Origin of the sequence: Arenimonas sp., assembly GCF_044348765.1 — a bacterium.
Lineage (GTDB): Bacteria > Pseudomonadota > Gammaproteobacteria > Xanthomonadales > Xanthomonadaceae > Arenimonas.
The window spans coordinates 1-40503 of record NZ_JBIKSE010000011.1; the positions used below are offsets into that span (position 1 = coordinate 1).

Annotated in this window: 32 protein-coding genes and 1 riboswitch; of the genes, 22 read left to right on the top strand and 10 right to left on the bottom strand. The window is 55.5% G+C overall.

Annotation, left to right across the window (positions count from 1 at the left end; all coding sequences use genetic code 11):
- Positions 1–61: 61 nt before the first annotated feature.
- Both ald and ACIQ0Q_RS03255 read right to left on the bottom strand, forming a co-directional pair.
- Positions 62–1180, bottom strand: coding sequence for an alanine dehydrogenase (gene ald, locus ACIQ0Q_RS03250; RefSeq protein WP_395771515.1), 1119 nt, complete (start codon positions 1178–1180; stop codon positions 62–64).
- A 33-nt stretch (positions 1181–1213) separates the two neighbouring features.
- Positions 1214–2575 (bottom strand): aspartate aminotransferase family protein, encoded by a 1362-nt coding sequence (locus ACIQ0Q_RS03255; RefSeq protein WP_395771516.1) that lies wholly within the window; start codon positions 2573–2575, stop codon positions 1214–1216.
- 153 nt (positions 2576–2728) lie between these two features.
- Between ACIQ0Q_RS03255 and ACIQ0Q_RS03260 the strand changes: the two genes are divergently transcribed.
- The 8 genes from ACIQ0Q_RS03260 to ACIQ0Q_RS03295 all read left to right on the top strand — a co-directional run bounded on the left by ACIQ0Q_RS03260 (position 2729) and on the right by ACIQ0Q_RS03295 (position 14571).
- Complete coding sequence (locus tag ACIQ0Q_RS03260; protein WP_395771517.1) at positions 2729–3277, top strand: cupin domain-containing protein; 549 nt, start codon at positions 2729–2731, stop codon at positions 3275–3277.
- A 23-nt stretch (positions 3278–3300) separates the two neighbouring features.
- On the top strand, positions 3301–4803 hold the full coding sequence (locus ACIQ0Q_RS03265) for an aldehyde dehydrogenase (RefSeq protein WP_395771518.1): 1503 nt from the start codon (positions 3301–3303) through the stop codon (positions 4801–4803).
- Entirely contained in the window at positions 4800–5477 is a 678-nt protein-coding gene (locus ACIQ0Q_RS03270; RefSeq protein ID WP_395771544.1) for a 4-hydroxy-tetrahydrodipicolinate reductase, read from the top strand. Before ACIQ0Q_RS03265 ends, ACIQ0Q_RS03270 begins: the two co-directional genes overlap by 4 nt.
- A gap of 41 nt (positions 5478–5518) precedes the next feature.
- Positions 5519–5604: riboswitch (glycine riboswitch) on the top strand.
- Between the two features lie 134 nt (positions 5605–5738).
- Positions 5739–8603, top strand: a complete 2865-nt coding sequence (gene gcvP / locus ACIQ0Q_RS03275) for an aminomethyl-transferring glycine dehydrogenase (protein ID WP_395771519.1) — start codon at positions 5739–5741, stop codon at positions 8601–8603.
- A 262-nt stretch (positions 8604–8865) separates the two neighbouring features.
- Positions 8866–9987 (top strand): glutamine-hydrolyzing carbamoyl-phosphate synthase small subunit, encoded by a 1122-nt coding sequence (gene carA / locus ACIQ0Q_RS03280; RefSeq protein WP_395771520.1) that lies wholly within the window; start codon positions 8866–8868, stop codon positions 9985–9987.
- Positions 9987–13214 carry a carbamoyl-phosphate synthase large subunit gene (gene carB, locus ACIQ0Q_RS03285; protein ID WP_395771521.1) on the top strand — a complete coding sequence of 1076 codons (3228 nt, stop codon included), beginning with the start codon at positions 9987–9989 and terminating at the stop codon, positions 13212–13214. The genes carA and carB overlap by 1 nt, the downstream gene beginning before the upstream one ends.
- The gene (greA, locus tag ACIQ0Q_RS03290; protein WP_395771522.1) at positions 13211–13693 is read left to right on the top strand and encodes a transcription elongation factor GreA; all 483 of its coding nucleotides are present in this window, start codon (positions 13211–13213) and stop codon (positions 13691–13693) included. Before carB ends, greA begins: the two co-directional genes overlap by 4 nt.
- 104 nt (positions 13694–13797) lie before the next feature.
- A complete protein-coding gene (locus ACIQ0Q_RS03295) occupies positions 13798–14571 on the top strand; it encodes a hypothetical protein (protein WP_395771523.1) in 774 nt (257 codons plus the stop codon).
- On the opposite strand, the gene ACIQ0Q_RS03300 is transcribed toward ACIQ0Q_RS03295, so the two are convergent.
- Positions 14554–15360 carry a DUF3313 family protein gene (locus ACIQ0Q_RS03300; RefSeq protein WP_395771524.1) on the bottom strand — a complete coding sequence of 269 codons (807 nt, stop codon included), beginning with the start codon at positions 15358–15360 and terminating at the stop codon, positions 14554–14556. The two genes, ACIQ0Q_RS03295 and ACIQ0Q_RS03300, sit on opposite strands and share 18 nt — an antisense overlap.
- A 225-nt stretch (positions 15361–15585) precedes the next feature.
- Between ACIQ0Q_RS03300 and recJ the strand changes: the two genes are divergently transcribed.
- The 3 genes from recJ (at position 15586) to lysS (ending at position 19910) form a co-directional block, all read left to right on the top strand.
- Complete coding sequence (recJ, locus tag ACIQ0Q_RS03305; protein WP_395771545.1) at positions 15586–17241, top strand: single-stranded-DNA-specific exonuclease RecJ; 1656 nt, start codon at positions 15586–15588, stop codon at positions 17239–17241.
- A 21-nt stretch (positions 17242–17262) separates the two neighbouring features.
- Positions 17263–18382 (top strand): peptide chain release factor 2 gene (prfB, locus tag ACIQ0Q_RS03310; RefSeq protein ID WP_395771525.1). Its coding sequence is split into 2 segments (ribosomal slippage): positions 17263–17334 and positions 17336–18382, totalling 1119 coding nucleotides; the frame shifts between segments, so codons are not numbered across the junction.
- Between the two features lie 13 nt (positions 18383–18395).
- Positions 18396–19910, top strand: a complete 1515-nt coding sequence (gene lysS, locus ACIQ0Q_RS03315; RefSeq protein ID WP_395771526.1) for a lysine--tRNA ligase — start codon at positions 18396–18398, stop codon at positions 19908–19910.
- A gap of 49 nt (positions 19911–19959) precedes the next feature.
- Here the strand turns inward: lysS and ACIQ0Q_RS03320 are convergent, their stop codons facing one another.
- From ACIQ0Q_RS03320 to ACIQ0Q_RS03330, 3 genes are all read right to left on the bottom strand, one after another.
- A complete protein-coding gene (locus ACIQ0Q_RS03320; RefSeq protein WP_395771527.1) occupies positions 19960–21627 on the bottom strand; it encodes an AMP-binding protein in 1668 nt (555 codons plus the stop codon).
- Between the two features lie 116 nt (positions 21628–21743).
- Positions 21744–24470, bottom strand: a complete 2727-nt coding sequence (gene acnA / locus ACIQ0Q_RS03325; protein ID WP_395771528.1) for an aconitate hydratase AcnA — start codon at positions 24468–24470, stop codon at positions 21744–21746.
- Positions 24471–24556: 86 nt separating this feature from the next.
- Positions 24557–25336, bottom strand: coding sequence for a ferredoxin--NADP reductase (locus tag ACIQ0Q_RS03330; RefSeq protein WP_395771529.1), 780 nt, complete (start codon positions 25334–25336; stop codon positions 24557–24559).
- 309 nt (positions 25337–25645) lie between these two features.
- On the opposite strand from ACIQ0Q_RS03330, the gene ACIQ0Q_RS03335 reads away from it, so the two are divergent.
- Together ACIQ0Q_RS03335 and slyD are read left to right on the top strand one after the other, a co-directional pair.
- Entirely contained in the window at positions 25646–25855 is a 210-nt protein-coding gene (locus ACIQ0Q_RS03335) for a cold-shock protein (RefSeq protein WP_297802682.1), read from the top strand.
- 75 nt (positions 25856–25930) lie between these two features.
- Entirely contained in the window at positions 25931–26413 is a 483-nt protein-coding gene (gene slyD / locus ACIQ0Q_RS03340; RefSeq protein ID WP_395771530.1) for a peptidylprolyl isomerase, read from the top strand.
- Positions 26414–26479: 66 nt separating this feature from the next.
- Here slyD and ACIQ0Q_RS03345 read toward each other — a convergent pair whose 3' ends face one another.
- The 3 genes from ACIQ0Q_RS03345 to ACIQ0Q_RS03355 are packed head-to-tail and all read right to left on the bottom strand — an operon-like array spanning position 26480 to position 30678.
- Positions 26480–27673, bottom strand: a complete 1194-nt coding sequence (locus ACIQ0Q_RS03345; RefSeq protein ID WP_395771531.1) for an acetyl-CoA C-acyltransferase — start codon at positions 27671–27673, stop codon at positions 26480–26482.
- Between the two features lie 13 nt (positions 27674–27686).
- The gene (locus tag ACIQ0Q_RS03350; RefSeq protein ID WP_395771532.1) at positions 27687–30050 is read right to left on the bottom strand and encodes a 3-hydroxyacyl-CoA dehydrogenase/enoyl-CoA hydratase family protein; all 2364 of its coding nucleotides are present in this window, start codon (positions 30048–30050) and stop codon (positions 27687–27689) included.
- 16 nt (positions 30051–30066) lie between these two features.
- Positions 30067–30678: a TetR/AcrR family transcriptional regulator gene (locus ACIQ0Q_RS03355; protein ID WP_395771533.1), complete on the bottom strand. Its 612-nt coding sequence runs from the start codon at positions 30676–30678 to the stop codon at positions 30067–30069.
- Positions 30679–30856: 178 nt separating this feature from the next.
- On the opposite strand from ACIQ0Q_RS03355, the gene ndk reads away from it, so the two are divergent.
- The 8 genes from ndk to ACIQ0Q_RS03395 all read left to right on the top strand — a co-directional run bounded on the left by ndk (position 30857) and on the right by ACIQ0Q_RS03395 (position 38436).
- Positions 30857–31282, top strand: coding sequence for a nucleoside-diphosphate kinase (ndk, locus tag ACIQ0Q_RS03360; protein WP_395771534.1), 426 nt, complete (start codon positions 30857–30859; stop codon positions 31280–31282).
- A 3-nt stretch (positions 31283–31285) separates the two neighbouring features.
- On the top strand, positions 31286–32431 hold the full coding sequence (gene rlmN / locus ACIQ0Q_RS03365; RefSeq protein ID WP_395771535.1) for a 23S rRNA (adenine(2503)-C(2))-methyltransferase RlmN: 1146 nt from the start codon (positions 31286–31288) through the stop codon (positions 32429–32431).
- Between the two features lie 4 nt (positions 32432–32435).
- Positions 32436–33266 carry a helix-turn-helix domain-containing protein gene (locus tag ACIQ0Q_RS03370; RefSeq protein ID WP_395771536.1) on the top strand — a complete coding sequence of 277 codons (831 nt, stop codon included), beginning with the start codon at positions 32436–32438 and terminating at the stop codon, positions 33264–33266.
- Positions 33267–33274: 8 nt separating this feature from the next.
- Positions 33275–33931 (top strand): YfgM family protein, encoded by a 657-nt coding sequence (locus tag ACIQ0Q_RS03375; RefSeq protein WP_395771537.1) that lies wholly within the window; start codon positions 33275–33277, stop codon positions 33929–33931.
- Positions 33931–35145, top strand: a complete 1215-nt coding sequence (gene bamB, locus ACIQ0Q_RS03380) for an outer membrane protein assembly factor BamB (protein ID WP_395771538.1) — start codon at positions 33931–33933, stop codon at positions 35143–35145. The genes ACIQ0Q_RS03375 and bamB overlap by 1 nt, the downstream gene beginning before the upstream one ends.
- Before the next feature lie 2 nt (positions 35146–35147).
- Complete coding sequence (der, locus tag ACIQ0Q_RS03385) at positions 35148–36545, top strand: ribosome biogenesis GTPase Der (RefSeq protein ID WP_395771539.1); 1398 nt, start codon at positions 35148–35150, stop codon at positions 36543–36545.
- A gap of 4 nt (positions 36546–36549) precedes the next feature.
- Positions 36550–37644, top strand: coding sequence for a molybdopterin-synthase adenylyltransferase MoeB (gene moeB, locus ACIQ0Q_RS03390; protein ID WP_395771540.1), 1095 nt, complete (start codon positions 36550–36552; stop codon positions 37642–37644).
- Between the two features lie 120 nt (positions 37645–37764).
- Entirely contained in the window at positions 37765–38436 is a 672-nt protein-coding gene (locus tag ACIQ0Q_RS03395; RefSeq protein ID WP_395771541.1) for an NAD-dependent dehydratase, read from the top strand.
- On the opposite strand, the gene ACIQ0Q_RS03400 is transcribed toward ACIQ0Q_RS03395, so the two are convergent.
- Positions 38415–39083, bottom strand: a complete 669-nt coding sequence (locus ACIQ0Q_RS03400) for a M15 family metallopeptidase (RefSeq protein WP_395771542.1) — start codon at positions 39081–39083, stop codon at positions 38415–38417. The genes ACIQ0Q_RS03395 and ACIQ0Q_RS03400 overlap by 22 nt on opposite strands.
- 49 nt (positions 39084–39132) lie before the next feature.
- Here ACIQ0Q_RS03400 and ACIQ0Q_RS03405 point away from each other — a divergent pair, with 49 nt between their 5' ends.
- Complete coding sequence (locus ACIQ0Q_RS03405) at positions 39133–40320, top strand: DUF819 domain-containing protein (RefSeq protein ID WP_395771543.1); 1188 nt, start codon at positions 39133–39135, stop codon at positions 40318–40320.
- The last annotated feature ends 183 nt before the right edge of the window (positions 40321–40503 follow it).

Here is a 40503-nt window from a genome sequence, read left to right on the forward strand (position 1 = left end):
GCCGAAAACGGCATTGCCATCGATGAAGTGGGCGATGGTGGCGGTCATGGCGAATTCCCAGTCAGGCGTTCAGTGCTTTAGCGGCAGATACGTAGGCATAACCCAAATCATCGGCAACCGCCTTGTGGGTGATTATTCCGGCGTGTACGTTCAGGCCATTGATCAGATGCTCATCGGCGAGCAGTGCTGCTTTGGCGCCTTTGTTCGCAATCTGTACAGCGAAAGGCAGGGTGGCGTTGGTCAGTGCGAAGGTCGAGGTGCGCGCCACGCCGCCCGGCATGTTAGCCACGCAGTAGTGAATGATGCCATCGATTTCATAGGTTGGATTCTGGTGGGTGGTGGCTTTCGAGGTTTCAAAGCAGCCGCCCTGATCGATAGCGACATCGACCAGTACCGATCCGGGACGCATCAATTTGAGCTGTTCGCGCGACACCAGTTTCGGCGCGGCTGCACCGGGGATCAGCACGGCGCCGATGACCAGATCGGTGTCCGGCAGACGCTCTTCAATGGCGTCATGGGTGGAGTAGATGGTGGTGATGCGGTCCCCGTAGAGCTCATCGAGGTATTTCAGGCGATCGAGTGAGCGGTCCAGAATGGTGACATGGGCGCCCATGCCCATCGCCATACGCGCGGCGTTAATGCCGACCACGCCGCCGCCGATGACCAGCACTTCCGCCGGTTTTACCCCCGGAACGCCACCGAGCAGCACGCCTGAACCGCCCTGGGCTTTTTCCAGAGCATGTGCACCGGCCTGGATTGACATGCGGCCGGCCACTTCCGACATCGGCGCCAGCAGGGGTAGGCCGCCCTTGCGGTCGGTCACTGTTTCATAGGCAATGGCGGTACAGCCCGAGGCGACTAAGGCTTTGGTCTGGTCCGGATCGGGTGCCAGATGCAAGTAGGTATACAGAATCTGGCCCGGACGCAGCATCGCGCATTCGGCCGGCTGCGGTTCCTTGACCTTGATGATCATCTCGGCGCGCTGGAAGATTTCGTCGGCGCTATCGACGATTTCCGCACCGGCTTTTTCGTAGTGTTCGTTGCTCAGTCCGATAGACTTGCCGCCGTCGCGCTGGAGCATGACTTTGTGGCCGTTGGCGATCAGTTCGCGTGCGCCGGACGGGGTCAGGCCGATGCGGTATTCGTGGTTTTTGATTTCTTTCGGGACGCCGATAAGCATGGGGAACTCCGGGTTACTTGAAGTGGGGTGATTTTAAGCGGTTTCACGGATCGCGTCGGCGATTTTCGAGAACAGCAGGTCGATATGGGGTTTTTCCAGGATCAGTGGCGGCGACAGGGCGATGACATCGCCGGTGACACGGATCAGCACATCTTTTTCGTGGAAGCATTTGGTGAACACATCATAAGCACGGGTGCCGGGTTTGCCTTCGCGCGGCGCGAGCTCGATGGCGCCGATCAAGCCGAAGTTGCGGATGTCGATGACATTCGGCAGACCTTTGATCTGGTGGATGGCGTCTTCCCAGTACTGCTCCAGGCTGATGGCCTTTTCGTACAGGTTTTCCTCGGCGTAGATATCGAGCGTAGCCAGAGCGGCGGCGCAGGCCAGCGGATGGCCGGAATAGGTGTAGCCATGGAACAGGTCGATCATGTGCTCCGGACCGGACATGAAGGCCTCATGGACCTTGTCGGCGATGAACACAGCACCCATGGGGACGCAGCCGTTGCTCAGGCCTTTGGCGGTGGTAATCAGGTCGGGCGTGACATGGAAACGTTGTGCGGCAAAAGCCTTGCCGACCCGACCGAATCCGGTAATGACTTCATCGAATATCAATAATATTCCATACTTATCGCATATTTCTCGAATTCGCTTCAAGTAACCGTCCGGCGGGATGATGACCCCTGCGGAACCGGCGATGGGCTCGATAATGACGGCAGCAATGGTGCTGGCATCATGCAGCGCGACCAGACGTTCGAGATCTTCGGCCAATTCCAGGCCATGCTGGGGTAGGCCGCGGTTGAACGCATTTCGGTCGATGTCCAGGGTATGCCGCAGGTGATCAACGCCGGACAGGCCGTTGCCATACCATTTGCGGTTGTTCGGGAGGCCGCCTACAGAGATGCCGCCGAAGCCGACTCCGTGATAGCCCTTTTCACGCCCGATCAGGCGCGTGCGCTGGCCCTCGCCACGGGCGCGGTGATAGGCCAGCGCGACTTTCAGGGCGGTGTCCACCGATTCCGACCCGGAGTTAGTGAAAAATACATGATTCAGCGTGTCCGGGGCGATGGCGGCCAGGCGCTCGGCCAACACAAAGGGCAGCGGGTGGCCCATCTGAAAGGTCGGGGCGAAATCGAGGGTGGCAATCTGCTGCTGGACCGCATCGATGATGCGCTGACGGCCATGGCCGGCGTTGCAGCACCAGAGTCCGCCGGTGCCATCGAGGATTTGCCGGCCATCGGTGCTTTGGTAGTACATGCCTTCAGCGCTGGCCAGAAGTCGGGGCTGATGTTTGAATTGACGATTGGCCGAGAAGGGCATCCAGAACGCGTCCATCTGCTCGGGAGCCCGCAGGGCTTGGTTCTTATAGTGTTGGTGATAGGAGCTTTTATCGTTCATGGCGGTCACGAATGAGGTGTTTAGCGATACTATACAATGTTGAATAAATTTTACAACCTGCACTTTTGTAAATTATTTTGATATATATATTGACCTCAAATCTGGAAAGTGTTAAATATTCAACATCATAATTGACACTCTCAAGCAGACCCCATGGATATCGGTTTACGCCTTCAGGAAGTCCGGAACAAGAAGGGCTTAAGCCAGCGTGAGCTGGCCAAACGGGTCGGTGTAACCAATAGCACCATCTCCTTGATTGAACAGAACAAAGTCAGTCCGTCCATCAGTTCTTTGAAAAAAGTGTTGGACGGCATTCCGATTTCGCTGGCGGACTTCTTTACCGTGGATCTCGATCGCGATGGCGACGACTCCCCCTTTTACGGCAAGGAGGAGCTCATCGATGTCGGGAATGGCGGCATACATTATTATCTGGTAGGCCAGAACAAACCTCAGCGTCAGATGTGCATCCTCCGCGAAGTGATGCCGGCTGGATCGGATACCGGCAAGGAGATGCTGTTGCACGAGGGCGAAGAAGGTGGTGTCATCATCCAAGGCGAAATCGAGCTGACGGTGGGAGATCAGATTCGTGTGCTCGGCCCGGGCGATGCCTACTATTTCGAGAGTAAAACCCCCCACCGCTTTCGCAATGTCGGTAAGCAAGATGCCATTCTGGTTAGTGCCAACACCCCGGCTACCTTCTAATCAGCCAGAGACGAGAATGTCCCATGTCTATTAAGTACAGTCGTGCCGAGTGGGAAGCCAAAGCCACTTCGCTGAGCTTCCGAACCCAGGCTTTCATCGATGGCGCCTATGTTAATGCCGCTTCTGGAAAGACATTCGGCTGCATCAGTCCGATCGACGGTCAATGCCGTGCACAGATTGCCGAATGCGACGCAGAAGATGTCGGCCGGGCAGTAAAAGCATCGCGCCGCGCATTCGAATCCGGCGTCTGGTCGGAAACATCTCCGGTGCATCGCAAGAAGACCCTGCTGAAATTCGCACAGCTTCTGGAAAAGCATGCGGAAGAACTGGCATTGCTGGAGTCCATTGACATGGGCAAGCCGGTAGCGGACGCACTGGCCATCGACGTCGCTGCCAGTGTCCGTTGCCTCAGTTGGACGGCAGAGGCTATTGACAAAGTGAATGGCGAAATCGCACCAACGCCACGGCACGAATTGGGCTTGATCACCCGTGAGCCGCTCGGCGTGGTTGCCGCCATCGTGCCTTGGAACTTTCCGTTGTTGATGGCCAGCTGGAAATTCGCCCCGGCCTTGGCAATGGGAAACTCGGTCATCCTGAAACCTTCCGAAAAATCTCCACTGTCGGCGATCCGTATTGCCGAGCTTGCCATTGAGGCTGGAATTCCGCCGGGGGTATTCAACGTCCTACCGGGTTTCGGCAAGGCAGCCGGCGAGCCACTTGCCTTGCATATGGATGTTGACGGACTGGTGTTTACCGGTTCGACCGGTGTTGGCAAACATCTGCTGCAGTGTGCCGGTCAATCCAATATGAAGCGCGCCTATATGGAGTGTGGTGGTAAAAGTCCGAATGTGGTGTTTGCTGACGCTCCCGATTTGCCAGCGGCTGCCGAAGCGGCGGCTATCGGTATTTTCTTCAATCAGGGCGAAGTGTGCACAGCCGCGTCGCGATTGCTGGTCGAGCGCTCGATTAAAGATGATTTCGTTAAGCTGGTGGTTGAAGCCGGTAAGAATCTCCATCCCAAACATCCGTTCGAGCCCGGGGCGCCGATGGGCGCCATCGTCGATGAAGGCCAAATGCTGCGGGTGCTGTCCTATATTGAGAAGGGTAAATCTGAGGGGGGGCGCTTGGTGCTTGGCGGCGAACGTGTCATGACCGAATCCGGGGGCTATTACGTGGCTCCAACGGTATTCGATGATGTTGCTCCTGAGATGACCATTTCCAAAGAGGAAATTTTCGGCCCAGTGTTGTCGGTCATCGCCTTCGATGACGAAAAAGAAGCCCTCCGCATCGCCAATGATACCGATTTCGGTTTGGCGGCCGGCGTCTGGACCTCGAACCTCAGCCGCGGGCATCGCATGGCCAAAAAACTGCGTGCCGGCAGCGTCTGGGTCAATTGCTGGGACGGCGGCGACATGACTGCGCCCTTTGGCGGCTTCAAGCAGTCCGGCAATGGCCGTGATAAATCCCTTCATGCCTTCGAGAAATACACTGAGCTCAAGGCCACTTGGATCAATTTGGAATCCTGATGGGCGCATCGGTGAAATTATTGATTCACGGGGCCTCCGGTCGCATGGGGCAGGCCTTGATCCGCCTGGCGCAGGCCAATCCCCTGGTGAAAGTGGTGGCCATGACCGGGCGGAGCAGTTTTCCACCCTTGGCTGAGCTGCCCGAATTCGATGTCGCCATCGATTTCAGTTCGCCGGAGGGTTTCGATGCCGTGTTGGCGCTTTGCCTGCAACGCAAGAAACCTTTGGTGAGCGGCACCACCGGCCTGAGTGCGGCACAATTTCTATCTCTGAAGCAGGCTGGGGCGCATATTCCGGCGCTCTGGGCCTCGAACTATTCGCTGGGTGTTGCGGTATTGAACCGTCTTGTGGCCCAGGCCGGGCAATGGCTCAAGCATTGGCAGCTCGATATCCTCGAAAGCCATCACATCCACAAGAAAGATGCGCCATCAGGAACGGCATTGAGCCTGGGTGAAACGGCACGTGTCGCCACCGGTGCCGAGCCCATTTATCACTCCTTGCGCTGCGGCGATGTCGTCGGAGAACACACAGTCCAGTTCACCGGGCAGGGCGAGCGCATCGAGCTCATTCATCGTGCCACCAACCGGGATATCTTTGCCCAAGGGGCGCTGTTTGCTGCCGAAAAGATCCATGGCAAGCTGAACGGACACTATCAATTTGCCGATCTGCTTTGAGCGAAAAAACCCCTTGGATGGGCGCGTAACTTGCTATAATTGCTTGCCGTGCGGGAGAGATTGGATTCCCAGCGCCGAAGGAGCAACCGCCCCGGAAACTCTCAGGCAAAAGAACCGCCGGTGTAGACACTCTGAAAAACGGTGCGGCTCATGCCGGCGCCTGCCGACGGGATAACACTCTCAGGCAAACAGACAGAGGGGGCGCCGCTACCGGGCAGGCTAATGTCCGGTTTCCGATGCGCACTCATCCAGAGATCTGTCATGACCGAACCTCACGCCTTGCCGCTTCCGCACGTTGCCCGCGATTTCGCCGCCCGTCACATCGGCCCTTCTCCCCAGGAAGTCCAGCAGATGCTGGATGCCGTCGGGGTCGACAGCATGGAAACTCTGATTGCGGAGACCTTGCCGGAGTCCATTCGGATTCTCAGGCCGCTGAGTAGCATGGGCCGTGCGCTGTCTGAAGTTGAAGCTTTGGCTAGGTTACGCGAGCTGGCTTCAAAAAATACCATATTCACTTCGCTGATCGGACAAGGTTATTCCGGTACCCTGACCCCATTGGTGATTCTGCGCAACATTCTCGAGAATCCGGCTTGGTACACGGCCTATACGCCCTATCAACCTGAGATTTCCCAGGGCCGTCTTGAAGCACTCTTGAATTTCCAGACCATGGTTTGTGAACTGACCGGGCTCGATGTGGCCAATGCTTCCCTGCTGGACGAGGGTACTGCGGCTGCCGAAGCTATGGCTGTCGCCGAACGCGTTTCAAAAACGAAAACCCGTAAATTCTTCGTTGATGAACAATGCCATCCGCAGACTATTGCGGTCCTGCGAACCCGCGCCGAACCGCTCGGTTGGCAGCTGGTCATCGGCAATCCAAACACCGATCTGGATGTGGCCGATGTGTTCGGCGCCATTTTCCAGTATCCGGGCAGCGACGGGGAAATCCGTGACTTCCGCCCGGCCATTGCCCGATTAAAAGCCGCTGGAGCGCTCAGCATCATGGCCGCAGATCCGCTGGCGCTGGCATTGCTGACATCCCCCGGCGAACTCGGTGCTGACATGGCCATCGGATCGACCCAACGCTTCGGCGTTCCGATGGGGTATGGCGGTCCACATGCCGCCTATATGGCCGTCCGTGATGCCTATAAACGTTCGATCCCGGGCCGTCTGATCGGCGTTTCCATCGATTCACGCGGTCAGCCGGCCTATCGTCTGACGCTGCAGACGCGCGAGCAACACATCCGCCGAGAAAAAGCGACCTCGAACATCTGCACGGCGCAGGTGCTACTGGCGGTGATTGCTTCGATGTACGCGGTTTATCATGGTCCTGAAGGACTTGCCGCCATCGCCGGTGATCTCCACGCCCGTACCAAAGTATTGACCGCTGGCCTTGCCAAGCTCGGTTTCGGCGTCCGTAACCGGCATTACTTCGATACCATTACGGTGGATGTGGGATCCCAGCGGGACGCCATTGTGGCCCGCGCAGCGGCCGAGAAGATCAATTTCCGGATTGTGGATGACAACACCTTGGGCATCGCATTGGATGAAGCCACCAGGCCGGAAATTGTCGAAGCGGTCTGGCGTGCCTTCGGTGGCCAACTCAACTATGCTGAAATCGCGGTGGCCGGTGATGCCGTACCGGTCGGTCTGCTGCGCAAGGAGCCCTGTCTCCAACATCCGATTTTCAGACGCTACCGCTCCGAAACCGAACTGCTGCGCTATCTGCGCAAGCTGTCTGACCGCGACCTGGCCCTTGATCGTGCCATGATTCCCCTGGGTTCCTGCACCATGAAACTCAACGCCACGGCCGAGATGATTCCGGTCACCTGGCCGGAATTCGGCGCCCTACATCCGTTCGCACCTGCAGAGCAGGGCAAGGGTTATTACGAACTGTTCGATGACCTGAAAAAATGGCTGATCGAAATTACCGGATACGATGCGGTCTCGCTGCAACCGAATTCTGGAGCGCAGGGGGAGTACGCCGGTCTACTGGCCATCCGCGGCTACCATCATGCTCGCGGTGAATTAAACCGTACAGTCTGCCTGATTCCGTCTTCGGCGCACGGGACCAATCCAGCCTCGGCCCAGATGGTCGGGATGGATGTAGTGGTAGTCAACTGCGATGCCGACGGCAATGTCGATGTCGACGATCTGCGCGCCAAAGCCGAACAAAACAGTGCCAATCTGGCGGCATTGATGGTGACCTATCCGTCCACCCATGGTGTGTTCGAGGAACGTATCCGTGAAATCTGTGACATCGTGCACCAGCACGGCGGCCAGGTCTACATGGACGGCGCCAACATGAATGCCCAAGTCGGGCTTTCGCGTCCTGGCGATTTCGGTGCAGATGTCTCGCATCTGAATCTGCACAAGACATTCTGCATTCCGCATGGCGGTGGCGGTCCAGGCATGGGTCCGATCGGTGTCAAAGCGCATCTGGCGCCGTATCTGCCCGGACATCCGGTTCTGGATGCTGGCAGCGCTCCGGTTGGTCCGGTTTCAGCAGCGCCTTTCGGTTCGTCCTCGATTCTGCCAATCAGCTATGCCTACATCCTGATGATGGGCGGCGAGGGTCTGAAATTGGCAACTGAAGTCGCCATCCTTAGTGCAAACTATATGGCGTCCCGTCTGCATCCGCATTTTCCGGTGCTGTTTCGCAACCACAACGGCCGTGTTGCTCATGAATGCATCATTGATCCACGTCCTCTGAAAGACGCCTGTGGCGTGACCGTCGATGATATTGCCAAGCGTCTAATCGATTTCGGTTTCCACGCTCCCACCATGAGTTTCCCGGTGCCAGGTACACTGATGATCGAACCGACCGAGTCGGAAGCGAAAGTGGAGCTGGATCGTTTCTGCGATGCCATGATCGCCATCCGCAAGGAAGTTTCCGATATTCAAAACGGTCGTTTCTTGGTCGAACAAAGTCCGCTCCGTAATGCACCGCATACTGTGTTTGACCTTGCCGAGGCCGAATGGAACCGGCCTTACAGCCGTGAAGAGGGGGTATTCCCGGCCGGCAGCGCCCGGCAGGACAAGTACTGGAGTCCGGTCGGCCGCGTCGACAACGTGTATGGCGACCGCAATCTGATTTGCATCTGTCCGACGCCGGACGATTACCGCTGAGTCTGGTTGCGCTTCAGGCATCGAGGGCGGCTCTTCAAGGCCGTCTTCGTGCCTGTAATCGTTGCTGTCATGCCATGTTTCCGGTAGCGGGCTTCGGCCGGTGTTTCAAGATGAATACCAGAGGATGATTTCCGAGCATGGCTGGACACTCGGGCCTGATTCCGCTATAATTCTCACTCGCCTAAACCGCCTTTTTACGGCCTTTGCGCAATGCAAAGCTTCGCCGTGGGAAGAACCTTAAACTATTGAAAAGGCGAGCTTTGTGACCCAATCAGCCATTCTCGCTCTCGAAGACGGTACCGTATTCGAGGGTCTTTCCGTAGGCGCAACCGGCATTTCGGTCGGTGAGGTGGTGTTCAATACCGCCATGACCGGTTACCAGGAAATCTTGACCGATCCCTCGTATTCCAGGCAATTGGTCACCCTGACCTATCCCCACATCGGCAACACCGGGATTACCGTTCAGGACAACGAATCCAATAAAGTCTATGCTGCCGGTCTGATCGTACGCGATGTGCCGCGCCGGGCCAGCAACTGGCGCAACCAGATCGACTTGCCGGAATGGCTGAAACAGCACGGCATTGTGGCCATTTCGGATATCGACACCCGCAAGCTGACCCGTATTCTGCGCAACAGCGGCGCCCAGAGCGGAACGCTCATGGCCGGCGTCGTGGATATCGACCATGCGCTCGAGGCCGCACGCAAGTTCGTTGGGCTGAAAGGCATGGATCTGGCCAAGGTCGTGTCCTGCAATGAACCCTATGCCTGGAAAGATGGCCAGCTCGACCTGAACAGCCAGACCTTCGTACAGGCACCCGAACGCCTGCATGTGGTTGCCTATGATTTCGGTGTCAAACACAATATCCTGCGCATGCTGGCCGAGCGCGGTTGCCGCATTACCGTGGTGCCGGCACAGACTCCGGCCGAGCAGGCCATGGCTCTGAATCCCGATGGCATCTTCCTGTCCAACGGCCCCGGCGATCCGGCGCCCTGCGATTATGCGATTACCGCCATCAAAACCTTCCTCGCCCGAAAAATCCCGACCTTCGGCATCTGCCTCGGCCATCAATTACTGGGTCTGGCCAGTGGCGCCAACACCCTGAAAATGAAATTCGGCCATCATGGCGCCAACCATCCGGTGCAGGATCTCGATTCAAAGCGGGTGATGATTACCTCGCAGAATCACGGATTTGCCATCGATGAGAGCAGCCTCCCGGTCAATGTAAGGGTGACGCACCGTTCCCTGTTCGATCAGTCCAATCAAGGCATCGCGCTGACCGATGCGCCGGCCTTCAGTTTCCAGGGGCACCCGGAGGCCAGCCCTGGACCGCATGACGTGGCCTACCTGTTCGACAAGTTCATTACGCTCATGGAGAAACGCTGATGCCCAAGCGTACTGACATACAGACCATCCTCATCATCGGTGCCGGTCCAATCGTCATCGGGCAAGCCTGCGAGTTCGACTACTCCGGCGCACAGGCTTGCAAGGCCTTACGCGAAGAAGGTTACCGAGTAGTCCTGGTCAATTCAAATCCAGCCACCATCATGACCGACCCGGAAATGGCCGATGCGGTTTACATCGAACCGATCAATCCAGCCACGGTCGAGCGCATCATCGCCAAGGAAAAACCGGATGCCTTGCTGCCGACCATGGGAGGCCAGACCGCGCTGAACTGTGCTCTGACCCTGGCCGATGAGGGTACGCTCGACAAATACGGTGTACAGCTGATCGGCGCTTCACGGGAAGCCATCCGCATGGCCGAAGACCGTGAACTGTTCCGCGTGGCCATGGCCGATATCGGCCTTGATTGTCCGAAAGCGGAGATCGCCCGCAGTCTCGAACAGGCACTCGATATCCAAACCCGTGTCGGTTACCCAACCATCATCCGGCCAAGTTTTACGCTGGGCGGCAGTGGCGGCGGCATCGCCTATAACCGCGAAGAGTTCGTGGAAATCACCAAGCGTGGACTTGATCTGTCGCCAACTAGCGAAGTGCTGATTGAAGAATCCGTGCTTGGTTGGAAAGAATATGAAATGGAAGTGGTGCGCGACACCTCCGACAACTGCATCATCGTCTGCTCCATCGAAAATCTAGATCCGATGGGTGTGCACACCGGCGACTCAATCACCGTAGCCCCTGCGCAGACCTTGACCGACAAGGAGTACCAACGCCTGCGCGATGCCTCTATTGCCGTCTTGCGTAAAATCGGTGTCGATACCGGTGGTTCCAACGTCCAATTCGGCATCAATTCCCAGAATGGCCGTGTGGTCGTGATCGAAATGAATCCACGCGTGTCTCGGTCTTCGGCATTGGCCTCGAAAGCCACCGGGTTTCCAATCGCCAAAATCGCTGCCAAACTGGCTGTCGGTTACACGCTTGACGAACTGCGCAATGAAATCACTGGCGGTGCTACTCCGGCATCTTTTGAGCCCACCATCGATTACGTCGTCACAAAGATCCCGCGCTTCGCTTTCGAGAAATTTCCAGCCGCTGATGCCCGTCTGACCACCCAGATGAAATCGGTCGGTGAAGTCATGGCGATGGGCAGGACATTCCAAGAATCCGTGCAGAAAGCATTGCGCGGTCTGGAAATCGGCAAGGTCGGTTTCGACCCCACCGGCGCCGCCACCCAGGGCGAAGAAGGCCTGCTACGCATCAAGCGCGAACTGAAAGAGCCGGGCCCGGAACGCTTGTTCCAGGTTGCTGAGGCCTTCCGTGCCGGGCTGAGCGTGGATGAAGTGTTCAAACTCAGCTTCATCGACCCTTGGTTTCTCGATCAAATTGAGGAATTGATTGCTATCGAAACGGAAATCGCCAACGGAGGCCTGAAGGCGCTAAATGCTATCCGTCTGCGACATCTCAAGCGCAAGGGTTTTTCCGATTCCCGCATCGCTCAGCTGACAGATACCGATGAGTCGGCTGTGCGTGTGCTTCGCCATGCCTTGAAAGTGCGGCCCACTTATAAACGTGTCGATTCCTGTGCCGCTGAATTCGCCACCGACACCGCCTACCTGTATTCCACCTATGAGGACGAATGCGAGGCGGCACCGTCCGACCGCAGGAAAATCATCATTCTCGGCGGCGGTCCGAACCGGATTGGGCAGGGCATCGAATTCGATTACTGCTGTGTGCATGCATCACTGGCGCTGCGTGAGGACGGTTTCGAGACCATCATGATCAACTGCAACCCGGAAACGGTTTCCACTGATTTTGATACATCCGATCGCCTGTACTTCGAACCGCTGACCTTCGAAGACGTAATGGAAATCGTCGAATTGGAAAAACCGGTCGGCGTCATCGTCCAGTACGGCGGCCAGACTCCGCTGAAGCTGGCGCGTGCACTCGAAGCCGCCGGCGCGCCAATTATCGGCACATCCCCAGATTCCATCGATTGGGCAGAAGACCGTGAACGCTTCCAGCGCCTGGTCGAGGAACTCGGGCTGCTGCAGCCGCCGAACCGAACGGCCCGCAACGCCGAACAGGCACTCGCCATGGCCAATGAAATCGGTTACCCGCTGGTGGTGCGTCCCAGTTATGTGCTCGGCGGTCGCGCCATGGAGGTGGTTTACTCCGATGAGGACCTGTCGCGCTATATCCGTGAAGCAGTCCAGGTGTCCAACGATTCGCCGGTTCTGCTCGACCGGTTCCTCGACCATGCCGTTGAAGTAGATGTCGACATCATTGCCGACATGGACGGCAATGTCCTGATTGGTGGCATCATGGAGCACATCGAAGAAGCTGGCGTGCATTCTGGGGATTCGTCCTGCTCACTGCCGCCTTATACGCTCAGTAGCGGCATCCAGGACCGTCTGCGTGAACAGGTCAGCAAAATGGCCAAAGCGCTCAAAGTAGTGGGCCTGATGAACACCCAGTTTGCCATTCAGGGCGACACCATCTTCGTGCTGGAAGTCAATCCACGCGCTTCACGCACGGTGCCCTTCGTTTCAAAAGCGATCGGCGTACCGCTGGCGAAAATCGCCGCCCGCTGCATGGCTGGCCGCAGTCTGGCGTCCCAGAATGCCGTGCGTGAAGTTATTCCGCCTTTTTATTCGATCAAGGAAGCGATTTTTCCGTTCGCCAAGTTCCAGAATGTCGATCCCATTCTGGGACCTGAAATGCGCTCGACCGGTGAAGTCATGGGCGTCGGCCGGACCTTCGGCGAAGCTTTCGGCCGGGCCGAAGAGGCAGCAGGAATCCGGGTGCCGCAGATCGGCAAGGCCTTCGTCTCCGTACGCGAAGTCGACAAGCCACGTTTGGTAGAAATCGCACAATCCCTGCTCAACAAGGGATTCAGTCTGGTCGCTACGCATGGTACAGCCGGCTATCTGCGCGGAAAGGGTCTGCCCTGTGAGGCTATCAACAAGGTGGCCGAGGGCCGCCCGCATATCGTTGATCTCATTAAAAACGGCGAAATCAACTACATCGTCAATACCACAGAGGGCAAGCAGGCTATCGCGGATTCATTCTCGATCAGGCGTGAAGCCCTGCAGCACCGGCTGGTTTATTCGACCACGATACCCGGCGCCAAGGCGCTGATTCAGTCGATGGATACCCGAGATAATCCACGGGTCTGGTCCTTGCAGGAGCTGCATCGGGAACTCAACAGATGAGCACTATCGTTCCTTTGACCCATGCTGGTGCCCTCCGGCTGCGGGCCGAACTGGAAAATCTGAAATCGGTAAAACGGCCGCAGATCATCGAAGCCATTGCAGAGGCACGCGCTCACGGAGATCTTAAGGAAAACGCCGAGTACCATGCCGCACGTGAACAGCAGAGTTTCATCGAGGGCCGTATCCAGGAACTGGAATTCACGCTTTCGCACTGTCAGATCATCGAGGTTGGCAAACTTAAGGCAGGCTCTAAGGTGGTCTTCGGAGCCACGGTCGAGCTTGTCGATATTGAGACCGATGCCACGGTAATCTACATGATTGTCGGTGATCTCGAGGCTGATCTGAAACAGCAACGCATTTCAATCTCATCGCCGATTGCGCGCGCTCTGATCGGAAAGCATGAAGGTGATGGCATCACCATTCTTGCGCCGGGCGGGAACCGTGAATACGAAATCACCGCAGTCCGTTACATCGACTGACTATGACTAGAACTGGCACGCGTATCCTTCTGCTGCCGGAAAAACGCCGATTCGTTGGTCAACAGCCTTCCGCGCCGTTCGTTAGACTTGGCCGGCGTTTCAACATGGAAGTGCACGAGCCCGGCGATACCCGGCAGTTGCAAAGGTATTTCCGCTGCCCCCTGCAGGCCGACTTGCCTATGGCGGCTTTGTGCAGGCAAAGCGAGATAGGCGATGCCGGCTCGGAGTTCTGGTTACGTGCCGACCCTGTTTTTATGCAGGTGGAAATGCGCGGTGTCCGTGTGATGGCTTGGGATGGTTTCAATCTGAGCGAATCCGAGATGCTCGCGATGACCGCAGCGCTCGAACCATCCTTCGCTGAACATGGCATCGATCTCCTGGCTGGCATTCAGAGCTCTTTTTATCTTCGCCTTAGCGAAGGCAAGAGTCTTTCTTCAGCAGCACCGGTAATGGATATGCTCGGATGTGATATCGCGGGTCATTTGCCATCCGATCGTCGATGGATGGCATTATTCAATGAATGCCAGGTTGTTTTACATAACCACTCAATGAACGTCATTCGTCAACAAAACCATCAATTACCTGTCAATGGTCTTTGGTTCTGGGGCGGCGGAATCATGCCCGCATCGGTCAGCCATGGCTTTGCAACAGTACAATCTAAAGACGCCATGATTCGAGCCCTGGCTTATCAGACGGGTGCCGAGCAGGGCAGTGACGCGTTATGCGATCTCAGGCATTCGCGGTCCTGGCCTGAAATCGAAACAAGCTTTGATCCGAACATTAAGACCATTTTCGATTTTGCCGATGGCACAATTTGGCATTGGCAACCGGAATGGCGCCGATATTTCTGGAAACGGAGATCAATTACCGTCTTCTGAAGAGTCTATTTTTTCCGGTTTGCCCTTATCGATGAATTCAGGCGCGAGCGGAATGAGGAATGAAGCCCCTTTTCCGACCGCATCCACCTTGCCGTAGCGGGTTTCGCAAAGGCGTTCATTGGACTGGATATCCATTTCTGCAAGTTTCTTCCGCTTTGCCTCACCACCTGCGCCTTGAAGTAGAAGCTGGCCGAATTCGCGTGTGAATGTTTCAATCAAAGTGTAGGCGTCAGCAATTGAAGAAATCTTGGCACTGTTGAATAAGGGATTAGCGCCTTTAGCCCATCGCATGAATGCCAGCGTGCCATCGGCGGCACTGGCACGTGCATCCAAAGCTATGGCACCCATACCGATTGGGATTCGAAAGGGACCCGGTACAAAGGTGTCCACTGCTGCGGAAATTCCGGCCATGGATTTGGATGTCGGGGTAATGCCGGTCAGGGATACTTCAACGCGCATCGCGTCACCAGAAGCGTCCGTGTCTGCCCACAGATATTGACCCAGCCGGGTGCATATCGATCGGTTCAGGGCATTGCTAATAATCGCGAGTTGTTCCGCACTGATATCCGGATGCTCTGCAGGCAGGGTCAACGTGATGTCAGGCATGACATAAGTCTTGATTTCAGACAGTTTGGCAGTATCCACATACCGCGACACGCTCCGCCCCTGCTCATCGGTGATGGGCTCAAGTGGCCTATCGGATACAAGCTGCACTCCGCTGGTCTGGGGTATGCTGGCGCAGGCATTCAAAAGAATGAGCAGTGTTATGATGCCGGTCTTAACCAACATATCTTATTCTCTGGGTAGCACATTCGCTACAGAATACACTGAAGTCCTGAACTTCGTGTCAAGATTGCTTCCAGGACCAATTCCTACGGGAAATGACATTTCATCCTTCTCCGAAACATTGTTGTGAGTGGATTACCCGTTTATGATGGGTGCATGACGCCAAACCGCAGCATCCAACAGCGAACATTCACACCTGAAGTCGCCCATGCGTATGATTCGGCCCTCATGGGTAGGATTTACGCCGCCCGGGGAATTTCCAGTCCAGAACAAACCGATCTAAGCCTGCAGCATCTTATTCCACCGGATTCATTACATGGATTGGGTGATGCCGTTGCCCTGATATTGGATGCGATTGATAAACAGATGCGTATTGTCATCGTAGGCGATTTTGACTGCGACGGCGCCACCGGAACTGCTGTTGCTGTCCGCGGCCTGCGAATGCTGGGGGCACGGAATGTTTTTTTCAAAGTTCCCCACCGTGTACGTCATGGCTATGGACTGACCCCGGGACTTGTCGAAGACCTGGCTGAATTGAAACCAGACCTTATCATCACCGTAGATAGCGGTATCGCCTGTAACGCTGGAGTGGCAGCAGCCAAAGCCCTCGGATACCGCGTACTGGTCACCGATCACCATCTTCCGGGCGATATCCTGCCATCGGCAGATGCTATTCTGAATCCGAACCAGCCGGGCTGTCCCTTCGCAAGCAAGGCTCTGGCCGGTGTCGGCGTTATTTTTTATTTACTTCTGGCCGTCCGTAGGGAGATGCGCAATACGGCAGGCGGTCAAGCTGATTTGTCCGGTCTGCTTGATCTAGTGGCCATCGGCACCATCGCCGACATGGTTAAACTGGATGCGAACAACCGACGTCTCATCCGCGCCGGATTGGCACGCATCAATGCAGGGCGCTGTCAGCCCGGAATCGCCGCTTTGGCGGCGATCGGCAGGCTGGAGCTGGGCAAAATCGACGCGCTGGATGTCGGGTTCCGGATTGGTCCGAAAATCAATGCGGCCGGCCGCCTGGAAGACATGTCCCTCGGCATCGAATGCCTGCTGGCCGATGAGCCCTCTCAGGCCATGGATATGGCACAAAGCTTGCATGCCATCAATCTCGAAAGACAACATCTGCAGCAGGACATGCTGGATGACGCGGAAAGAGTGCTGGGTACCCTCAATTTTGAAGCATTCACTGAGCAGAAATGTCTAGTCCTGCATCAGCAAGACTGGCATCCGGGCATCATTGGTCTGGTAGCGTCCCGCCTGAAAGATCGCCTGCATCGTCCAGTACTGGTTTTTGCGCCCAGTGAAGCGGGCAGCATGGAATTACGGGGGTCGTGTCGGTCGATTACTGGATTCCATATGCGGGATGCGCTTGCGCTGGTTGATGCCCGGTATCCGGGACTTATTGCTCGATTCGGGGGTCATGCTATGGCAGCAGGGCTGACACTAGCCCGCAAGCACCTCTGCGATTTCACCCAGGCGTTCCAAGCGGTGGCTTCGGAGATGCTCGACTCCGATCTTCTGCAGGAAGTCATCCTGACCGATGGCCCTCTAGCACCGGAACAGCTTGACTATGTTACTGCCGAAATGCTGGTTCACGCCGGACCGTGGGGCCAGGGCTTTCCGATTCCGGCATTCGACAATGTCTTTGATGTCATCGGCTGGCAGGTTCTCAAAGATAAGCACCTCAAGCTGCAGCTCAGATTACCAGAAGGCGCAGAGACCATCCAGGCGATCCATTTCAACGGCTACTCGGGACTTAATCCTCCGGCCCGTGTCCGTGCGGTTTATCAGCTTCAAACCAATGATTTCGGCAACAAGCGCAAAGTCCAGTGCCTTATTCGCCATTTGGAATCCGTTTACGATACAATATCAGTCTGATTATCATGAAGTTTTCACTGTATGGAACTGAATCCGATTCGCAACCGCATCGCCGATTTGCAAGAGCGTGTTACCTCGCTCAGGGGGTATCTTTGACTTCGATAACAAAGTCGAGCGTCTTGAAGAAGTAAATCGCGAGCTGGAAAGTCCACAAATCTGGAATGAGCCGGAAAAGGCTTTGGCGCTCGGTAAAGAACGGGCCGGCCTCGATAAAACCGTATCCGAAATCCGCGGCACCCTTGATGGCCTGGCTGAAGCCCTTGAATACCTCGAGCTGGCTGAAATGGAGAATGACGAGGGTATTGTCGAATCAGTCACCACCGATGTCGCCAAAATCGCCAGTCGCGTCGAAAAGCTTGAATTCCGGCGCATGTTCTCGGGTGAACAGGACCATACCAATTGCTTCATAGACATCCAGTCCGGTGCTGGTGGTACCGAAGCCCAGGATTGGGCCGAAATCGTGCTACGGATGTATCTGCGTTTCTGCGAAGCGCGTGGCTGGAAGACCGAACTGATGGAAGCCTCTGATGGCGATGTGGCCGGAATCAAGAGCGCGACGTTCCGGGTCGAGGGCGAATATGCCTATGGCTGGCTTAAAACGGAAATCGGAGTACATCGGCTGGTACGCAAATCGCCTTTCGATTCCGACAACCGACGGCACACGTCATTCTGCTCGGTATTCGTCAGCCCGGAAGTAGACGACAATATCGAAATCGAAATCAACCCAGCGGACTTGCGTACCGATGTCTACCGGTCTTCGGGCGCGGGTGGTCAGCACGTCAACAAAACCGAGTCAGCGGTGCGAATAACCCATATTCCGACGAATACCGTTGTCGCTTGTCAGATCGAACGATCGCAGCATGGAAACCGCGACCGTGCCATGAAAATGCTGAAAGCCAAGCTCTACGAACTTGAGCTGATGAAGCGCAACTCCGAAAAAGATGCATTGGAAGCCACCAAGTCCGATATCGGATGGGGCAGCCAGATCCGCAGCTATGTGCTGGATCAGAGTCGAATCAAGGATCTACGAACCGGCATCGAACGTACCGACACCCAGAAAGTCCTCGATGGCGACCTCGACGAATTCGTCGAAGCAAGCCTGAAAGCCGGTCTCACCGCCGGTGCCAGCCGCAATAACTGATTCAGGGAATCGCATGAACGAGAACAGCATCGAACAGCCGCAGGACGAAAACCAGCTCATTGCCGAACGCCGCGCGAAACTCCGAGCGCTGCGCGAGCAGGGCATTGCCTACCCAAATGATTTCATTCGTGCCGATTATGCTGCCGATCTCCAGGCGGAATATACCGACAAGGACCGCTGGAGCACCGAAGCCCTGCAGGAGCATGACCGCGCAGTCCAGATTGCCGGCCGGCTGATGGCCAAGCGCGTCATGGGTAAAGCCAGTTTCGCCCAGTTACAGGACATGACCGGCCGCATCCAGCTCTATCTCTCGGGCGCCGACTTAGGCGAGGTTTATGAATCCTTCAAGCACTGGGATGTCGGCGACATCATCGGTGTCGCCGGCGTACTCACCCGCACCAAGACCGGCGAACTGTCCGTCAAGGGCAAAAGTCTGAGATTGTTGACCAAGTCATTGCGCCCGTTGCCGGACAAATGGCATGGCCTGTCCGATGTCGAACAGCGTTACCGTCAGCGTTACGTCGACTTGATCGTCACCCCTGAAGCACGCGATGTCTTCATCAAAAGATCCCAGATCATTTCCGCACTGCGCAATTGGCTGGACGCAAGGCGATTCCTGGAAGTAGAGACGCCGATGATGCATTACATTCCGGGTGGCGCAACCGCCAAACCGTTCATGACCCATCACAATACGCTCGGTCTCGATCTGTATCTGCGCGTGGCACCTGAATTATATCTAAAACGCCTGACTGTTGGCGGTCTTGAGCGCATCTATGAGATCAATCGGAACTTCCGTAATGAAGGCGTGTCCACCCGCCATAATCCGGAATTCACCATGCTCGAGTTATACGAGGCCTATGCCACCTACAATGAGATCATGGATCTGACCGAGGGCATGATCCGAGCGGCAGCTGAAAAAGTACTACCAGCCATGCAAACACACTGGGACGGCGCCGACATCGACCTCTCGAAACCCTTCAGGCGCTGGACCATGACCGATGCCGTGCTCGAGCTTAATCCACAGATATCATCGGCGGATATCCGAGATATTGCTGCCATGCGCCGGCATTGCGAGGCGCTCGGGGTACGTTACAAGCCGTCCTACGGATGGGGCAAGTTACTGCTTGAGGTGTTCGAGAAAACCGTCGAGCACACGTTGGTCCAGCCGACCTTCATCACCCAGCACCCGACCGAAATCAGTCCACTGGCCCGTGCTAACGACAACGATTCCGGTCTGACCGACCGATTCGAGCTGTTCATCGGCGGCAAGGAAATCGCCAATGGCTTTTCCGAGCTGAACGACTCCGAAGATCAGGCTGCGCGTTTCGCCGAGCAGGTCAACCAGAAGGACGGCGGTGACGACGAAGCCATGCACTTCGATGCTGATTACATCCGCGCGCTGGAAGTCGGCCTGCCACCCACTGGCGGTCTCGGTGTCGGTATCGACAGGTTAGTTATGATGCTGACCGGATCCGCCTCCATCCGCGATGTATTGCTATTCCCGTATATGCGTCCGGTTAATGACTAAAAGAAAAGGGCGCAATAGCGCCCTTTTTTAATGCTCGGCATTGTTAGTATTAGGCACTATCACGTAGTTCGCGGCGGAGAATCTTGCCGACGTTAGTTTTCGGAAGCTCAGTACGGAACTCGACGACTTTCGGCTGTTTATAGCCGGTCAGGTATTCACGGCAATAGTGCTTAATATCATCAGCGGTAATCGACTGGTCTTTGCGGACTACCACGACTTTCACGGCTTCACCGGATTTCTCATCCGGCACACCTACTGCAGCCACCTCAAGAATGCCCGGCATGGCAGCAATAACGTCCTCGATTTCATTGGGGAACACATTGAAGCCGGACACTAAAATCATGTCTTTCTTGCGATCGACGATGTAAAAAAAGCCCTTATCGTCCATCTTGGCGATGTCACCGGTGTGCAACCAACCTTCGGCATCAATCACTTTTGCCGTCTCATCCGGGCGTTGCCAATAACCCTGCATGACCTGCGGGCCTATCACACAAAGCTCACCGATTTCACCCTGCGGCAGGATGTTGCCGTCATCATCCTTGATGCAGCAGTGCGTGCTTGAAATCGGCAGCCCGATGGCCCCGTTGAATTCCTTGAGATCAAGCGGATTCATGCAGCAGGCGGGTGAAGTCTCGGTAAGGCCATAGGCCTCAATCAGCGTGACTCCGGTGACATTCTTCCATTTCTCTGCTACGGCTTTCTGCACAGCCATGCCGCCGCCGAGAGCCAGATGCACGCGACTGAAATCGAGCTTTTCGAAGCCAGGCGTGTTGAGAAGGCCATTGAATAAGGTATTTACGCCGGTAATCGCGGTGAAATTGCTTTTTCTCAACTCTTTGACGAATCCGGGCATGTCGCGCGGATTGGTGATCAGGTAGTTGAGACCGCCGAATTTCATGAACACCAGACAGTTCGCGGTCAAAGCGAAGATATGGTAGAGCGGCAGGGCAGTGATGATGATTTCACTGCCTTCCTTGGCATTTGTTCCGATCCAGGACGAAGCCTGCTGCATGTTGGCAACCAGATTGCTGTGACTCAGCATAGCGCCCTTGGATACACCGGTCGTGCCTCCGGTGTACTGGAGGAACGCGATTTCAGAGGGTTGGATACTGACATGTGGCAGCTTGTGCTTGGCGCCTTTGGCAAGCGCCTTCCGGAACCGAATAGCGTCCGGTAGATCGTAATCAGGCACGGCCTGCTTAACATGGTTGAGTACGAAATCGATGATCAGACCCTTCGGACCCAGCATCTCCCCGACACTAGTGGTGATGACCTGCCGCACTTTAGTTTCATGAAGGACTTCTTCAGCGGTACAGGCGAAATTGTCCAAAACCAGCAATGCGGCTGCTCCGGAATCGTTAAGCTGGTGCTTCAATTCGCGGGCGGTATACATCGGATTTGTGTTTACCACGGTCAGGCCTGCACGGAGAACGCCGAAAATGGCGATGGGATATTGCAGTATGTTCGGCAGCATAATGGCGACACGTTCGCCCTTTTTCAGCCTCAGCTCGTGTATGAGGTAGTTGGCAAAATGCGCGCTGAGTTCATCGACTTCGCGGTAGCTGATCGTCTTACCGAAGTTGCTAAAGGCGGGTCGATCGGCAAATTTTGAAATCGCCTTTTCGAGCACGGAAACAATTGATGGGAACTCGCTGATGTCGATGTCATGGGGAACATCAGGGGCGTAGCTGTCAAGCCAAGGACGATTCATGCTCATGGGTTTAATCTTTAGCGGTGGGTCAGCTCATTTGAGCATAAGCTCTAAATGCTGACAAGCCCGCTCACATGAAAAAAGCGGCATTGGCCGCTTTTTTCATCATGATTTCACATGGATTAAACAGCCTTGCGCGAGGCCAGCTGACGCAGTACATAATGCAAAATGCCGCCATGGCGGAAGTATTCGACCTCTTTCGGGGTCAACAACAGTACTTTGGCCCGGAAGCGCTTGACGCAACCATCGGTTGCGGTAGCGACCACATCGGCAATTTTACCGGCACCGTCTCTGAGACCAGTGATGTCGAAGCTTTCATCACCGTTAAGTCCATGGCTGGCGGCATTCTCACCTTCCAGAAACTGCAGCGGCAATACACCCATACCGACCAAATTCGATCGGTGGATGCGCTCGAAGCTTTCGGCGATCACGGCTTTAATACCTAGAAGAGTGGTGCCCTTGGCAGCCCAGTCGCGGGAGGACCCGGTACCGTATTCCTTGCCAGCGATGACCACAAGCGGAACACCTTCGGTCTTGTAACGCATGGCGGCATCATAAATCGCCAACTTTTGATTGGACGGGTAATGAATAGTATTTCCGCCCTCTTCACCACCAAGCATCAGGTTCTTGATGCGGATATTGGCGAAAGTGCCGCGCACCATGACATCATCGTTTCCGCGACGCGAGCCATAGGAGTTAAAGTCGGCCGGTGTGACACCACGGCTTTGCAGGAATTGGCCTGCCGGCGAGCTGGCCTTGATGTTGCCGGCGGGTGAGATATGGTCGGTAGTGATCGAATCGCCGAACAGTCCGAGTAAGCGCGCGCCATGGATGTCCTCGATGCTGCCGATGGCCATGCTCATACCATCGAAGTAGGGCGGATTCTTGATGTAGGTTGAATCACCGCTCCAGGCAAATATCTCGCCCTCGGGCGAAGCAATCTGGTTCCAGCGGGAATCGCCCTTGAACACATCGGCGTAGTTCTTCTTGAACATATCAGGACCGATCGAGGTGGCGATGGCATCGCTGATTTCCTGGTTGCTGGGCCAGATATCCTTAAGATAGACGTCATTGCCGGCAGCATCCCTGCCGAGCGGCTCGCGGCTCAGGTCGATATTGACCGTTCCGGCGAGCGCATAGGCGACTACCAGCGGCGGCGAAGCCAGGTAATTCATCTTCACTTCGGCGTGCACGCGGCCTTCGAAATTGCGGTTACCCGAAAGTACCGAAGCAACCGTGAGGTCACCGGCGGCAATAGCAGCGCTGACCTCGACCGGCAGCGGACCGGAGTTACCGATACAGGTAGTACAGCCGTAGCCGACGACGAAAAAACCCATGGCTTCAAGATCTTTCAGGACATCGGCTTTTTTCAGGTAATCGGTGACCACCAAGGAACCCGGTCCGAGTGAGGTTTTCACCCAGGGTGCAGGCTTCAGGCCACGGGCCGCGGCTTTGCGAGCAAGCAAGCCGGCTCCCAACATCACTGCCGGATTCGAGGTGTTGGTACAGGAGGTGATGGCGGCAATGACTACGGCGCCGTCCTTCATTTCCACCGACTGACCGTTGATTTGGGTCTGGACCGTACCCAGCGCTGCAGTGACATCGCCACCCTCGTTCTCGAACTTCGCGACATCGCCGTTTTTCGGTTTGCGGTTGGCGGTCAGGGCGACCAGATTATCGCTGTAGTTCTGTTTCATCTCGGTCAGCAGCACACGGTCCTGCGGACGTTTCGGGCCGGCCAGGGACGGTTTGACTTCGCCCATGTCCAGATGTAGAACCGCGCTGTATTCGGCTTCGGCATCGGTTCGCCACAAGCCTTGGGCCTTGGCATAGGCCTCAACCAGATTGATCAGTGTTTCTTCTCGGCCGGACAGGCGCAGGTAATTCAGGGCTTCGGCATCAATCGGAAAGATGCCGCAGGTCGCACCGTACTCTGGCGCCATGTTGGCGATGGTGGCGCGGTCGGCCAAGGGCAGATGGTTCAGGCCGTCGCCGAAGAATTCGACAAACTTGCCGACCACGCCATGCTTGCGCAGCATCTGGGTTACCGTCAATACCAAATCGGTGGCGGTCGCGCCTTCCGGCAGTTTTCCGGTCAGTTTGAAACCGACCACCTGCGGAATCAGCATCGAGCTCGGCTGACCGAGCATCGCAGCCTCGGCTTCGATACCACCGACACCCCAGCCGAGAACGCCGATACCGTTGATCATGGTGGTGTGTGAATCGGTACCGAATACGCTGTCCGGAAAGGCATACAGGGTGCCGTCGATGTCACGTTCCATCACCACACGTGCGAGATTTTCGAGATTGACTTGATGCACGATACCAGTATTCGGTGGCACCACTTTGAAATTATTGAAGGCTTTCTGGCCCCAGCGCAGGAAGCTGTAGCGTTCCCCATTGCGGGAGAATTCAATCCGGCCGTTTTCATCCAGCGAACTGGCCTTACCGAAGGAGTCGACTTGTACTGAATGATCAATAACCAGTTCAGAGGGAATCAAGGGATTGATGTTGGATGCGGAACCGCCGAGCTTGACCACGGCATCGCGCATGGCGGCAAGATCCACCACGCAAGGCACTCCGGTGAAATCCTGGAGCACCACTCGTGCCGGCATGAAAGCGATTTCGGTATCTGGTTCCTGCTTGGCATCCCACTGGGCGACGGCTTCAATCGAGGCTTTGGTTACCGAAACCCCGTCTTCGCACCGCAAAAGATTCTCAAGAAGGATCTTCATCGAGTAGGGAAGCTTGCTGATGTCGTAGCGCTGGCCAAGCTTATCCAGGCTGAAAATGGTATAAGTCTGGCCGTTGACGGTCAGGTGATCGCGCGTGGCGAAGGAGTCGGACATGGGAGGCTCCTGAATAGGGGGAAAGGCAGACGGAATGGGACTTCGTCAGCCCAATATTATGCCCGATTACGGCCTGTTTTTGGTGCTTATTTCTCGACGAAGGCGCGTTCGAACACGTAATGGCCGGCCTGTCCTATCTTGCTGGAAGCGACGAATCCTCGGGCGTCCAGGATTCGGCGGAAATCAGCCAGCATGCCGGGGCTGCCGCAGATCATCGCTCGGTCGGTTTCCGGATTGAGCTCGGGCAGACCGAGGAAACGCGGAATCTCTCCGTTCTCGAGCAAGGTAGTGGCACGGCCGTGCAAGGCAAATGGTTCACGCGAGACCACCGGGACGTAATGAAACTGATGGCTGATTTGCTCGCCGAGGTATTCATGGCGCGGCAATTCATTCTTGAAATAATCGGCATAGGCAAGATCCTTGACGTGACGCACACCATGCACGACCACCACGTGTTCGAAACGCTCATAAGTTTCTGGATCTTTGACGATGGCCAGAAAAGGAGCGAGGCCGGTTCCGGTTGAAAGCAAATAAAGCACTTTTCCGGGATGCACGTCGCTGATTAAAAGCGTTCCTGTCGGTTTTCGGCTGATCAACAGGCCGTCGCCCGGCTGAATATGCTGCAGTCGGGAGGTCAATGGACCATTCGGTACTTTGATACTGAAGAACTCCAGATGTTCTTCCCAATTGGCGCTGGCGATCGAATAGGCACGGACCAGAGGCTTGCCATCGACTTCCAGCCCGATCATCACGAATTGCCCGTTATCGAAGCGGAAGCCGTCGTCGCGCGCAACCGTGAAGCTGAAGTACTGTTCAGTCCAATGCCGGACGTCAAGCACCGCTTCCTTGATGTAGGGTAAATTCATTAAAGATATTCCAATCAATAAGATAGCGTTAAAAACCGGAGAAAATTCCAAGCCATCTATGCGCATATGATACGACTTTTGCTGAACCCACGGTCTTGATTCGGATCAACTCCAAAGAAAATCAGATATTTATTGGAATTTGCTTGCGTCTTGCTGTATAGTGCCTTTACTGATTTTGCTTAGGGCCAACATGGCTTGTGGCCCGGTGCGGTAGATTTTGTGGTCCGCTTCATCGTTACATTGCGGTATTCCTAGCAAAACAGTCCTACTTTCGGGTGGGTTTTTCTCGTTTTATCTAGGAGTAATACTATGTCAGATCGTCAAATCGGTACCGTCAAGTGGTTCAATGACGCCAAAGGCTTCGGCTTCATCACCCCGGAAAGCGGCGAAGATGTGTTCGTGCACTTCCGCTCGATCCAGGGCAATGGCTTCAAATCGCTGAAAGAAGGCCAAAAAGTGAGCTTCAAGCTCGTGAAAGGCCAAAAAGGCATGCAAGCCGACGAAGTGAATCCTGAGTAATAAAAGACGCCCGCGTCTTACTGAAAACCCCGACACGTCGGGGTTTTTTTTCAATCGTTCTAGGAATTTTTATTTATGCAAATCAGCGAAAACAGCGTGGTCAGCTTCCATTACACCCTGACTGACAAAGACGGCCAGGTCATCGACAGCTCGGCAGGCCAGTCGCCGCTGACTTATCTGCACGGTCTCGGACAGATTGTTCCGGGCCTGGAAAATGCCCTTGTCGGCAAGCAGGCCGGCGACAAGCTCGATGTCGAAGTCGCCGCTGCCGAAGGCTATGGTGAACACCATGACTTCATGGTGCAGCAGGTGCCGCGTGAAGCTTTCCAAGGTGTCGAGGACATCGAGACGGGCATGCAGTTCCAGGCGCAGACCCCGCAGGGCGGCATGACCGTCACCGTCACCGCTGTTGATGCAACGACCGTGACCGTGGATGGCAATCATCCGCTGGCCGGAAAGAAGCTTTTTTTTGCGGTTGAAATCGTGAACGTGCGTGATGCCACTGAGGAAGAAAAGGCACACGGACATGTGCACGGCGAGGGCGGTCATCATCATTGATCGTATCGTTCCCAGCAGAAAAAAAACACCGCTAAGCGGTGTTTTTTTTTGAATTTCCGAGTGTACTTACAGGGACTCGAAAATCCCTGCCGCACCCATGCCGGTACCGATACACATGGTAACCATGCCGTATTTGGCTTTGGTGCGCTGCATGCCGTGCACGATGGTGGCGGTACGAATGGCACCGGTGGCACCCAAGGGGTGGCCGAGCGCAATGGCACCGCCACAGGGGTTGACCTTGGATGCATCCAGTTTGCAGTCACGGATGACGGCGAGTGCTTGAGCGGCAAAGGCCTCATTCAATTCGATCCAATCCAATTGATCCGGATTCAGACCGGCCTGTTTGAGTGCTTTTGGAATCGCGGCAATCGGGCCGATTCCCATGATTTCCGGTGCGACGCCAGCAACCGAAAAGCTGACAAAACGGGCAATGGGGGTCAATCCATAATCCTTGACGGCCCGGGCAGATGCCAGGAGCACGGCACCGGCACCGTCCGACATCTGCGAGCTGTTGCCTGCCGTGACCGAACCGCGTACTTTGAATACCGGCTTGAGTTTGGCGAGTCCTTCAAGGCTGGTGTCGGCACGCGGACCCTCATCATTGACCAAGATTTGATTACGGGTAATGATGCGGGATCCAGCCAGATCAGCCGATTTTCCGAGCACATCATAAGGCGATATTTCAGTATTGAAATAACCTGCCTGCATGGCAGCCATGGCTTTCTGGTGGGATGCGAATGCGAAAGCATCCTGGTCTTCGCGCGAGACATTCCACTGTGCGGCCACGTTTTCGGCGGTAATACCCATGCCGTAGGCGATGGCGATATGGTCGTTCTCGAAAACCGAGGGCGCCATGGCGATCTTATTGCCCATCATCGGCACCATGCTCATCGATTCGGTGCCGGCGGCAATCATCAGATCGGCTTCGCCCAATCGAATTCGGTCAGCAGCCAATGCCACTGCCTGCAATCCCGAGGAGCAGAAGCGGTTGATAGTCTGTGCCGAAACTGACTGTGGCAAGCCGGCCAGTAGCGCGCCGATACGAGCGACGTTCATGCCTTGCTCGCCCTCGGGCATGGCGCAACCGACAATGACGTCATCGATGCGCTCCGGATCGATGCTCGGAGCCTGGGCCACGAGCTGGCGGAGGCAGTGAGCCAGCATGTCTGCGGGGTGTACGTTTTTGAATGCGCCGCGCGGAGCTTTGGCCACCGGGGTTCGGGTCGCGGCGACGATATAGGCTTCTTGGATATTTTTCATGGAGGGGTCCTGATTAGTTGCGCAGCGGTTTACCGTTTTTAAGCATATAAGCAATGCGTTCCTGGGTTTTCGGCATGAGCGCCAGCGCAACGAAATGTTCGCGTTCGAGATCCAGCAGCCACTGTTCGTTGACAAGAGTGCCACGATCGACGTCGCCACCGCACAGGACGGTTGCAATGCGGGTAGACACTTCCAAATCATGGTCGGAGATGAACCCGCCGGCATGCATATTGGTCAGCATCATTCTGAATGTGGCGATACCTATGGATCCTGCAACAGGTATGGATTTCGGAGCCACCGGCGGACGGTAAGCGGATTCAGCCATCGCACGGGCTTGGGCCTTGGCCACATGCAGGAGTTCATAGGCGTTGAATACGACGACATCGCCTTCGCGCGCCAATTTAAGCTCTTTGGCTTCCAGCGCGGATCCGGAAACCTTGCCCAGAGCGACTGCTTCGAAATAGGGCTTCAGACCGGCATGGACGTCGCCATTCGGTGGATTCAGCCCCACACGTGTTGCGATTTCCTTAAGACCGCCGCCGGCCGGCAAGAGGCCGACACCGGCCTCAACTAGACCGATGTAGCTTTCCAGGGCGAAGACCGAACGGGCAGCGTGCATCTGGAACTCGCATCCACCGCCGAGCGCCATGCCGCGCACCGCAGCAACGACCGGGATCTGCGCGTATTTGATGCGCATGCTGGTAGCCTGGAACTGGCCAATCATGGCGCTGAAATCTGCAATGCGACCTTCCTGCAGGGAGGCCAAAACACCTGACAAATCGGCGCCGGCGGAAAACGGCTCCTTGGTCTGCCAAACCACAAGTCCCTGGAACTGCTGTTCAGCGATATCGATAGCTTTTTGAATGCCGGCCAGCACACCATCGCCGACAGTATTCATCTTAGATTTGAAGCTGAGTACGCCGATGCCGTCACCGTCGTGCCACAGACGGACCGAATCGTCTTCGAATACCGTTTCGCCCGGGGCGAAGGTTTCAGCCAACAACGGATCCGGGAAACGTTGACGGGCATATACCGGATTTGCAGAGCGGGGCAGGGCGCGGCCTTGGGCGGCGCTGAAGCTGCCGTCGCCTCCATGTACGCCATCGATGGCAGCTACCCAAGCAGGAAGCGGAGCCTGACTCATGCTCTTGCCGGCGGCAATATCTTCGTTAATCCAGATCGCGACCTGTTTCCAGTCAGCAGCCTGCCAAAGTTCAAGCGGGCCCAGATTCCAGCCGTAGCCCCAGCGGATGGCGAAATCCAGTTCTCGGGCAGTAGCGGCGATATCGGCCAGATGAAAAGCGCAGTAGTGGAAGAGATCGCGGAAACAGGACCACAGAAATTGTGCCTGAGGGTGCGCGCAGGCGCGAAGTGCTTTGAATTTGGTTTTCGGATTGCGATCTTTGAGGATGGCGAGAACTTCCGAAGCGACTTGTCCTGCGCTCGGGCGGTACTGCGAGCTGGCCAAATCCAGCACATGGATTTCCTTGCCGACTTTTTTGAAAATACCCGCTCCGGTTTTCTGTCCCAGGGCCTTGGCGTCAATCAGCATCTGCAGGAAATCGGGTATGGTGAAGTGGGGGTGCCACGGGTCCGTAGGTAGTGTATCGGCCATGGTTTTGATGGTGAGCGCCATGGTGTCGAGCCCAACGACATCACAGGTCCGGTAAGTCGCTGATTTCGGGCGGCCAATCAGCGGGCCGGTCAAGGCATCCACCTCGTCGAAACCCATGTTGAATTGACTGGTGTGATACAGGGTCGAGAGAATTGAAAAAACGCCGATACGGTTGGCAATGAAATTCGGGGTGTCTTTGGCGGTGACCACGCCTTTGCCGAGCGTACTGACCAGGAAGGCTTCCAGCGCGGTCAGAACCGCAGAATCGGTTTTGGCACAGGGAATGAGCTCCACCAGATGCATGTAGCGAGGCGGATTGAAGAAATGAACGCCGCAGAAGCGGTGATGCAGCGATTCGTCCAGTACTTCAGACAGCGCATTGATGGAGAGCCCGGAAGTATTGGAGGCCAAAATGGCATGCGGACCGACATTGGCTAGGATCTTGGCGTAGAGCGACTTCTTCCAGTCAATGCGCTCGGCAATCGCCTCTATAATCAAATCACAGCCCGTCAATTTATCCAGATGTTGATCATAGTTGGCGGGCTCAATCTGCTGCGCCAATGATTTACTGGCCAACGGAGCGGGCGAGAGCTTGCCCAGATTGGCCAAGGCTTTGCCAACCACGGCATTTTTATCCGGGCCCTCGGCGGGAAGATCGAACAGGATGACCGGTACACCGGCGTTGGCCAGATGGGCGGCAATCTGGGCACCCATGACACCGGCACCGAGTACGGCGACTTTCTTGAAGCGGTAATTCGACATCGGAATACTCCAGTTTTCAGGCTCGAAGGCCGGCTTGTGCAAAGGCTATAAGGTGTTGTGCGGCTTTCTCGCAGTGGGCTTTTTCGGTCATGCCGGGCTGGCGCCGGATCAGACCGAAGTCGGCCATGGCATAGGTCAGGGCACCTGCGGTGAAGTCCATGCGCCAGTAAAGTTCTTCCTTGCTCAGTTGCGGCAGACAGACGGCCATGGCTTTGGCGAACTCCCGCAGGACCTGGCCGTAGTTCTCGGAGAGGAAGTTCCTTAATCCGTCGTTTTTCTCGGCATAGGCCCGTGCAAGTACCCGCACGAATGACGCACCGTGACGGTCCAGAGTCAATGCCAGTGCGGGCTGGATAAATGCCAGAAGAATGCCATGCAGATCGGCTGGGTCTCTGGCAACGGTTTCGGAAAGCGCGCTCAGCCGTTTTTCACTCATTTCATCCATGCGGTGCTTGAACACTTCATGCACCAAGTTTTCCTTGGATCCGAAGTGGTAATTGACGGCCGCAATATTGACATCCGCCCTCGATGTCACCTGACGCAGTGAGGTTCCGGCAAAACCGTGCTGCGCGAAAAGGTCTTCAGCCGCATGCAGGATGCGTTCTTTGGTATTGAAATGGTTCGTCATGCCTTTCCCGTAATCGAATTAAACGATTGTTTCAATCGTATGCTTGTACGACTCATGGGTCAAGTCTGTGCGGTAGATGCTTGAATTTCCATTGAAAGATGTCTGGATTAAGCGGCGCTCAAGGCTAAAAAATGCTAAAATAGACGCTTTCCCAATCCCCTAAACTCGGAGTACCTCCATGGCCATCCAACGTACCATTTCCATTATCAAACCCGACGCGGTCGCCAAAAACGTCATCGGCCAGATTTACAGCCGTTTTGAAGGCAATGGTCTGAAAGTCGTCGCCGCCAAAATGAAGCACCTTTCCCGCCGAGAAGCCGAAGGCTTTTATGCCGTTCACCGCGAGCGTCCATTCTTCAACGCATTGGTTGAATTCATGATTTCGGGACCGGTCATGATCCAGGTTCTGGAAGGCGAGAATGCCGTTCTCAAGAACCGCGAACTGATGGGCGCCACCAATCCAAAAGACGCCGCCCCGGGTACCATCCGTGCCGATTTCGCAGAGTCAATCGATGCCAATGCCGTGCATGGCTCCGATAGCCTCGAGAACGCCGCCATTGAAATCGCCTATTTCTTCGCGGCTACGGAAGTCAGCGCGCGCTGAATCATGGGCGACGTGACCAAAGTCAATCTGCTCGACCTTGACCGTGACGGTCTGGAGCGCTTTTTTGCTGATGATCTCGGCGAGAAGCGTTTCCGCGCACATCAGGTGATGAAGTGGATTTATCATCGTCATGTCTGCGATTTTGCCGAAATGAGCGATCTCGGCAAAGAACTTCGGGCAAAACTGGAAGCACGTGCGGTGGTCATGCCGCCGCCCGTGATCCTAGATAAACCCTCCGCCGACGGTACCCACAAGTGGCTGCTCGGCATGGATCAGGCTAATGCCATCGAAGCGGTGTTCATACCCGACAAGGGCAGAGGTACGCTGTGCGTATCCAGCCAGGTCGGCTGCGGCCTTAACTGCCAGTTCTGCTCAACGGCGACCCAGGGATTCAACCGCAACCTCAGCACGGCTGAAATCATCGGTCAGGTCTGGGTTGCCGCCAAGCATCTGGGTAATGTGCCCCACAAGCAACGCAAACTCACCAACGTGGTCATGATGGGTATGGGCGAGCCGCTGCTGAACTTCGAGAATGTGGTCCGGGCGATGAATATCATGCGTGATGATTACGGCTTTGGTCTGGCCAATAAGCGGGTGACCCTGTCGACCGCAGGACTGGTTCCGATGATCGACCGCCTGTCTGAGGTCAGTGATGTTTCGCTGGCAGTTTCACTGCATGCGCCTACGAATGAGCTGCGGACCGAGCTGGTTCCACTGAACAAGAAATATCCGATTGATGAATTACTGGATGCCTGCGTTCGTTATGCCATGCGCAAGCCCAGAACATCGATTACTTTCGAGTACACCATGATGCAGGGTGTGAACGATCTCCCCGAACACGCGCGCGCGCTGGCAAAGCTGATGCGGCGGATTGATGCCAAGGTCCAACGCACCAACACTGCAAAGGTCAATCTCATTCCATTCAACCCCTTCGCGGGAACCCGATTCGAACGCTCGGAGGAGGCTCGTATCCGCGATTTCCAGAAACTTTTGCTTGACGCCGGGGTCCTAACCATGGTCAGGAGAACACGAGGTGACGACATCGACGCTGCCTGCGGCCAGCTTAAAGGGCAGGTGATGGATAAAACCCGTCGCCAGGCCGAATTCAAACAGAAATCGCACATCGACAGCATCACTCGGATAAACTGAGCCCATGAATCCCATTCAAAACCCACTGTTCCGAGAGCCGATCGGTATGACCTTCCGGGCTAAACGCGAGCTCATGGAGCTGACTGTCGAAGATGCTGCAAAGGCGCTTAAGTTCGGAACCCATCTGATTGAAGCCATAGAGCACGAAGAGTGGCAGAAGCTCGGCGCACCTATTTATGCCAAGAGTTACATCACTAGCTACATCAAGCTTCTGAGATTGAGCGAGGACATCCGCAATGAAATCCCGGGGATGAACAGCGCTCCTCCTCTCAAAGCCATTACTTCGGAAAAAATTAAGCCGGCACGGCGTTCACCAAAATGGTTGTTGGCTGCTATCAGCCTGATAGCACTAGGATCGCTTGTCGCTTACCTGGGCCTACGACAGCCTGCTTCCGAGCCCCTGTCTTTGAACTCCCTGGTCGATAATGCCGTAACTTCCGATAATCAGGCAATTCAAGCTGCCGTTTCGATTGATGGACAAAGCGCGAGCGAAATAGCTGTGCCGAATGCCGAACCAATACTGGCAGCTGTCCCTGCACAAATCGCGGAGATACTGATACGCAGCAACAAGGAGAGCTGGGTGGAAGTGCGGGGCAGGGATGACTCGATTCTTTTCAGCGGGACACTCACTGGAAGCGCTGAATTCCGTCAGGATTCTGCCAGGATCGGTAAAATCACCGTGGGCAATGCCAGTAGCGCGGAAATCAGCCTTGATGGCACCAAGCTCGACATTTCGCCATTGATCCGCGACGAAGTGGCTCGCTTCACTCTCTCCGAAGATGGAAAACCAACTGCTACTGTTTCCATTTCGACCCCGAACACCTCAAACGAATAATCAATCTTATGTCCGACCAATACGACGAACACGAACAGAGCGAGCGCGTCAAACAATGGCTTGTTCAGAACGGCTCAAATCTGCTCACCGGAATTCTTTTGATCATCGCTGCTATCAGCGGCTGGCACTGGTGGCAGGGCCGTCAGGCTCAGCAGTCCCAGGAAGCCGGAAGTCAATACCATACTTTCGTTCAGGCCATCAATAAGCCTGATTATGCCAAAGCCCTGGTGTTGGGCGAAGCCATCATCGCCAATTATGCTGATTCAGACTTCGCTTTTCTGGCCGCCTTGCGTCTATCAAGAATCAACGCTGATCTCGGCAAATACGATTTAGCCGCAGGGGCTTTGGACAAAGCCGCCTCCGTGGCTCTGAATGATCAAAACCGCGAATTAGTTGAAATCCGTAAAGCCCAACTTCTTCTCTCGCAGGGCAAGACGGCAGAAGCCGGAAAAGCCGCAGACGCCATCAATGCTGTGGCCTACCCGGCATCATTGGCAGAGCTTAAAGGCGACCTGGCTATGTCTTCCGGAAAGCCCGAGACTGCCGCGGATTACTACCGGGAGGCATTGCAGAAACTCAGTGCCGATGCCGGATCGCGTGGACTGATTGAATTGAAACTGACTGATGCCGGTGGAAACGCCGATAAACCCAAGGAGATCCGCTGATGCTTCGCAAACTGATCGTACTCTGCGCCGCATTGCTACTGCTGCAGGCCTGTTCGACTGTCACCGGAATCTTCAAGTCAGACAAGGAAAAGGCAACCGCTCCTGCTGCGCTGACCGATATCGAAAATCCGATTGCAATCCGTAAACTTTGGTCCATTTCGGTCGGACAGGGCGAAGCCGAACTAGCCATCCGCCAGAAACCGATCGTGGATGGGGATACTGTTTATGCCGCCGACTCCGCAAATCAGCTGGTTGCGGTCGATAAAGTCACCGGAAAAATTAAATGGAAAGCGTCTCCGAACAAAGAAGCCGCATCCGGAGGCTGGAAATTCTGGCAGAAACCCACACAGCCATTTGCATTGACCGGAGGCCCTGCGGTGTATTCCGGACTGGTGGCTTTGGGCGGGCGTAACGGCGAAGTTTTCGCATTCAATGCCGCGGATGGCTCGATACTGTGGAAAACAATGGTCAGCTCGTCTGTCATCAGCGCACCGCTAATCACTTTCGATACCGTAATCGTGCGCGCCAATGACGGCAAGGTGTTCGGTCTGGATTTATCAACGGGTGAAAAACGCTGGCAATTCGACCGCGGGCTGCCTTCGCTGAGCGTGCGCGGGAACAGTTCGCCGGTTCTCGGGCCCGGCCTGATTTTCATAGGTTATGAAGATGGCACCCTGATCGCCTTGCGTCAACAGGATGGCCAGCGCGTCTGGGAACAATTGATTGCCAAACCCGATGGCCGTACCGAACTGGACCGGATGTCCGATATTGATGGGGAAATCCAGGTCGGTGATCGTGAAGTTTTCGCCAGTTCTTACCATAATTCCACGATGGCAATCGCCATCAACAATGGCCAGCCCATTTGGGTCCGTGAAATCGGCGGATATGCCGGCGTTGCGATGCTTTCTGACCGTATCATCGTTGGTGACCGTGACAGTAACCTGTGGGCGCTCGACCGCAATAGCGGTTCCGACCTGTGGAAACAAAGTTCTCTCTTGCGCCGCAGCGTTACCACGCCGGTCGTGCAGGGTGCCTATGTTGTCGTTGCCGATGCCGAAGGATATGTGCACTGGCTGGATTCGGCAAGCGGCGACATCAAGGGCAGAGTAAAAGTTGGTGGCGCCGTACGCGGCAGTCCGGTTGTTTCCGACGATGGCATCCTGTTCATTCAGAACGTCGACGGTCAATTGTCCGCGTTCAGTCTGGCCCAATAAGCATGCTGGATATGGTGGCACTGGTTGGGCGCCCAAATGTGGGGAAGTCCACTTTGTTCAATGGTCTGACACGCACTCGTGATGCGCTTGTGCATGATGAGCCGGGTGTCACCCGTGACCGTCACTACGGCATCTGCCGCCTGAATCCCGAGCATCCATTCATTGTCTGTGATACCGGCGGTTTATCCGGTGATGACCAAGGCCTGGCCGGTGCAACGGCAAAGCAAAGCTGGATGGCCGCAGCCGAAGCGGCGGTCATCGTTTTCGTCGTGGATGCCAAATCAGGCCCAGAAGTTCTGGACTTTGATATTCTCGCCGGCTTGCGGAAGCTCGGCAAACCGATGGTATTAGGTATCAATAAGACCGACGGCAAGAATACCGAAGACGCCATCCATGATTTCGCCAAATTCGGGTTCAGCCATGTTCTGCCGATGTCCGCTGCCCATCAGCGCGGCGTACCTGAGCTGCTAGAGTTGCTCGGCAAGTTGCTGCCGGTACATCAGCCTGAGGTCCCGCTGGAGGACGACGGGGCATTGCGTCTGGCCTTTATTGGGCGCCCCAATGTCGGTAAGTCCACCTTGGTCAACCGTCTGCTCGGCGAAGAACGGGTGATCGCTTCGGATGTTCCGGGCACGACCCGGGATTCCATTTCGGTCAATCTGGAGCGCGATGGCCGGGATTACCGTCTGATCGATACTGCCGGTTTGCGCCGTCGTGGCAAAATCGAGGAGGCGGTCGAGAAATTCTCCGTATTCAAGACACTACAGTCCATCCAAGACTGCCAGGTTGCTGTAGTGATGCTGGATGCCGGCGAAGGCGTTACCGAACAGGACGCAACGGTGCTTGGCCATGTTCTTGAAGCGGGAAGGGCATTGGTGATTGCCGTAAACAAGTGGGATAACCAGAGCAACTACCAGCGTGAGCAAACCAAGTCCCTGCTCGAACGTAAACTCTCGTTCTGTACCTGGGCCCCGATTGTGACCATATCCGCTAAACATGGTACCGGTATGGCTGAGCTGTTCAAAGCCATTCACAAGGCCTATGACAGCGCAACCCGCCAATTCAGCACGGCGGAAGTCACCAAAGCCATCGAAATCGCCTATGCGGCATTCCCGCCACCCGTCGTACGCGGCCACGTTGCCAAAATGAAATACGGCCATCCCGGCGATACCAATCCACCGACCTTCATCGTTCACGGCAACCGCCTGAAAACCCTTCCAGACAGTTACCGCCGCTATCTTGAAAACTTCTTCCGGAAACGTTTCAAACTGGTCGGAACCCCCATCCGTTTTGTTTTCAAGGATGGCGACAACCCCTATGAAGGCAAGAAAAACGTATTGACCGACCGTCAGCTCGAAAAACGCAAGCGGCTAATTCGGCACCATAAACGGAATAAATAAGGCTATGCCGGTTACCATCATTTCACCGGCGCAGGCTTGCGACATGAACGTCGATGGACGTCTTCTCATTGACATCCGAGAGCCCCATGAATGGGCCGCTGGCATCGCGCAGGGCGCTAAACCCGTAACCATGGCTGAGCTGCAGGCCCAAGCTTGCCATCATCTCGTATCGTTTGATGAGCCTGTCATTTTGATCTGTGCCGGGGGTAAACGTTCGGAATCCTGTGCGGCCGAGCTCGGCCGGCAAGGCTACACGAATCTTTTCTCGGTTTCGGGCGGCTCCCAGGCCTGGATTGCGGCTGGTTTGCCAGTAAGTGCATATCAAGCATCGGATTTCGACCGCCGGTACGCCCGACAGATGATTCTTCCCAATGTCGGGCGGGAAGGGCAGCAGAAACTGAGTCATGCCCGCGTTTTGCTCGTCGGGGCAGGTGGTCTGGGCTCAGCTTGTGCGTTCTATCTTGCGGCAGCCGGTGTTGGGCATCTGGTCATTGTGGACGATGATCGGGTTGATTTAAGTAATCTACAGCGGCAAATTTTGCATAAAAACGGAAATATCGGTGAGTTCAAGGTTAAATCGGCAAAAAATGCATTAGATGATTTAAATCCTTCAATTAACGTTGAAATCCATATTGATCGTATCTCCGCAGAAAACATCAGTACTTACATTAATAATGTTGATTTAGTCATTGATGGATCTGATAATTTCGATACAAGATATGCCATCTCGGATGCTTGCACACGGCAGGGAATCCCATGGGTCTATGGTGCCGTCCATCGATTCGAAGGACAGGTCAGCGTATTCAACGCCTCGGCGCCTGATTCCAGAGGCCTCTGTTATCGCTGCCTGTTCCCTCAACCAGCGGATGCTGTTGATGCACCGAACTGCACCGAGGCAGGCGTTCTTGGCGTGGCACCGGGGGTCATTGGTATTTTGCAAGCTACGGAAGCCCTAAAGTACATTCTCGGCATCGGCGATTCGCTTTCTGGGCGCTTGTTGCATTTAAATCTGCTCACTATGTCGATTCATGAAACGCGCATGCAGGCAGATCCAGCATGCCGCATGTGCGGATCCCTAGTCGGGGCAGGCAGCCCGTAAGTTCCTGATGCGGATCATATGCCAGCGATAAAGCCACTCATTACTTCGCATAATGTATATTATGTAAGATAGGATCGGTCTGCCAGTAATGTTTCCTGAGATAACCCCTAAACTGTATCTATGCAAACACCTGCTCCAAACTTCACCCTGCTCATTCTCGGCGCGACCGGTCTGGTCGGTTCACAGTCCTTGAAACTGGCGCTGTGCGATTCACGAATATCCCGGGTTATCGCGCCGACACGACGTCCTATAGCCACGCATCCCAAGCTGTTCAATCCTGTCGTTGATTTCGAACACTTGACTGCAGCCGATTGGTGGGCTGTTGATACCGCTGTTTGTGCGCTGGGAACGACCATCAATCTGGCGGGCAGCAAAAAAGCTTTCAGAAAGGTCGATGCGGGTTATGTTTTGACTAGCGCACGATTGTTACGGGATGCCGGTTGCGCGCGTTTCGTGCTGAACTCCTCGCTGGGCGCGGACGAACGATCCCGGAACTTCTATCTGAAAGTCAAAGGCCAAGCCGAAGCAGGTCTGATGTCTATGAATTTCGAGGCCTTAACCCTTGTTCGCCCGTCCTTGTTGGATGGCGGACCACGCCCGGAACGTCGCTATGGCGAGGAAATCGGATTATGGCTTGCCAGGCATCTGGGGCGCCTGATTCCGGCGAAATACCGGCCGGTGCAGACGAGCGCCGTTGCCGCTGTGATGCATGAGGCCGTCTTATCGGACCGTCAAGGCCTGTACCTCATCGAATCCGACGAGCTGCAGCATTACTCGACCGGAAAATCATAGGCCTCATCCGGCAGAGGACCAGCCTTCCAGGTGTAATGCCACCACTCCAGCGGATAATTGACAAAGCCGTGTGCAGCCATCACCTGCAAGAGTTGTTGGCGCGCCTGCCTTTGCTCCGGGCTGGCACCGGCCCAATCGGTGTTGGCCTGCGTTCCGAAAAAGTCGAAGGGTACTCCCATGTCCAGCGGCCGGCATGGTGCCGAACGGCAATCCAGCAAGCCGACATCCGCCGTGGCGCCCTTGCTGTGGCCCGACTTCTCAGCGATGTAATTCGGTACCAGGCTCGATTTATCGAGATCCGGATAATAGATGGCTTTGCTGATCGGATCATCGGGCGCTTTGGACCAGGCCATGAATTCAGCGACGGCGCGCTGAGGTCGGTAACAATCATAAACAATCAGGCCGAGCCCCCTACCCCGCAAATCGACTTCGGCGGCAGCCAATGCCCGCGCTGCTGGTTCATGCAACAGGCACTTCGCCGACTGATATCCAGCGACCGGTTTTCCGGTGAAGTTCATTGCCGTGGCATAGCGGATATCCAATGCGATGACCGGAGAGTACGACCGGATATCGACCAAGGGGCCGGCCCCGAAAGCGTCGGTTGCGGCTAGAAGGTACCACAAGCAAATGCCGGGAGCGGATTTCATCAGTTGGACCTTTGTGGGATGGCTTTCTGATTATACTGTTAGCTATGCAATGCAAAAGCGCCAATGGGCCGATCCGATGATACAAAATGCTTGGGCCTACGTCGGCCTGCTTCTGATCTGTGCTGGCATTTTCCCGTTCTTCGAAAAACGTATGGGTTGGCGAATTTTCAGCGTTCTGCCGCCCATCGTCCTGACCTATCTAGCAGTGACCGCGTTGTCCGTTGCGGGTTTCTGGCAGATGGATACCGAAATGACCGTGGCACGCAAACAGATTCTTGATTGGCTGCTACCGGCATTGATGTTCCTGCTGCTGGTCAACTGCGACATCAAAGCGATACTCGCACTGGGACCGCGGATTCTGCTGGGCTTCATGTGCGCCACGATTTCCATCCTGTTGGCTTTTCTCGCGGCATTTGTCCTGCTCCGCAATTGGCTGCCCTCGGATTCGTGGCAGGTACTGTCCTCGGTTTCCGGCGGGTGGATCGGCGGTACCGCCAATATGGTGGCGGTATCCCAGGCTGTCGGTATCCGTCCGGAGTCGATGGCCAATGCGCTGATGACCGATGCCATCTGCTATGCCGTCTGGGTATTGATTCTTTTTGCCAGTGTGCCCTTGCAATCCCATTTCAACCAATGGAACCGTTCCGTGGTCATGGCAGATCGTCTAGATGCACACAATCCAAGGCGAATTGCGGATGCTAAGCCGCTGGATAGCGGTCTTATTCTGCTCTGGCTCGGTCTTGGACTTGTTGTGGGCAACCTTGCCAAGAGCCTTGCCGCCCTACTCCCGGCCTCTGAAGTGCTCAGTACCAGCTCCTGGACCATGTTGTTGGCCACGGCCTTGGGGCTGGCTGCTTCGTTCACCCCTTTGCGACGACTGGCAGGATCAATGGTGGTTTCCAACGCATTGCTTGCCATAGTCGTGGCCGCTTTGGCTTCCGGTGCCGATTTTTCCGGTATGAGCCAAGCCCCCTTTTACCTCTTCTGTGGATTCTTGGTTCTGGCGATTCACGCCCTGCTGATGCTTGCGGCGGCCCGACTGTTTAAATTCGACCTAGCCCTGTGCGGTATCGCCTCCCTGGCCAATATCGGTGGCGTAGCTTCAGCACCATTACTTGCAGCAAGCTATGCGCCCGTTTTGGCACCGGTCGGCGTGCTGCTGGCCATGCTCGGTTATCTTCTGGGAACCGGCGGAGGCCTGCTGTTGGCGCGTATTTTCCAAATGATGGGGGCTTGATGATATCTATGCTGCGATCTATCCTTGCTGCTAGCCTGATGGTCATCACGTCATTGGCATGGGCATACATGCCACTGGAGCCGGATTGGAATTCGGTGGGTATAAGCGCCGAAAAGCAATCAAGCACCTATTGGCTGCAGCGCATCCCGGATGCCGATTCAGTACTGCTGCAAAATCCAGCAA

Excerpts from the sequence above, each read along its gene's own strand:
- lysS (WP_395771526.1), top strand. The coding sequence starts at position 18,396 with ATGAACGAGAACAGCATCGAACAGCCGCAGGACGAAAACCAGCTCATT.
- acnA (WP_395771528.1), bottom strand. The coding sequence starts at position 24,470 with ATGTCCGACTCCTTCGCCACGCGCGATCACCTGACCGTCAACGGCCAG.
- slyD (WP_395771530.1), top strand. The coding sequence starts at position 25,931 with ATGCAAATCAGCGAAAACAGCGTGGTCAGCTTCCATTACACCCTGACT.
- recJ (WP_395771545.1), top strand. The coding sequence starts at position 15,586 with ATGGGTAGGATTTACGCCGCCCGGGGAATTTCCAGTCCAGAACAAACC.
- ACIQ0Q_RS03375 (WP_395771537.1), top strand. The coding sequence starts at position 33,275 with ATGTCCGACCAATACGACGAACACGAACAGAGCGAGCGCGTCAAACAA.
- ACIQ0Q_RS03395 (WP_395771541.1), top strand. The coding sequence starts at position 37,765 with ATGCAAACACCTGCTCCAAACTTCACCCTGCTCATTCTCGGCGCGACC.
- carB (WP_395771521.1), top strand. The coding sequence starts at position 9,987 with ATGCCCAAGCGTACTGACATACAGACCATCCTCATCATCGGTGCCGGT.
- ACIQ0Q_RS03350 (WP_395771532.1), bottom strand. The coding sequence starts at position 30,050 with ATGTCGAATTACCGCTTCAAGAAAGTCGCCGTACTCGGTGCCGGTGTC.
- bamB (WP_395771538.1), top strand. The coding sequence starts at position 33,931 with ATGCTTCGCAAACTGATCGTACTCTGCGCCGCATTGCTACTGCTGCAG.
- greA (WP_395771522.1), top strand. The coding sequence starts at position 13,211 with ATGAGCACTATCGTTCCTTTGACCCATGCTGGTGCCCTCCGGCTGCGG.
- ACIQ0Q_RS03405 (WP_395771543.1), top strand. The coding sequence starts at position 39,133 with ATGCAAAAGCGCCAATGGGCCGATCCGATGATACAAAATGCTTGGGCC.
- ACIQ0Q_RS03345 (WP_395771531.1), bottom strand. The coding sequence starts at position 27,673 with ATGAAAAATATCCAAGAAGCCTATATCGTCGCCGCGACCCGAACCCCG.
- gcvP (WP_395771519.1), top strand. The coding sequence starts at position 5,739 with ATGACCGAACCTCACGCCTTGCCGCTTCCGCACGTTGCCCGCGATTTC.
- ACIQ0Q_RS03265 (WP_395771518.1), top strand. The coding sequence starts at position 3,301 with ATGTCTATTAAGTACAGTCGTGCCGAGTGGGAAGCCAAAGCCACTTCG.
- ACIQ0Q_RS03320 (WP_395771527.1), bottom strand. The coding sequence starts at position 21,627 with ATGAGCATGAATCGTCCTTGGCTTGACAGCTACGCCCCTGATGTTCCC.
- ACIQ0Q_RS03295 (WP_395771523.1), top strand. The coding sequence starts at position 13,798 with ATGGAAGTGCACGAGCCCGGCGATACCCGGCAGTTGCAAAGGTATTTC.
- ACIQ0Q_RS03260 (WP_395771517.1), top strand. The coding sequence starts at position 2,729 with ATGGATATCGGTTTACGCCTTCAGGAAGTCCGGAACAAGAAGGGCTTA.
- ACIQ0Q_RS03330 (WP_395771529.1), bottom strand. The coding sequence starts at position 25,336 with ATGAATTTACCCTACATCAAGGAAGCGGTGCTTGACGTCCGGCATTGG.
- ald (WP_395771515.1), bottom strand. The coding sequence starts at position 1,180 with ATGCTTATCGGCGTCCCGAAAGAAATCAAAAACCACGAATACCGCATC.
- ACIQ0Q_RS03255 (WP_395771516.1), bottom strand. The coding sequence starts at position 2,575 with ATGAACGATAAAAGCTCCTATCACCAACACTATAAGAACCAAGCCCTG.
- ACIQ0Q_RS03370 (WP_395771536.1), top strand. The coding sequence starts at position 32,436 with ATGAATCCCATTCAAAACCCACTGTTCCGAGAGCCGATCGGTATGACC.
- ACIQ0Q_RS03355 (WP_395771533.1), bottom strand. The coding sequence starts at position 30,678 with ATGACGAACCATTTCAATACCAAAGAACGCATCCTGCATGCGGCTGAA.
- moeB (WP_395771540.1), top strand. The coding sequence starts at position 36,550 with ATGCCGGTTACCATCATTTCACCGGCGCAGGCTTGCGACATGAACGTC.
- ACIQ0Q_RS03300 (WP_395771524.1), bottom strand. The coding sequence starts at position 15,360 with ATGTTGGTTAAGACCGGCATCATAACACTGCTCATTCTTTTGAATGCC.
- der (WP_395771539.1), top strand. The coding sequence starts at position 35,148 with ATGCTGGATATGGTGGCACTGGTTGGGCGCCCAAATGTGGGGAAGTCC.
- ACIQ0Q_RS03400 (WP_395771542.1), bottom strand. The coding sequence starts at position 39,083 with ATGAAATCCGCTCCCGGCATTTGCTTGTGGTACCTTCTAGCCGCAACC.
- ndk (WP_395771534.1), top strand. The coding sequence starts at position 30,857 with ATGGCCATCCAACGTACCATTTCCATTATCAAACCCGACGCGGTCGCC.
- ACIQ0Q_RS03335 (WP_297802682.1), top strand. The coding sequence starts at position 25,646 with ATGTCAGATCGTCAAATCGGTACCGTCAAGTGGTTCAATGACGCCAAA.
- rlmN (WP_395771535.1), top strand. The coding sequence starts at position 31,286 with ATGGGCGACGTGACCAAAGTCAATCTGCTCGACCTTGACCGTGACGGT.